Below are 57,671 nucleotides of genomic sequence, written 5' to 3'. Positions count from 1 at the left end.
TGACGGGCTCGAGCGGACTGCTGACCTGGTTCGGGGCACCGCCCAGCCGCACTCTGGTCCTCACCGTCGGCAACACCGGCACGAGCCCGATCGAGAACCCCGTGTTCCAGGTCGGCGCCGCGCACGGCGTCTTCGCCCCCCAGTGGGACGAGCAGCAGTGGCGCGGCACCCTCGCGCCCGGGAAGAAGGCGCAGATCAAGCTGCCGGTCGAGCTGTCGGCGGGGGCCCACGGCGACTACACCGTGACGCTGAAGCACGGCGGCCGGGTGCTCGCCGAGCAGCCCTGGGGCGTGGGCCGGCCGTGGGGCGTGACGCTCTTCTGGATCCTGCTCTGCCTGGTCGTCCCGGCCGCGCTGTTCCGCGCCGGCATGGCCGTGGTGGACCGGGTCCGGCCGCGCGGCCCGGGCGCCGCCGGCCATCGGCGGCTGCCCCGGCCCGCCCTGCGCCTGCCCCTGTCCCTGCGCCTGCCCCTGTCCCTGCGCCTGCCCCTGCGCCTGCCGCGCTCCCGCACCGCCGGGCCCCCGCCTCCCGCGGCCGGCCCGGCCGCCACGACTCCGACCCTGCCGTGGTTCACCCCGGACTCCGCTCCGGACGCCCCGGCCGGCCGGTCCTCCGCACCGCACGACGACAGCCCGACGAGTCCTACGACTCCCACCACGAAGGGACCCACGTGAGCATGCGAAGGAGAGGCACAGCGGCCGGGGGACGCAGACTTGCCGCCGCGGGAGCCGCGCTGGCGCTGAGCGGTGCGGGCGTCCTGCTGGGCCTGGCCGCGGCACCCGCGCACGCGGCCGAGGTGTCGTACGCCACCCACTGCGTGCCGCCCGCGGGCATCGACCCCGTCGACGGCACCACCAAGGTCGAGATCACCGCGCCGGCCACGGCGAAGGTGGGCGACACCGTGGACATCGTGTGGAAGTTCGTCCAGGCCGCCTCGAAGAACCCGGACATCATCGACCTGCCCGCGAACTCGGTCCAGCCGTCCGGCGTCCTGAAGGCGGCCGGCGCGCAAACCGCCGACGTCGCGCTGCGGGGCCCGCGGGAGAACCCCGCGATCCCCAAGGGCGGGGCCATGGTGCTGTCCGACATGAAGGGCAGCCTGAAGCTGACGGCGGCCGGCGAGGTGACGCTCACACCGGACGCGTACACGGTCAACGCGATGTCGACCGACACCAAGTGCACGCCGAAGGAGACCGTGCAGAAGGCGGCCACGATCCAGGTGACGGCGGGCGGCGGCACGTCCACGCCCACCCGTACGCCGACCCCGACCCCGACCCGTACGGCGACCCCGACGCACACGGCGACCCCCACCGCGACCGGCGGCACCGGCCAGACCGACTTCACCGGCAAGGAGGTGCAGATCCCGTACGCCTGCAAGACCCCGATCGGCGACAAGGACGCCACCTCGCCGGTGCAGATCAACGCCAGGAAGAACGGCGGGAGTTACGACCTCACCGTGCAGTTCAAGAAGTCCGTGATGGACAGCCCCGCCGAGATCCCCGCGGACTCGGTGAAGCCGTCCATGGAGGTGGTGCTGGGCGGCGCCGACAAGGGCACCGTGCACGTGGAGGGTCCGACGAACGCGAGCCCCGTCAAGGCAGGCGACCCGATCGAGATCCCCGACCTCACCGGCAGCTACAAGCCCGGTGCGAGCGGCTCCTCTACGCTGTCCCCGGGCGTGCTGACGGTCAAGGCGCTCGGTACGACCACGACGTGCACACCGGTGAAGACGGAGGTCTCGCTCACCCTGGACACCACCGGGCAGCCCGGCGGCGCGGCGGGCGGCACCTCGTCCTCCGGCGGTTCGTCCTCCGGCGGTTCGGCGTCCGGGACCTCCTCCGGCACCACCGGCGACGACGGCGGCCTCGCCGAGACCGGCGCGGGCGACCACGGCGCGCTGAAGGCCCTGGGCCTGGTGGCGGGTACGGCGATCCTGCTGGGCGGCGCGGTGTTCACGTTCCTGCCGGGACGAAGGGAGCGATAGCCGGCCCACGGGCGCGGGGCCGGCACCTCCTCGCACAGCCCAGGCTTCCTCACCCCGGCAGGCCTCCCCGCACACGACGAGAGGGCCGCCGCACCCACGCGGGTGCGGCGGCCCTCTTTCCGGCCGAGGCCGAGCGACTAGTGGACGTCGCCCATCAGCGACTTGACCTTCCGGCGGTACATCCACACCGCGAATCCGGCGAGTGCCGCGAGGGCCGCCTCACCGAAGACGGCACCCTTGCCGCCGAGGTCGACACCGGCGATGGCCGGGTTGGACAGCAGGCTGGTGATGGAGTCGCCCGCGGTGACCGCGAGGAACCACACGCCCATCATCTGGCTGGCGTACTTGGCCGGGGCCATCTTCGTCGTCACCGACAGGCCGACCGGCGACAGGCACAGCTCACCGACGGTCTGGATGAAGTAGATGCCGACCAGCCACATCGGGCTGACCGCGGTGCCGTTCGCCGCCATGGCCAGCGGGACCAGGAAGAAGAAGAACGACACACCGATCAGGACCAGGCCCATCGAGAACTTCACGATGGTGCTGGGCTCCTGGCCCTTGCGGTTCAGCCACACCCAGACCCAGGCGAAGACCGGGGCCAGCGCCATGATGAACAGCGGGTTCAGCGACTGGTACCAGGAGGTCGGGAAGTCGAAGCCGAGCATCGTGTGGGCGGCCTTGCCCTCACCGAACGCCTGGACCGTGGACGCGCCCTGGTCGTAGATCATCCAGAACACGGCGGCCGCGACGAAGAACCAGATGTAGCCGGTCATCTTCGACTGCTCGGTGTCCGACAGCTCCTTGTCCCGCTTGATGCGCAGCAGCACGCCCGCCGGGATGACCAGACCGATGACGGTCAGCGGGATCATCGCCCAGTTCAGGGTGAAGTGGCCGGTGGCGCCGACGACACCGTAGAAGACGGCGGCGATGATCAGCCAGGTCAGGCCCTTGCGCAGCCAGGAGGTGCGCTCCTGGTCCGTCAGCGGCTTGGGGACGACGTCGCTCTTGGGGTTCAGGTGGCGGGTGCCGAGCAGGAACGCGGCGAGGCCGATCGCCATGCCGACCGCGGCCATGCCGAAGCCGAGGTGCCAGTTGACCTTCTGGCCGACGGTGCCGATGGCCAGCGGGGCGAAGAAGGCGCCCGCGTTGATGCCCATGTAGAAGATCGTGAAGCCACCGTCACGGCGCGGGTCGTCCGGGCCGTCGTACAGGTGGCCGACCATCGTGGAGATGTTGGCCTTCAGCAGACCCGAACCGGCCGCGACCAGCGCGAGGCCCGCGAAGAACGGCGCCTGGCCGCCGGGCAGCGCCAGCACGACGTGACCGGACATGATCGTGACGGCCGCGATGGCCACGGTCTTGCGCGGGCCCCAGACGCGGTCACCGAGCCAGCCGCCGGGCATGGCGAGCAGGTACACCATCGCCGAGTAGACGGAGACGATCACCGTGGTGGTGGCCACGTCCATGGCCAGTCCGCCGCCCATGCTGCCCTTGCCGGCGTCGGGGCCGCCGGAGAGCAGGTACACGGTGAGCAGGGCCTTCATGCCGTAGTAGGAGAAGCGCTCCCACATCTCGGTCATGAAGAGGGTGGCCAGTCCGCGGGGGTGGCCGAAGAAGGACTTCTCGGAACCGGGGGTGCCCGGGCGGACCGAGGCCTTCGTCAGGCTGGACGCCATGGTCGTTCCTTGCTGGTCGGGACGCGGCGGCTGGAGCATTGCGCGCCCGGTGGGGGTGTGGCCGGCACCGGCAGGGTCGGTCGTCCACCCCCACGCCCACGGGGAGTCCGCTCCGGATCGCGGAGCGGCGGACGGCGACCAACCGGGATCCACGCCCAGGACGCGTCGCGTCCGGAGCCCGGCCAGAGGTCATTCCTTTCAAGGCTGATCTTGATCAGCCCGCACACGAAAGAGACCTTCAGCGTCCACTGCCCGCCAAAGGTCCCCGGTGTACTACAGGCGTTCAGGTCACCATACGTCAGGACTCTGCCGGATATGGAAGGACTTGAGACGCGGATCACAGGTGTCGCGGGAACCGTGCAAACGGTTTCGAAGGTCCCTCCTACGATCGCATCCCCAGGTCAATGGTTCGTACCAGGAAGGTGTGAAGGTAAGAATCCGCGGAACCGATCACACCCCGGCGCCGCACGCGGGCGGACTACCATCACCTCATGACCCGTGTACTGCTCGCCGAGGACGACGCGTCCATCTCGGAGCCGCTGGCCCGCGCCCTGCGCCGGGAAGGTTACGAGGTCGAGGTGCGCGAGGACGGACCCGCCGCACTCGACGCCGGAATGCAGGGCGGCGTCGATCTGGTCGTGCTGGACCTGGGCCTGCCCGGCATGGACGGCCTGGAGGTCGCCCGCCGGCTGCGTGCCGACGGTCACACCGTGCCGATCCTCATCCTGACCGCGCGGGCCGACGAGGTGGACACCGTCGTCGGTCTGGACGCGGGCGCCGACGACTACGTCACCAAGCCCTTCCGGCTCGCCGAACTGCTCGCCCGGGTCCGGGCCCTGCTCCGGCGCGGCGCCGCGGAGCCGCAGCAGCCGCCGGCCACCCACGGGGTGCGGATCGACGTCGAGTCGCACCGGGCGTGGATGGGCGACGAGGAACTCCAGCTCACCGCCAAGGAGTTCGACCTGCTGCGGGTGCTGGTGCGCGACGCCGGCCGCGTGGTGACCCGGGACCAGCTGATGCGCGAGGTCTGGGACACCACCTGGTGGTCGTCGACCAAGACCCTCGACATGCACATCTCCTGGCTCCGCAAGAAGCTGGGCGACGACGCTGCGAACCCCCGGTACATCGCGACGGTACGCGGCGTGGGCTTCCGCTTCGAGAAGAGCTGAGCCCGGCCCCCAGCGAGCACCCCAGGTAACGGACCATGCGCCGACGTCTCATCCAGTCCACCCTCGCCGTCGTCCTCGTGGTGATCGCCGTCTTCGGCGTCTCCCTGGTGATCGTCGAGTCACGGACGATCAGCACCAGTGCCCAGGAGCGGGTGGACTCCGAGGCGGTGCGGCTGGCCAGCATCGTGGACAGCCGGATCCTCGCCGCCGAGAACGTCAACGCGGACGTGCTGCGCAACCCGGTCAGCAAGGACCAGTACGCGGTGATCCGCATGCCCGGCCGCGCCCCCATCGAGATCGGCAGCAAGCCACAGGGCGACGTCATCCACGCCACCCAGCGGGGCGAGGAGGGCGAGACCGTCACCGTGCAGGAGCCGCGCTCCGCGGTGACCCGCGAGGTCGGCCGCACCCTGCTGATCATCGGCCTGGTCGCGCTGCTCGCCGTGGTCGCCGCCGTGCTCCTCGCCGTACGGCAGGCCAACCGGCTCGCCTCCCCGCTGACCGACCTGGCGGAGACCGCGGAACGGCTCGGCTCCGGGGACCCGCGCCCGCGGCACAAGCGGTACGGCGTCCCCGAGCTGGACCGGGTCGCCGATGTGCTGGACTCCTCCGCCGAGCGGATCGGCCGCATGCTGACCGCCGAGCGGCGCCTCGCGGCGGACGCCTCCCACCAGTTGCGTACGCCGCTGACCGCGCTGTCCATGCGGCTGGAGGAGATCACCCTCACCGACGACCCGGACACGGTGAAGGAGGAGGCGACCATCGCGCTGACCCAGGTCGAGCGGCTGACGGACGTCGTGCAGCGGCTGCTGACCAACTCGCGCGACCCGCGCACCGGCTCCGCCGTCACCTTCGACCTCGACGAGGTCATCCAGCAGCAGCTCGCCGAGTGGCGGCCCGCCTACCGCAGCGTCGGCCGGGCCATCGTCAGCTCCGGCAAACGGCATCTGACGGCGGTGGGCACGCCGGGTGCGGTCGCCCAGGTGCTGGCGGCACTGATCGAGAACTCGCTCATGCACGGCGGCGGCACCGTCGCCCTGCGCACCCGGGTCACCGGCAACCAGGCCGTGATCGAGGTCACCGACGAGGGCGCCGGTGTGCCGGCCGATCTCGGTGCGCGGATCTTCGAGCGCACGATCAGCGGGCGGAACTCCACGGGAATCGGCCTGGCCGTCGCCCGCGACCTCGCGGAGGCCGACGGCGGCCGGCTGGAGCTGCTCCAGGCACAGCCCCCGGTCTTCGGCCTGTTCCTCTCGCGCACGGCACCCGCCCGCAAGACGGACGAGAGCCGGCCGACGGTCCGCTGAGCGGCCGGGTCAGGGCACCCGCTGCTTCGGCGCGGGCTGCTTGCGCCCCGGCTTCTTCGCCTCGGCCGCGAGGATCGACTCCGCCTCCCGGGCGGGCAGCGCCCGGAACACCCAGCTGCGGTACGACCAGAACCGGAACAGGGTCGCGACGCCGATGCCGACGAACTTGAACACATTGCTCTGCAGCGGGCTGTCCCAGCCGAAGCCGTAGGTGGCCAGGTACAGCACGCCGTTCTCGATCACCAGGCCGACGGCGCTGAACAGCAGGAACAGGGTGAGTTCCTTGGTGCGCCCGCTCTTGTCGCGGTCCCGGTACGTCCAGTAGCGGAAGCCGACGTAGTTGAAGGCGATGGCCACGACGGTCGCGATGATGCTGGCGCGCACCACCGGCAGGTCGGAGACGTGCCGGACCAGGTTGAACACGCCCAGATTGACGAGGACGCCCGCGCCGCCGACGGCTCCGAACTTGACCACCTCGCGTACGAGCCGTTTCAGCCCCGAGGAACGAGGTTCCATGGCTGTGCAGCTCCCGTCGGTAGGTTTCCGTCAACCCCGCCATGCTAGCCGCGTCGGGCCGCCCCTGCCCGTGGACCGTGCCACGGCCGGGAAACGGGTCGGAAAGAGCCGGGAAAGCGCTGGGTAAGAGAGTGCGGGAGGGAGGCGATCCGGCCTCCTCGGCGTGGCCGATACCCTAGGGGTGTGACGTTCCCGGTAGTCGGCATGGTCGGCGGGGGGCAGCTCGCGCGTATGACGCACGAAGCGGGCATCCCGTTGGGCATCAGGTTCAAGCTCCTCAGTGACACTCCCCAGGATTCCGCGGCGCAGGTCGTGAGCGATGTCGTCATCGGCGACTATCGCGATCTCGACACGCTGCGTGAGTTCGCGCGCGGCTGTGACGTGATCACCTTCGATCACGAGCACGTGCCCACCGAGCATCTGCGCGCCCTGGAGGCGGACGGCATTCCCGTGCGCCCCGGGCCCGACGCGCTGGTGCACGCCCAGGACAAGGGCGTGATGCGGGCGAAGCTCGACGCGATCGGCATCCCGTGCCCGCGGCACCGGCTTGTCGCCGACCCGCAGGACGTCGCTGCCTTCGCGGCCGAAGGGGACGGCTTCCCGGTCGTCCTGAAGACCGTCCGCGGCGGCTACGACGGCAAGGGCGTCTGGGTCGTCGACTCCGTCGAGGAGGCCGCCGAGCCGTTCAAGGCGGGCGTCCCGGTCCTCGCCGAGGAGAAGGTCGACTACGTCCGCGAGCTGGCCGCCAACGTCGTACGCTCCCCGCACGGCCAGGCCGTCGCCTACCCGGTGGTCGAGTCCCAGCAGGTCGACGGCGTCTGCGACACCGTGATAGCCCCCGCGCCCGGCCTCTCCGAGGATCTTGCCCTGCACGCCGAGCAGATGGCCCTGACCATCGCCAAGGAGCTGGGCGTCGTCGGGCACCTCGCCGTGGAGCTGTTCCAGACCCGCGACGGCCGCGTCCTCGTCAACGAGCTGGCGATGCGCCCGCACAACTCCGGCCACTGGACCATGGACGGCGCGATCACCTCGCAGTTCGCCAACCACGTCCGCGCGGTCCTGGACCTGCCGCTGGGCGACCCGCGCCCGCGCGCCAGGTGGACCGTCATGGTGAACGTCCTGGGCGGGGACTACCCGGACATGTACTCCGCCTACTTGCACTGCATGGCCCGCGACCCCAAGCTCAAGATCCACATGTACGGCAAGGACGTGAAGCCCGGCCGCAAGGTCGGACACGTCAACACCTACGGCGACGACCTGGACGAGGTGCTGGAGCGCGCCCGTCACGCAGCCGGCTACCTGAGAGGCACCATCACCGAATGAGCCCCGTTGTTGGCATCGTCATGGGGTCGGACTCCGACTGGCCCGTCATGGAAGCCGCCGCCAAGGCCCTGGACGAGTTCGAGATCCCCTACGAGGTCGACGTCGTCTCCGCGCACCGCATGCCGCGCGAGATGATCACGTACGGGGAGCAGGCTGCCGACCGCGGCCTGAAGGTGATCATCGCCGGTGCGGGCGGCGCGGCCCACCTGCCCGGCATGCTCGCCTCCGTCACCCCGCTGCCGGTCATCGGCGTGCCCGTGCCGCTGAAGTACCTCGACGGCATGGACTCGCTGCTCTCCATCGTGCAGATGCCGGCCGGCGTCCCGGTCGCCACGGTCTCCGTCGCCGGTGCCCGCAACGCCGGGCTCCTCGCGGCCCGGATGCTCGCCGCCCACGACGAGGACCTGCTGCACAAGATGCGCGACTTCCAGCAGGACCTCAACGACCAGGCCACCGAGAAGGGCAGGCGGCTGCGCTCCAAGGTCGAGGGCGCGGGCAGCGGCTTCGGCTTCGGGAAGTGACCGCCGTGGCCGACCTGGACGAAGCACGCACGCTGTTGCGCGAGTTCCCGGTGGTCGACGGGCACAACGACCTGCCCTGGGCGCTGCGCAAGCAGGCCGGCTACGACCTGGACGCGCTGGACATCGCCGGGGACCGGCACGAGCACCTGCACACCGACATCCCGCGGCTGCGCGAGGGCGGGGTCGGTGCCCAGTACTGGTCGGTGTACGTGCCCTGTGAGGAGCCGAACCCGGTCGCGGCGACGCTGGAGCAGATCGACTGCGTCCGGCAGCTGCTGACCCGCTACTCCGCGGACCTGGCGCCCGCGCTGACCGCCGCGGACATGGAGGCGGCCCGCCGGGACAGCCGTATCGCCTCCCTGATGGGCGCCGAGGGCGGTCACTCCATCGCCAACTCGCTCGGCACGCTCCGCGGCCTGTACGCGCTCGGCGTGCGCTACATGACGCTCACCCACAACTCCAACGCGGACTGGGCGGACTCCGCCACCGACGAGCCGAACGTGGGCGGCCTGTCCGCCTTCGGCCGCGCGGTGGTGGCGGAGATGAACCGCCTCGGCATGCTCGTCGACCTCTCGCACGTGGCGGCCACGACGATGCGGGACGCGCTGGACGCCACCTCGGCGCCGGTGATCTTCTCGCACTCCTCCGCGCGGGCGGTGTGCGACCACCCGCGCAACATCCCCGACGACGTCCTGGAGCGGCTGCCCGCCAACGGCGGCGTGGCGATGGTGACGTTCGTGCCGAAGTTCGTGCTCCAGGCGGCGGTGGACTGGACGGCCGCGGCGGACGAGAACATGCGCGCCCACGGCCTGCACCACCTGGACACCAGCCCCGAGGCCATGAAGATCCACCGGGCCTTCGAGGAGCGCATCCCGCGCCCCGTCGCCACGGTGTCCACGGTCGCGGACCACCTGGACCACATGCGCGAGGTGGCCGGCATCGACCACCTGGGCATAGGCGGCGACTACGACGGCACCGCGTTCACCCCGGACGGCCTGACCGACGTCTCCGGCTACCCGAACCTGCTCGCCGAGCTGCTCAGGCGGGGCTGGTCCAGGACCGACCTGGCCAAGCTGACCTGGCAGAACGCGGTACGGGTGCTGGGCGCCGCGGAGGACGTGGCCCGGGACCTTCAGGCCACCCGCGCCCCGTCCCTCGCCACCATCGAGGCGCTCGACGGCTGATCGCCGAGGGTGGGGTAGTCGTTGTAGCCGTCTGCCCCGCCCACGTACATGAAGTACCGGTCCCGGACCGGGTTGAGCGGTGCGCCCAGGCGGAGCCGGTCGATCAGGTCCGGGTTGGCGAGGAACGGCCGGCCGAGGGCCACCAGGTCGGCGCCGGCCGCCAGCAGGTCCCGCACGGCCCTGGTGACGGTCTCGGCGGTGAGGTCGGTCAGATCGGGGTTGCCGATCAGCGTGCCGGGCCAGTCGGCGCGGATCCGCCGGTACCAGCCGCTCTCCGGATCGGACCGCACCAGGTGCAGGTAGCCCAGGTCCAGCTCCTTCAGGCGGTCCAGCAGCGTGGCGTAGAGGCCGTCGGTGTCGTCCTCGCGGACGCCGTTGACGGTGGAGCCGGGAGAGATCCGTACGCCCACCCGGTCGGCGCCGATCGCGTCGGCCACCGCCTCCGTCACCTCCGCCGCGAACCGCACCCGCCGCCGGGCGGAGCCGCCGTAGGCGTCCGTACGGCGGTTGGTGTTGTCCGCGAGGAACTGGTGCAGCAGCATCCCGTTGGCCGAGTGCACCTCCACGCCCTCGAAGCCCGCGTCGACCGCCCGGCGGGCCGCGGCGGCGAAGTCGGCGATCGTCGTCCTGATGTCGTCCGTGGTCATCGCCCGCGGTACGGCGGCCGGCCGGTGCCCGTCCGGCGTGAAGATCGTCCCCGGTAGCGGGACGGCGGAGGGAGCCACGGGGGTCAGTCCGGTCGTCGCCGGATGGCTGACCCGGCCGCCGTGCTGGAGCTGCAGGAACATCCGCCCGCGGCCCTCCCGGACCGCGTCCGTGACCCGGCGCCAGCCGGCCGTGTGCCGGTCGGTGTGGATCGCGGTGATGTCGGGGTACGTCTGCCCGACGGCGTTCGGCGTCGAGCCCTCGGCGATGATCAGTCCGGCCGAGGCGCGATCGGAGTAGTGGGAGACCATCAGGTCGGTCGGGGTACCGTCGGCCTCCGCACGGTTGCGGGTGAGCGGGGCCATCACGAGGTGGTGGGGCAGTTCGAGCCGGCCGAGCCGGGCCGGGGCCAGGAAGTCCGTTGTGCGCGTCATGCCCGCACGGTAGAACTTGACACCGGTGTCAGATTCAAGCCCGGAGGACCGCATGAGAATCGGTGAACTGGCCCGGCGCACCGGCGTCAGTGAACGCTCCCTGCGCTACTACGAGACCCAGGGACTGCTGACCAGCGACCGTACCCCCGGCGGCCACCGCGACTACCCGGAGGCGGCCGTCGACCGGGTCATCCGGATCCAGGAACTGTACGCGGCCGGCCTGCACAGCGACAGGATCCGCCAGTTGCTGCCGTGCATGCGGGACCAGGACGGCGGCCCCTCCGCGATCGCCACCCCCCGGCTGGTCGCCGAACTCGGCGCCGAACGCGACCGCATCGACCGCATGATCGCCGACCTCGTGCGGTCCCGGGACACGCTGGACGAGGTGATCCGCACCGCCCGCCAGGGCTGACCGGCGTACCCCGAACGCCCCATCCACCAGGAAGCGTCCTCCGCTCCGTGCGACCGTGTCGGTACGCCAGCCACAGCACGCCGTAGCTCACGACCGACGTAGCCCACGACGACGTACGGAGCCCGCCATGGCCGACCTCCAGCACGACATCCCCCGCACGACCGAGGTCGGCGAGGACGACGGCAGGCGGGACGGCCCTCACCCCGTCCCGGCACCGCTGGACCGGGGATACGAGCCTGCGGGCGAACTGCTGGAGCGGGTACACACGCTGCTTGCCGCCCACCCGGTCGCCGACGGCTACAGCGGTCTTCCCTGCGCCCTCGGCCATCTTCCCTGGTACGACCTGGAGCTGGGCGAGGCCGCCGTCGACACGGACGTGCCCCGGATGCGCCAGGGACACGTCGGCGCGCTGTTCTGGTCACTGCACCTGCCCGAGGAGACGGACCGCGAGCGCGCGGCGGCGGCCACCCTGGAACAACTCGACATGGCCCGCACGGTCATCGAGAGCCATCCGGAGGGGCTGCGCCTGGTGCGCACCTCCGGGCAGGTCGTCGACGCCCGCAACTGCGGCCGGGTCGCCGTGGTGCTCGGCCCCGCGCACGCCGCCGCCCTCGACGACTCCCTCGGCATCCTGCGCATCCTGCACGCCCTCGGCCTGCGCGTGCTGACCCTCGCGGGCACCGCCTGGGCCGGCCCGTCCGGGCTGACCCGGTTCGGCGAGGAGGTGGTCCGCGAGATGAACCGGCTCGGTGTCCTCGCCGACGTCTCCGGCGCCTCCCCGGCCACCGTGGAGCGGGCCGTCACCCTGTCCAGGACGCCGGTGCTGTGCACCCGCTCGGCCGCCCGAGACCTGCGCCCGCACCCCGCCAACCTGCCCGACGGCCTGCTCGCCGCGCTGGGCGAGGCCAAGGGCCTGTGCATGGTCCCGCTGACCGCCGAGCAGACCGGCCCGACCGTCCCGGACGTCGCCGACCACCTCGACCACGTCCGGGACGTCGCCGGGCCCGAGTGCGTCGGCCTGTCCGGCACCTACGACTCCGGCGCCGTCCACCCGCGCGAACTCGCCGACGCCTCCCGCTACCCCCACCTGATCGCCGAGCTGCTCCGGCGCGGCTGGTCCGAGACCGAGCTGGCCCTGCTGACCTGGGGCAACGTGCAGCGGGTGCTGCGCAGCGCGGACTTCATGGCCCGGGCCGCACAGCAGCGCCGGGAGGCCTCCACGGCAAGGATCAGCGACCTGGACGCCCCCTAGACCGACGACCGGGGCGCGTCAGCCGGCGCAGAGACAGAACGGGTGCCCCGCGGGGTCGGCGTAGACACGGAACGAGCGGGAGCGGTCCTCCGCGTCCAGCGGCCGTGCGCCCAGCTCCAGCACCTCCTTCTCGGCCGCGTCCAGGTCGTCCACGGTCAGGTCCAGGTGGAACTGCTGGGAGTGGTCCGCCCCGGGCCACTGCGGCGGCACGAACCCGGGCGCCTGCTGGAAGGCCAGTGCCGGACCGCCGGGCAGCTTCAGGTCCACCCAGTCACCCGCGCCCTCCACGGTGCCGCCCAGCACACCGGCGTAGAAGCCCGCGAGCGCGAGGGGATCGGGACAGTCCAGGACCACGACATCGAGCTTGGCCAGAGCCATGACTTCCTCCACGTCTGCCTACAGGAGTTACCTATAGACCCGAGTAACCGGTAACGGTTACTGCATGCTGCCGTAATAGAGGTAACGTCGCAAGCATGAGCGAGAGATCGGCCGCTCCGGACGGCCTGGCCCTGGTCGAGTCCCTGGTGAACACCCTGGACATCGAGACGGGTGCCGACTCGCTGGACACCGCGCAGGGCCGGAGCCGGTTCGGGATCACGGAAGCCGGGCTCGCCGACGCCCGGGAACTGCGCGAATCGCTGCGGGCCGCGCTGCTGGCCCACGCCGGCCACCGGCCGCACCGCACGGTGACCCCCCTCGGCACGCTGCTGGCCGGAGCCCCGCTGTACGTGGCCGTCGACGGCCATGACGGCTCGGCCCGTCTCGCCCCCGCCGACGAGGGCCCGCTGCTCTCCCGGATCGCCGCCGCCGTCGCCGAGGCGCTCGTCGCCGGCACCTGGACCCGCCTGAAGGCCTGCGAGTCCGGGACCTGTCACTGGGCGTACTACGACCGCAGCCCCGCCGGACGCGGGCGCTGGTGCTCGATGCAGGTGTGCGGCGCCCGCGCCAAGATGCGCCGCTACCGGGCGAAGGGGCCGTGATCCGGCCCGTAGTGGTGCACAATGCGGGATGACGCCGGTTCGGCCGACTGAGCCTCGGCCGAACCGGCGTCACCGCTTGCGGGAAGAAAGCCGGCCGATCGACACGGCGCCGCCGCGCCACCCCGCGGAACGCCTACGCGGCCGGTCCTCGCGGAGCGCCTACGCGGTCGGTCCTCGCGGAGCGCCTACACGGCCGGTCCTCGCGGAACGCCTACGCGGTCGGACGTCCCATCGCCCGGTACGTCCAGCCCGCCCGCCGCCACAGCTCCGGGTCGAGGGCGTTGCGCCCGTCCAGCAGCAGCCGGGCCGCGGCCACCTCGCCGAGCGCCGCCGGGTCCAGCTCCCGGAACTCCTGCCACTCGGTCAGGTGCAGCACCGCGTCGGCACCCCGGACGGCGTCCTGCGCCGAGTCGGCGTAGCCCAGGGTGGGGAAGACCTTGCGGGCGTTGTCCATGCCCTTCGGGTCGTACACGGTCACCTGGCCGCCCTGGAGGTGGATCTGGCCGGCCACGTTCAGCGCGGGCGAGTCACGGACGTCGTCCGAGTCGGGCTTGAAGGTGGCGCCCAGCACCGCGACCCGCTTGCCGAGGAAGGAGCCCCCGCCCAGCGCCTCCCGGGCCATCTCGACCATCTGGCCGCGCCGGCGCATGTTGATGGAGTCGATCTCGCGCAGGAAGGTCAGCGCCTGGTCCGCGCCCAGCTCGCCCGCCCGGGCCATGAACGCCCGGATGTCCTTGGGCAGACAGCCGCCGCCGAAGCCGATCCCGGCGCGCAGGAACTTGCGGCCGATCCGGTCGTCGTACCCGATGGCCTCCGCCAGCTTCGCCACGTCACCACCCGCGGCCTCGCACACCTCCGCCATCGCGTTGATGAAGGAGATCTTGGTGGCGAGGAAGGAGTTCGCGGCCGTCTTCACCAGCTCGGCCGTCGGGAAGTCGGTGACCACGAACGGCGTGCCCTCGCCGATCGGCCCGGCGTACACCTCGCGCAGCAGCTTCTCGGCCCGCTCGCTGCGCACCCCGGCCACGATCCGGTCCGGGTGCAGCGTGTCCTGCACGGCGAAGCCCTCACGAAGGAACTCCGGGTTCCAGGCCAGCTCGGCGTCCCCGCCGGCCGGTGCGTGCTCGGAGAGGTAGGCGGCCAGCCGGTCCGCGGAGCCCACCGGCACGGTCGACTTGCCGACGACCAGGGCCGGGCCGTGCAGATGCGGGGCCAGCGAGGCGATCGCGGCGTCGACGTAGCTCATGTCGCACGCGTACTCGCCGTGCTTCTGCGGGGTGTTCACGCACACGAAGTGCACATCACCGAAAGCACCGACCTCGGCCCAGTCCGTGGTGAACCGCAGCCGTCCCGAGGAGCCCTCGATCCCGGCCACGTGCCTGCGCAGCAGCTCTTCCAGACCCGGCTCGTACATCGGGGTCTCGCCGCGCTCCAGCATGGCGATCTTCTCGGGTACGACATCCAGGCCCAGCACCTCGAAGCCCAGCTCGGCCATGGCCGCGGCGTGCGTGGCGCCGAGGTAGCCGGTGCCGATCACGGTGATCTTCAGGCTCATGGGGGTGCGCTCCAGCTCGGGTCCGTCGGTGGTGCTCGGTCATGCGGAGCATGAGCATAGTCGGGCCCTTCGCCGGGCAATTTCCCGCTGTCGCGTACCTCACGTAGGCGTGCTCGTGCCGGGCCTCTAAAATTTGAGTTACTTAACGGTAATTAGCGTCAGTATCACTGCGTCTTTGGAGCGTGAGAGACCGTGGCCGGAACGGCTGACTTCGACCTGTACCGCCCGTCCGAGGAGCACGACATGCTCCGGGACGCCGTCCGCTCCCTGGTCGAGGCGAAGATCGCGCCGTACGCCGCGGCGGTGGACGAGGAGGCCCGCTTCCCGCAGGAGGCCCTCGACGCCCTCGTCGCAGGCGACCTGCACGCCGTGCACGTCCCCGAGGAGTACGGCGGCGCCGGCGCCGACGCCCTCGCCACGGTCATCGTGATCGAGGAGGTGGCCCGCGCCTGCGTCTCCTCCTCCCTCATCCCCGCGGTGAACAAGCTGGGCTCGCTCCCGGTGATCCTCTCCGGCTCCGAGGAACTGAAGAAGAAGTACCTGGGCCCGCTGGCCAAGGGCGACGCGATGTTCTCTTACTGCCTGTCCGAGCCGGAGGCGGGCTCGGACGCGGCCGGCATGAAGACCAAGGCCGTCCGCGACGGCGACCACTGGATCCTCAACGGCGTCAAGCGCTGGATCACCAACGCGGGCGTCTCCGAGTACTACACGGTGATGGCCGTCACGGACCCCGCCCAGCGCTCGAAGGGCATCTCCGCCTTCGTCGTGGAGAAGTCCGACGAGGGCGTCTCCTTCGGCGCCCCCGAGAAGAAGCTCGGCATCAAGGGCTCCCCGACCCGCGAGGTCTACTTCGACAACGTCCGCATTCCCGCCGACCGCATGATCGGCGAGGAGGGCACCGGCTTCATGACGGCCATGAAGACCCTGGACCACACCCGCATCACCATCGCCGCCCAGGCCCTCGGCGTCGCCCAGGGCGCCTTCGACTACGCCAAGGGCTACGTCCAGGAGCGCAAGCAGTTCGGCAAGCCGATCGCCGACTTCCAGGGCATCCAGTTCATGCTCGCCGACATGTCCATGAAGATCTCGGCGGCCCGCGCCCTCACCTACCAGGCCGCCGCCGCCTCCGAGCGCGGCGACGCCGACCTCACCTACCTGGGCGCCGCCGCCAAGTGCTACGCCTCGGACATCGCGATGGAGGTCACCACCGACGCCGTCCAGCTCCTCGGCGGCTACGGCTACACCCGCGACTACCCGGTGGAGCGCATGATGCGCGACGCCAAGATCACCCAGATCTACGAGGGCACGAACCAGGTCCAGCGCATCGTCATGGCAAGGAACCTTCCCTAGCAGGGTTTCCCTGCACAAACAACACAGCCCCCGGCCCGACGCCGGGGGCTGTCGTCGTACGCGCCCCGCTGTAGTCCCCTGCGGATCGCGCGTTCTCGCGAGCGACCGACAGCGAGAGGCACGTACGGCAACCAGGCTTAGGGGACGGCTCACTTGTCCCCTCCATCAGGCTGATTGCCGACCCGGCAGGAGGTGGCTCAGGGTGCGGCGGCCGTCGTAGCGCTTCCTGGTCGAAGCGCCCTTTCGGACCGGTCCATAGGTAGCCGTGGTTGCGCACCTGTCGTTCCCGTGGCCGGAGAATCAGGCGCTCGGCCGAAGCGCGCGGGGTCGATCCCGGCCGCGCCCAGCTCCGCCGTGGTGAACCGCAGCGGCTGCGCTTCGGGCCGCTTGCTGTCACCGAGTGCCCAGGCGTCGTCACCGATCCGGGCCAGGGTCACGCACGACTCGGTCCGTGAGTGGGCGCGCCAGAATGTGTACCCGATAGGCGGGCCGGGTGTGCGGGTCAAGCGATCACGGTCGACGGAACGGGAAACCGCGCCACCTGCCCTGACGCCCCGGGATTCCACGGCTTTGGAAGGCGTCCTTCGGGGCGCCTTCCTCGCTGTCCGGGGTGTAGGTCGACATGCGGGGCGGCTCCGCGGGACGTAGGACGGAAGCAGACGGGGCCCGCCCGGGTCCCACCGCCTCCGAGGAGGAGCCATGACCCAGTCCGGAATGATGCCTGCCCTCACCCAGCAGATGCAGGACTGCATCGAGGCCTGCATGAACTGCCACAACACCTGCGAAGAGGCCATGAGCTCCTGCATGCAGCAGGGCGGCCAGGCGCAGATGCAGGTCATGCGCGCGCTCATGGACTGCTCCGAGACGACCCGGATGTGCGCCGACATGATGATGCGGCGCTCCCCGATGGCCGGCGACATGTGCATGCTCTGCGCCAAGGTCTGTCAGATGTGCGAAGAGGCGTGTATGTCCATGCCGGACGACCAGATGATGATGCGCTGCGCCGAGGCGTGTCGTCGCTGCGCGGAGACCTGCCGGGCGATGGCGGGCGCGGCCATGTGAGTCGTCCGGTCCGGCCGGAAGCGGCCATGTGAGTCGTCCGGCCCCTCCGGGAACGGCCGAGGGCACCCTCGCGGGTGCCCTCGGGCCGTGATCGCGACGATCGTCAGTTGCTGCCGCTCACCGTCACGGGCTCGTCGTTGTTCAGCTCGTTCACCAGGGTCTTCACCTTCGCCTTGTCCCAGACCAGGTTGCCGCCGGAGGAGCCGGAGATCGGCATGTTCATGGACTTGCCGTCACCGCCGCTGACGCCCTTCATCGCCCAGAACATCGAGGCCAGGTCCCACAGGGACATGTCCTTGTCGACGATCAGGGAGTCCAGGCCGGCGCCGATGGTCGGGTAGAACTTGAACGGGTTGAGGACCGTCGAGGGGGTCGCCACCTGGTGGGCCAGGGCCGCCAGGAACTTCTGCTGGTTCTTGGTGCGCTGCAGGTCGGACGCGGCGAAGGCGTGCCGGGTGCGGACGAAGGCGAGGGCCTGCTGGCCGTCGAGGGTCTGCTTGCCGGCCTTGAAGTCGGCGCCGGACCACTTGTCCTTGAAGCCCTTGTCGATGTCGATCTCGACGCCGCCCACCGCGTCCACGATGTTGGCGAAGCCCTGGAAGCCGATCTCCACGTAGTGGTCTATGTGCAGACCGGTGTTGGCCTCGACCGCGCGGACCAGCAGCGTGGGCCCGTCCTCGGCGTAGGTCGCGTTCAGCTTCGTGTGCCGGCCCTGCGCCGGGTAGACCTTGCCGGACGTCGATCCCTTGTACGACGGGACCACCACGTCGGAGTCACGCGGCAGCGAGATCAGCGTGTCGCCGTTGTCGCCGACGTGCAGGATCATCATCGAGTCCGTGCGCTTGCCCTCGGCGCCGCCGGTGTGCAGCTTCTTCTCGTCCTCCTTGGACATGCCCTCACGGCTGTCCGAACCGACGATCAGGTAGTTCGTGCCCTCGCCCGCCTCCGGCCGGTCGATGACCGTGGAGAGGTCCACCTCGCGGCGCAGCTTGGAGTCGGCCCAGAAGTAGGTCGCGATCGAGGTGACGACCATCACGGTCACCAGCGTGAGGGCCGTCCACTTGATCCGGCGCCGCCAGTTCGGCGCGGGACGCGGGCCGCGGCCCGGCGCACCCGCCGGGCCGCCCGGACCACGGCCGCCGGGGGCGCCGTATACCTGCCCGGTGTTGTAGCCGCTGTCGTAGTCGTCGTAGCCGGCACCGTCGTCGTGCCCCCGGCCGTCGACGTACGACGGCTGCCGCGGCACGCCGGCCGCGTACGGTGGGGCCGCGGGACCGGGCTCGCCGTACGCCGAGCGCGGTCCGGGCGGAACCGCCGGGCCGCCGCGCTGCACCTGGCGCATCACGCGCGCCCCCTCCGGCTGCGCGCCGGCACTGCCGCGTCCGTAGCGCGGGCGGCGGTTGTCGTCGGACCATCCCTCGGGCCAGTCATTCATGCGCCCCAGTGTGCAGGGCGGCGCGGTGTGCCTTACAAGGGATGTCGGAAAATCAGAGCGCCGCTGTTGCGAACCCGACACAAATTCCGTGATTGTCACCACGGCATAAGGTGGAGGGCATGACAGACCAGGCCACGGACACGGATCCGGACATGGAGCCGGACATCCCGGGCAAGCCCACGTCCGCCTCGCGCACCACTCTCAGCCACATCATGACCCACAACGACACCAACCTGCTGGGGACGGTGCACGGCGGGGTGATCATGAAGTTGGTCGACGACGCGGCGGGAGCGGTGGCCGGCCGGCACTCCGGTGGTCCCGCGGTCACCGCCTCCATGGACGAGATGGCGTTCCTGGAGCCGGTCCGCGTCGGTGACCTGGTTCACGTCAAGGCACAGGTGAACTGGACCGGCCGGACCTCGATGGAGGTCGGTGTCCGGGTGCTCGCCGAGCGCTGGAACGAGTCGGCCCCGGCCACCCAGGTCGGCTCCGCCTATCTGGTGTTCGCAGCGGTGGACGCCGACGGCAAGCCCCGCCGGGTGCCGCCGGTGGTCCCGGAGACCGACCGTGACCGCCGCCGCTACCAGGAGGCGCAGATCCGCCGCACCCACCGCCTGGCCCGCCGCCGGGCGATCCGCGAACTGCGCGAGAAGCGGGCCGCGGAGGGGTTCGAGGACTAGGCGGTGTCGTCCGGAGGAGCAGCGGCCTCCGGGAGCCGCGGGCCGGAAGACCGCCGGGTGCTCGCGGACCGGCCCACGCCTCTCTCCCGTCTCACGCGGGCTCGGAGCACACCACCTCGTTGCCCCGCACCGCGCCCTGCTCCGGCAGCGCCGGGTCCTCGAAGCGCACCTTCTGCACGTCCTTGAGACCGGGCCCGGCGGTCACCTTCAGCAGCGGTCCCTGACCGGGCACCGCACGCAGTTCGCTGTCCGGCAGGGCCGCCGCCAGGGAGCGGGCCGAGCGGTCCCAGCGGGGGTCGTAGGAGATCACCGTGTGCGCCACATGGACGGGGGCGGTCGTCGGCCGGCGGGTGGTGGCGAAGCCGGTCGCGGCGAGCGCCGCGTCGAGCCGCTTGGCCAGCCCGACCGTGCCACTGCCGTTCTCCACCTGGACCCGGATCCGGGCCGGGGCGACCTCCACCGGCACCGGCACCGGGGCACGGCGCGGGCGGTCCTCGGTGAGCGGCTTGTCGTCGCGCAGCGCCTGGAACAGGCCGGCTGCCCTCGCCTGGTCCCACTTCAGGGTCGAGCCGATGCCCTTGACCTGGTAGTTCAGCTGCCCGATGGGGACGGTGGCGAACTCGGAGGACGACGGCGAGAAGCTTCGCATCGCGCGCCCGAGGTCGAGCAGCTCGTCGGTCCCGAAGCCCGCGTCGGCGCGCACCGAGCCGAGCACCGCCCTGGTGACGTCCCGGAACCGCATCGGGTTCAGCAGCACCCCGGAGGAGGTCGCCTTCTCGATCAGCGCGGCCAGGAACCGCTGCTGCCGCTTCATCCGGCCCAGGTCGCTGGCTCCGTCGATGTGCCGGGCGCGCACGTACTGCAGCGCCTGTCCGCCCTTGAGGGTGTACGTGCCGGGCGCCAGGTCGAGCCCGGTGTACCTGTCCTTCAGCGGTGTCGGCGTGCAGACCGTCACCCCGCCGAGCACGTCGACGGTCTTCATGAAGCTGGTGAAGTCGACCTCCAGATAGTGGTCGATCTTCACGTGGGTCATGTTCTCGACCGTGCGGATGGTCAGCTGGGGCCCGCCCTCGGCGTAGGCCGCGTTGAGCTTGACCGGGTGCGGGCCGTGCCGCCGCCCGGTGTTCTGGTCGACGTGCGCGGGCATCTCGGCGTACGAGTCGCGCGGCAGGCTCACCACGGTGGCCCGGTCCCGGTCCTCCGCGATGTGCACGATCATCATGGTGTCGGTGCAGTGACAGGGCTGCCCGCCCAGCCGGTACGTGCGCCGCTCCTGCTCGCTGACCTTGTCACGGCCGTCGGTGCCGACCAGCAGGACGTTCATGCCGTGGCCGGCCTGCGGCCGGTTCTTCATGTCCTTGAAGGCGTCGATCCGCGCGATGCCCGCGTCCAGGCTGGTGACGACCGCGTGCCCGATCCCGGCGGAGGCGAGCACCACGACCGACAGCGTGGTGACCGCCCGCATGGCCCAGCGTGGCCGCCGCCGCGGCGGCCGGACGGACCGCACGGGCCGCTCGGACGGACGCGGCACACGACGGGGCGGCTGCGGGCGGCGCTGCGGACTGGGGGCCCTTCCCACGCTTCTGGCAGCGGGGGAGGGAGACCGAGGCGGGCTGGGCAAGGGGGACACCTCCGGACGAGTCCGTACGTGGGATCCGTGAGCACAGTAGGCCGATACGATCTCCAGCCCGCGCCGCGGGCCCGGCGGCGCGCACCCGTGTCCCCCGTTCGCGGTAACGTGAGGCCCCTATGAACGCCAAGCCCGACGTGCGGCTCCCCGCTGTGTCCGTGATCATGCCCGTCCTCGACGAGGAGCGGCATCTGCGCGGGGCCGTCCAAGCGATCCTCGCGCAGGAGTACGCCGGCGAGATGGAGGTCGTGATCGCCCTCGGTCCGTCCACGGACCGCACGGACGAGATCGCCGCCGAGCTGGTCCGTGACGACCCGCGCGTACACACCGTCCCCAACCCCACCGGCCGCACGCCCGCCGCGCTGAACGCGGCGATCAAGGCGTCCCGGCACCCGATCGTGGTCCGCGTCGACGGCCACGGCATGCTCTCGCCCAACTACATCGCGACAGCCGTCCGGCTCCTGGAGGAGACCGGCGCGCAGAACGTCGGCGGCATCATGCACGCCGAGGGCGAGAACGACTGGGAGCACGCGGTCGCCGCCGCGATGACCTCGAAGATCGGTGTCGGCAACGCGGCCTTCCACACCGGCGGCCAGGCCGGCCCGGCCGAGACGGTCTATCTGGGCGTCTTCCGCCGTGAGGCGCTGGAGCAACAGGGCGGCTACAACGAGGAGTTCATCCGGGCCCAGGACTGGGAGCTGAACTTCCGGATCCGCGAGGCGGGCGGACTCATCTGGTTCTCGCCGGAGCTGAAGGTGTCGTACCGGCCGCGGCCCTCCGTGCGCGCGCTGGCCAAGCAGTACAAGGACTACGGCCGCTGGCGGCACGTCGTCGCCCGCTACCACTCCGGCTCCATCAACCTGCGCTACCTCGCACCGCCGACGGCGGTGTGCGCGATAGCGGCCGGCCTCGTCGCCGGCGCGGCGCTGACCCCGTGGGGCCTCGTCATCCCGGGCGGCTACCTGGCCGCGATCGTCGCGGGCTCCGTCCCGGCCGGCAAGGGCCTGCCCCTCAAGGCCCGGCTGCAGATCCCGGTGGCCCTCGCCACCATGCACATGTCGTGGGGCTGGGGCTTCCTGACCAGCCCGAAGTCGCTGGCGAAGAGGGTCATCGCCTCCCGCCGGCCCGCGGTCCTGGACCCCGCCTGACGGACAGCCGAAGGGCCCCTCCCAGGAGGGGCCCTTCGTCATGTGCGGTTCCGGCCTACCACCGGTAGACGCTGTACACGTCCATGCACTTGGTGTCCGAGCCGTTGACGGCGTCGGCGTTGTCGGGCAGGTCGCCGGCCTTCGGCTTGGACTGCTTCGGGTACGACGCGCCGTTGCGCCAGTCCGCACCGACGACGACCGTGACCCCCGACACATCGGTCGACTTCTGCACCTGGCTCATCGGGATCCCCAGCGCCTTGGCCAAGACCTGGGCGTCCCCCTCCAGATCCGCGCTCGGATACCGCACCACCGTCTTGTCCTCGGCCAGGCTCCCCGAGGCGTCGGCCTGCGCCCGGGCGTAGCCCTTCTGCACGAGCACCTGGCCGATGGCGGACGCCCGCTGCGACACCGGGGCATCGGTGGAGGTCCGGGTGGCGTTCTGCACCAGCACCCCGAGCCGGGCCGGGTCGACCGACGGCTTCCTGGCCGGCTCGTCCTTGCCCGCGTCCTTCTTCGACCCCGGCTTCCCGCCGTTCTTGTCGAACGCCACGTCGTCCTGGAGCATCTGCCACATCTTGTCGGCGTTGGCCTCGTCCGGCACGACGTGGTTCCCGTTCTCCGGGTCCTTCCGGTTGGGCATGGTCACCGAGGTGATCCGGTCCGTCGGCACCGACTTCATCTGCATGCCGAGGTCGTAGAGCTTCTTGACGGTGCCGATCTCCTCCGACACCTTCAGCGACTTGGTGGCCGCCTCGGCCAGGTCCATCAGCCGGCCGGTGTCGGTGAAGACGTTCTGCTTCTTCAGCGTACGGATCATCGAGTTCAGGTACATGTGCTGGGCGCGGGCCCGCATCAGGTCGTCACCCCAGGCGTGCCGCGTGCGCAACCACTGGAGGGCCTGCTCGCCCTTCACGTTGGTCGTGCCCTTCCTGAGCTTCAGGCCGGAGCCGCCGGGCACGCTGGGCGTCGGGTGGTCCCAGACGTTCTGGTTCACACAGACGTCGACACCGCCGATGGCGTCCGCCATGCGCACCACACCCGAGAAGTCGATCGTCATCCAGTGGTCGATGTAGACCCCGGTGAGGTTCTCCCAGGTGAGCAGCGTGCAGCCGGCCCCGCCGCGGGACAGGGTGATGTTGATGATGTCGTTCGTCGGCGGATACACCTTGCCGGTATCGGGGTCCGTGCACTTGGGGATGTTCACCCGGGTGTCGCGCGGGATGCTGACCATGGCGGCGCTCTTGCGGTCCGCCGACAGGTGGATGAGCATCTGCACGTCGGCCAGCGGCGGGTCGCCGACGTGGTCCCTGCTGCCGCCGAGCTTCAGGTTCTCCTTGGAGTTCCGGCTGTCGGAGCCGATCAGCAGGATGTTCAGCGGGGTCTGGCCGGCCGCGTTCGGCGCGGTCCGGTGCGCCTTGGAGTCGTCGCCGTTGGCGCGCGCACCCTTCTGGATGTTGCCGTTGAGATGCTGGTAGTACAGGTATCCGGCGCCGGCGGTGCCGAGTATCACCACGGCCAGCACGGTCGCCGACCAGCGCAACGCCCGCCGTCTGCGCCGCCGCCGGTCGGTCTTCGGGCCCCCTGCCCGCCGTCCGCCACCGCGTCCGCCCGCGCGCCGGCCGGAACGCGTCGCCGCGTCCGAGGCCTTCGGCGTGAGGGACATCGTGTCCTCGACCGCCGGAGCTTCTCCGCGCACCTCGCTCTGCGCCAACTCCCTGCCCTCCCCACCCTTGCGCCAAGCAACGGGCCCGCCCCGCGTCCGGTTAGACGCACGACGGGCCCATTGGGTTACCTACGAGGCGCACTTCACCTTGTCTGCCGTGGACTTGTCGACGTCCGGCGCCTTCGCCGACGCCTTCAGGGGGACCCCCGCTCCCTTGAAGTCCTTGCCCAGGGTCAGCGTCATCGCCGGCAGCCCCTGGGAGTTGGTCACACTCTTGCCCGGTTTCAGCGCGGCCCCGGACAGGCCCATGATCGCGGCCAGCCGGCGGGCCTGTGCCGCCTGGCCGGGCGCGTACTCCAGCGTGGTCCTGGCCAGTTCGGCGGGCGCGTTGCCGGCGTTCTCCGACTTGGTCACACCCTGGTTGTTCTGCAGCCAGCTCAGCTCGGCCTGCGCGCTGCCGCCCGCGGCCCCGCCGTTGAGGATGCGCACCCGCACCTCGGAGGCCGGTGCCTTGGCGCCCTTGAGCCGGGCGGCCTGGGCGTCCTTCGCCGCCTTCTGCTTCTTCTTCACGTCGCTGAAGGAGACGTCGTTCTGGATGGCGTCGAAGACCGCGGGAGCCTTCGCCTCGTCCACGACCACGGTGGCCTTGACCTTCTCCGCCGGGTTGTCCTTGACCGGCACCGTCGTGAAGGTCAGGTTCTTCGGGTTCAGCTTGCCCAGTTCGAGACCGAGGTCCTTCAGCTTGCCGATGCTGTCCAGCTTGTCGTCCACGGTCAGTGCCTTGGTGCCCGCCTCGGCCAGTTTCAGCATCTTGGTCGGGCTGGTGAGCGTGGCGTTCCCCTTCAGCTTGCGCATCAGCGCGCCCAGGAACTGCTGCTGCAGCCCGATCCGGCTCAGGTCGCCGCCGAAGCCGACGGAGTGCCGGGTGCGCACGAACGCCAGCGCCTGCTCACCGGAGATCTTGTGCGTGCCCTTGGACAGCTTCAGGTGCGAGTCGGGGTCGTTGATGTCCTTGCCCAGGCACACGTCGACGCCGTCGACCGCCTCGGTCAGCGTCTTGACCGCGTTGAAGTCGGCGACCATGAAGTCGTCCGGCGTGATCCCGGTCAGTTCGGTCACCGTGCGCATGGTGCAGCTCGGCGTACGGTCGTCCTGTCCGAGGCTGGTGTTGAAGCGGACGCCCTGTGAGCCCGGGATGACCTTCTGGCTGCCGTCCTCCTGCGTGGTCGGGCAGTCCGGGACGTCCACGATCATGTCGCGCGGGATGCTCAGCGCGGTGGCGTTGGACCGGTCCTTGGAGAGGTGCAGCAGGATCGTGGTGTCGGCGTGCCCGACACTGCCCGCGTCGCCGTAGCCCTCGTTGCCCTTGCCGGTGCGCTTGTCGGTGCCGATCAGCAGGATGTTGATCGCCTCGTCCTTGCGGAAGCCGCCGGTGCTGGCACCGTCGTCGGACAGGGACGTGATGTTGTCGTTCAGGTGCTTGATGTACAGGTAGCCGGCGGCCGTGACGGCGACCAGCACGAAGGCCATGGACCCGCCGGTCCACAGCAGCACCTTTTTCGCCCGGGACTTCTTCTTCACCGGCCGCCGGGACGCACGCCGCCCCTGGGGCGCCTCCGGCTCGCCGCCCCGGCGCCGGGCCGAGCGCGGCTGCGGCACGTCCGCGCCGCGCGCCCGGGGGATCTGCCGGGACTGGCCGGCCGTCTGCCGGGTCTCCCCCGCCTGCCGGCTCCTCCCGGCCGCCTGCCGGGACTGCCCGGAGGTCTGCCGGGTCTCCCCGGAGGTCTGCCGGGTCTCCCCGGCCGTCTGCCGGGCACGCCCGCCCGCCGCACGAGCGCCGTCCCGGGAGGACGGTCTGCGCGGTCCGGGGACCGGCGGCTGCGCTGTGGAAGGGCTCAGTCGCAGTTCGTATTCGCCGGTGTTCGGATTGAGTACCCACTGGTCTGCGGGGTCGATGTTGTCCGCCCGCCCACGGCCTTGCGCGTCCACGGTTGTCCGAATCCTCCGTCGGGGCCACGCGGCGCCTTCCCCCTCCAAGGCGCTCGGGTCTCGGTGAAACAGTGCACGACCCCAGGTCGGACCTCGCGGCCAGGTGCACCGGATCGCTCACACTATCCGCCCAGTTCAGCGTTGAGCGACGCCGGTGACAAATTCGATGTGCCTACAACCGGGCAATCCCCCTCATTTTCTGAAGGGAAGTTCGTGTTACTTACCGTGCGCTTTACTCACAGGTGTGTTCGGCGGCGGTGTTCCCGCTGAACGTCGGGGCCGGAGAGGGCTCGTCCTTGCCGTCCCCATCTGTGTCGTTCCCCGGAACTTCCTGTGAATTCTCCTGGGTCACCGCCACCGGCTGGTCGGCCTGCAGCCGGGCGAACAGCTTCTCGGCCGCCGGCTCCACGAGTTGGTCGCGGTTGGCGTCGTAGACGTACGACTCCCTCGGAACCGTCAGGAACCGGACATGCTCGGTTGGGATGTCACGCAGCCCGCGCACCAACTGGTACAAGCCACGCAGACTTGCCAGTTCCGGATCGGTGGTCAGCGCGGAGGTCGCCGCGTCCAGCACCGGGTACAGCTTCACCGGGTTCAGCAGGACGTCGTTGCTCCGCACCTTGTTGACGAGCGCACCGAGGAACCGCTGCTGCCGCTCCATCCGCTCCGTGTCGCTGCCGTCGCCGAGCGACTTGCGGGCGCGCACGTACCCGAGCGCCTGCTCCCCGTCGAGCGTCACCTTCCCCGCGGGCAGCTTCAGCTTCGCCGCCTTGTCGTCGATGGGCTCCTTCAGGCAGACCTCGACGCCGTCGACGGCGTCCACCATCTCCTTGAACCCGCTGAAGTCCACGACCACGTGATGGTCGATGCGGATGCCCGTCAGCTTCTCGAAGGTCCGGATCGTGCACGCAGAACCGCCCACCTGGAAGGCGTGGTTGAACATCGTGAACACCGGGTCGCTGCGCCTGCCGTCCTCCTGCCGGCAGTCGGGGATGTCCACCATCAGGTCCCGGGGCAGCGAGACGGCGGTGGCGCTGCGCCGGTCGGCGGCCAGGTGGAGCAGGATCGCCGTGTCCGACCGCTCGCTGCCGAGGTCCTTGCCGTACTTGCGGTTGCCGTCGCCGGCCCGTGTGTCGGAGCCGATCAGCAGGATGTTCTGCGCGTCCCGCACCAGCGCGGTGGGCCGCTCCCGTTCGTACCGGGCGAGTTCGGCGGCAGCGGCGTCGTCGGCGGTGATGTTGGCGCTGAGCTTGGCGTAGACGGCCCAGCCGGCCCCGGCGGCCCCGACGAGGAGCCCGGCCGCCGCCAGCGCCGTACCTCCGGCCCACCGCCGACGCCGCCGGCGTATGAGCCCTTGCCCGGTGGCCGAGGAGCCGGCACCGGTTCTGGGGGAGTTGCCTGCGGTGTCGCGCACGTCAGGTCCACCCCTCCATGGCGTACGAGCGTCACGTCCTGCTCTTACGACGATGGCGGGGCGGGGGCCGGGCGGCGCCCTGTGTTGCTCCGTTCGGGTGAACGGCGGGGTGGTCCCACCGCCGCCGCAGGGGGAGGGCGGCGGGTACGTCCCGCCGCCGTCCGGGGTGAACCGTGAGGGTGGTTCTGCTGGCGGGGTGGGGGTGAATCGTGAGGGTGCTGGCGGGGTGAGCCTGCACCGTGACGGTCGTCCCGCTGCCGCCGTCGGCAGGAACCGGGAGGGCGGTTCTGCTGCTGCCGCCGCCGGGTGAGCCGTGAGGGTGGTTCTGCTGCCGCCGGGGGCGTGAGAGCCGGTCCTGTCGTCGTCGGGAGGGAGGGGCCGCCGGGGTCGGTCCTACCGCCGCACCGCGGTGACCCGCTCGCTCTCGATCCGCTTGGCCAGGCCCTCCTCGTCCAGCCGCTCCAGATGCCGGCACAGCACCACGGACCCGCCGACGGCCAGCGGAGAGAACAATCCCGCGCTCAGTCCCTCCCAGGTGTCGTACGGCAGTCCCGACAGCAGCCTCGACCCGGGCCCCGTCAGATCCAGCGAAGGTGCCTCCGCCGCCGCCTGCTCGACCACCTCCGCCGCGCTGAACTCCCGACCGGCGACGATCAGCGCCGGATCCTCGGCGTCCACGGGCGCGAACGGCATGAACCGGTCGCCCTGCCCCGGCACCTCCACGGCGTAGTCGGCGAACCCGGCCGGGGGCTGCGGGAAGCGCCCGCCCAACGGCCGCAGCGCCAGCGCCACTCGCTCGCCGGTGCAGGCGAGCGCGGCGTCGAGCGAGTCCGGCCCGCTGACGACGACGTCGGCCGCAGCCGGATCCCCGGCGACGTCCGCGACCGCACCCACCGAGGAACAGGCCAGCAGCCACACCGCCGTCTGCCAGTGCGCGGGCAGCAGCAGCGCCACCCGGTCGCCGGGTCCGACGGAGAGGTCGCCCTGCAACAGGTTGGCGGTCTTGGCCACCCAATTGGCGAAGGTGGCCACGGACAGTTCGACGCGTTCGCCCGTGGCGTCGTCGTAGAAGGTCACCAGTGGGCGGCCGGGGTCCGCGGCGAGCGCGGAAGTCAGCAGGTCGGCAGGGGTGCGATCGGTGGCGTTCACCCGGGACAGGGTACGCGCGGACGGGCGCGCGCACCGGGCGGTGAGGCCACCGGTTCGGCGGAACGGCACCCGACGGTCCGTCAGTTTCCCGATGGACAGATTTGTCTGACTATGTCCAAGATCATGCACATGCGTGGATTCCTGACTTCCTCCCATGGCGTCTCCCGACTCGGGGCGTGCTCGATCGGTGTCGCCTGCGCAGCGGTCGTCACGCTCATCCCGGTGGCGCCTGCGACTGCCGCAACGACCACGACGGCCGCGGCCGCCGGGCCTGTCACTGCCGCTGCCTCCACCACTTCCGCTTCCACCACTTCCGCTTCCGCCACTTCCGCTTCCGCCGCTTCCGCTGCCGCCGGTACCGCCGACCGGTCGACCGAGGCCGCGGCGGCGGGCAGCACCCGGTCGCTCCCGCTGGTCCCGCTGTCCCGGGAGCGCGTGGCCGGCGTGGCTCCGGAACAGGGGCTGTACCGCGCGGACCTCGACCGTTTCGAACTGGTCGGGGTGATCTGGGACGACCCGGACACCGAACTGCACGGACGGGTCCAGGTGCGCACCAGGTCGACCGCGACGGGGGAGTGGTCCGACTGGCAGGACGTCGAGACGCACAACGCCGACCACGGTGCCGACCCGGGCACGGCGGAACGCGCGTCGGGGCGCGTACGCGGGGCGACCGCGCCGCTGTGGGTGGGTGCATCGGACGGCGTGGACGTGCGGGTGCGGGCGGGGAGCGGGGACGGCACTGACGCGCAGGGCGCCTCGGACGGCGCGGGCGTCGCGGGCGGCCGGGCGAGCAAGGGCGACGGAGCGAGCAAGGGCGGCGCGGAGAGCAAGGGCGGCGCGAGAAGTTCGGCCGACGCGGACGGCGCGGGCGCCGGAGGCAGCGGTGCGGGAGGCGGCGGTGCGGGAGGCGGCGGTGCGGGAGCGCCGCGGTCCGCCCTGCCGTCGGGGTTGCGGGTGGAACTGGTGGACCCCGGGGCGGACACGAAGGAGACCGGCGACTCGAGTGAGGCGGAAAAGGCCGGCGCGCCGGGCACAACCGGCGTGACGGGCGCGACCGGTGCGGCGGGCGCAGCAGGGGCTGCGGGGTCGGCAGGGGCTGCGGGGGCTGCAGGTGCCGCGGGGGTGGCGGGGGTCGCGGCGGGGGAGGGGCCGGAGGACGTGCCGGCCGACGAGCCCCTCACCGCCCTGGACACGGAGGCCGCGATCGCCGCCTCGGCCGCCAACGCCGAGATCACCGCCTTCGGCACCACCGCCATCCCCGCACTGGGGCAGCGGGACACCGAGCTGGAACTGGCCCGCCTGGAGGGGGCCGCGCGGGTCAAGCCGTACATCGGGCCGCGTCCGCGGATCGTCACGCGCCGGGGCTGGAGGGCGGACGAGTCATTGCGAGAACGCGGGTTCGTCTACACCAAGAAGGTCAAGGCGGCCTTCGTCCACCACACGGCGTCGGGCAACAGATACACCTGCGCCCAGGCCCCCTCCGTCATCCGCAGTATCTACCGCTACCACGTCAAGAGCATGGGCTGGCGGGACATCGGCTACAACTTCCTCGTCGACAAGTGCGGAACCATCTACGAGGGCCGGGCCGGGGGAGTGGTGAAGGCGGTGCTCGGTGCGCACACCCTCGGCTTCAACACCAACAGCATGGGTATCGCCGTGATCGGCTCGTACGGCTCGACCAAGCCGTCGGGCGCCGCGGTGAAGGCCATCGCCCAACTCACCGCATGGAAGCTCGGACTCTTCGGTGCCGATCCGAAGGGAAAGACATATCTCACGTCGGGCGGTGGCAATCTCTACCCCAAGGGGAAGAACGTACGACTGAACGTGATCTCCGGCCATCGGGACGGGTTTGCCACCGAGTGCCCTGGAAAGCGGCTCTACGCCAAGTTGGGCACGGCTCGTACCACCGCGGCGCGCTATCAGGGGCGCTGAGGCCGGAGCCCGCGTGCACTGCCGTCGGGGGGACGGGTGGGGCGGCTCGGGGACGGGCGGTACCGGCCGACAGACCGGTCCGGGACGGTCGGGGGACCGATTCGGGACGGTCGCGGGACCGGCGCGGGGCGGTCGGGGGACCGGTCCGGGCGGTCGGCGGACCGGTGCGGGGCGGTCGGGGGAATCCGCACGCCGATCTCACGGGACACCGCGCGGCCATCGAAGGCGTCGTCGCACGGTCTGCATACACTGACCGGCCGAAACGAGAGTCAACGAGTAGTTCGGCCGGTCCCGGCAGGAAGCAGAGACGACAGGTGACAGAAGCGATCCTCCTGGTCGGCGGCAAAGGCACCCGGCTGCGGCCGCTCACGGTGCACACACCCAAGCCGATGGTCCAGGCGGCCGGGGTGCCGTTCCTCGCCCACCAGCTGGCGCGGGCGCGGGCGGCGGGCGTCGAGCACATCGTCCTCGCCACCAGCTATCTGGCCGAGGTCTTCGAGCCGTACTTCGGCGACGGCTCCGCGCTGGGCCTGCACCTGGAGTACGTGACGGAGGAAGAGCCCCTCGGCACGGGCGGCGCCATCCGCAACGTCGCCTCCCGCCTGCACTCCGGTCCCGACGACCCGGTGCTGATCTTCAACGGCGACATCCTGACGGGCCTGGACATCAGGGCCCTGGTCGACACTCACGAGTCCTCGGGCGCCGACGTCTCGCTCCACCTGACGAAGGTGACGGACCCGCGTGCCTACGGTCTCGTCCCCACCGACGAGACCGGCCGCGTCCTGGCCTTCCTGGAGAAGCCGCAGACGCCGGAGGAGATCGTCACCGACCAGATCAACGCGGGGGCGTACGTCTTCCGCCGCTCGGTCATCGACACCATCCCGGCGGGTCGCCCGGTCTCGGTCGAACGCGAGACGTTCCCGGGCCTGCTCGCGGCCGGAGCCCACCTGCAGGGCATGGTGGACTCCACCTACTGGCTGGACCTCGGCACCCCGGCCGCGTTCGTCCGCGGCTCCGCCGACCTGGTTCTCGGCCGCGCGCCTTCTCCGGCCGTCCCCGGCCGCTGCGGCGACCGCCTCGTCCTTCCCACGGCCACGGTGGCGCCGGACGCCAAGCTGACCGGCGGCACGGTGGTCGGCGAGGGCGCGTTCGTCGCGAAGGGTGCGCGCGTCTTCGGCTCGACCATCCTTCCCGGCGCCGTCATCGAACCCGGCGCCGTCATCACCGACTCCCTCATCGGCGCCGGCGCCCGCGTCGGCGAACGCTCCGTCCTCACCGGCACGGTCATCGGCGACGGCGCGATCGTGGGCGCCGACAACGAGCTGCGCGAGGGCGTACGCGTGTGGTGCGACGCCCGCATCCCGGCGGGGGCGGTGCGGTTCTCCTCCGACCAGTAAGAAGACGCGTTCCCACCCCACCCACGGGCGCTGCGCCCCCGAACCCCCGGTCCACGGGGCAAGGCCCCCAGCGCCCCCGGCCACGGGGCAAGGCCCCCAGCGCCCCCGGCCACGGGGCAAGGCCCCCAGCCCCCGGCCACGGGGCAAGGCCCCCAGCCCCCGGCCACGGGGCAGGGCTCCTGACCTTCGGGCTGCGGGGTAGGGGCTGCTCGGCCGATGCCGTCCGCGGGCGGCGCGGGCTGGTCGCGCAGTTCCCCGCGCCCCTGGGGAGTTGCAGTGCCGTCGCCTTCGCAGTCCCCCAACCGCTGTGGGCAGGGCTCCGGACCTCCAAGCTGTGGGGTAGAGGGAGGGGGCTGCTCGGCCGATGCCGTCCGCGGGTCGGCGCGGGCTGCTCGCGCAGTTCCCCGCGCCCCTGGGGAGTTGCAGTGCCGTCGCCTTCGCAGTCCCCGACCCGCTGCGGGCAGGGCTCCGGACCTCCGGGCTGCGGGGTAGGGGGAGAGCTGCAGTGCCGTCGCCTTCGCAGTCCCCCGACCCGTTGCGGGCAGTCGTGCCGCTGGGGCGGCACGGGTGGGCGCAGCGGCACCCCGCCGGCGCGGGCAAGCCTCCCACCGCCGTCCCGCCGCCGCACCCTGCGCCCTGCCGACGCCGGTTGGGGCCCCAACCCGTCGTCCCGCCGCCGCACCCTGAACCCTGCCAACACAGGTCGGCGTCCCCCGTGGCCCCGCCGCCACACCCTGAACCCTGCCGACGCGAGTAAGTGGTGGCCCCCGTCGCCCCGGCCGCCGCACCCCACCCTGCCGGCGCCGACAAGCGGCCCCCCATCCGGCTGCGGCTGGGCGCGCCCTCAGAGCAACCCGATGTCCACGCGCCGCATCTTCGGCGCCCGGCGCCCCGGCACGTGCCCGCTCAGCAAGATCAACCGAGCCGCCCGATGCCGCTGCCCGGCATACGGCTCCAGCAAGCGCAGCATCTCCGCGTCGTCGGCATCCCGGTCCCCCGCCAACGCCCACCCCACGATCCCGGGGAGGTGCAGATCCCCCACCGTCACCTCGTCCGCCGCCCCATGGCTCCGCTGCACGACCTCCGCCGACGTCCACGGCCCCACCCCCGGCACGACCTCCAACCGCGCCCGAGCCTCGACCGCCGGCATTCCCACCGCCTGCTCCAGCCGCGCAGCGACCCGCACGGCGCGCAGAATCGTGGACGCCCGCTTGTCGTCGACCCCGGCGCGGTGCCACTCCCAGGAGGGGATCAGCGCCCAGGTCCGCGGCTCCGGCATCACCCACATCGGCCGTTCGCCGAGCCCCGCGGGCCCTGGCGCTCGCTCCCCGAACCTCCGCACGAGCAGCCGCCATGCCCGGTACGCCTCGTCGGCGGTGACCTTCTGCTCCAGCACCGACGGGATCAGCGACTCCAGCACCAGCCCGGTCCGCGTCAGCCGCAGTCCCGGCCGCCGGTGCCACGCGAGCGCCACCACCCGGTGCCGAGGTACGAACGCCTCGGGGTCGTCGGCGGCACCGAGCAGGTCCGGCAACCGCTCCAGCAGCCACTCGGCCCCGGGCCCCCACGCCTCGCCGACCACCTCACCGCCGTACGCGCGCACCCGCAGCGTGGCCGGCCCGACGGGCGTACGGCACGCGCGCCACACGGACCCGTCCGCCGTGGCCCGGAACGTCGGGTCCCCGGGCCCGCGCCGGAGCGGTCCGAGGACCAGCCCGAGGTCGAGCGGCCCGTCCGGCACCCACCGCCGTACCCGCGCGGGGGTTGCCGCCTGCCGCGGTATCCCGGCACCGCCCGCCGTGGGTACGGCGACATGCCCGCCGCGCACGGTCGTACGCGTGGGCCGCTGGGGGAAGCGTCCTGCCACGGATGAGTCCTAGGGGTTCCGGTGCCGTCCTACGAGACTAGGCGGTCATCGCGACCAAGTATCCGAAAGAAGCGGACGAAGCCCGCCACCGCCCGGCACCGCCCGCAATCACCCGGTCCTGTCGGCGCCGCTCTGCCGCCACCCGCGGTACCGCCCGCAACCGCCCGGGGCTCCGTCGGCACCGCCCCCCACCACCCGGCACCGCCCGCCCCTGTCGGCGCCACCCCTCACCGCACCTCCACGAACGCCCCCGCGTCCCGTCCCGGTCTCGGTCTCGGGGCCTCCGCCGGGCGGCCGACCGCCACCGCGCCCATGGGATCCCAGTCCGCCGGCAGTTCCAGCACCTCGCGCACCACGTCCCGGCAGAACATCGTGGACGACACCCATGCCGAGCCCAGCCGCTCGCCGGCCAGCGCGACCAGCAGATTCTGTACGCCCGCGCCCATCGCGACCACGAACATCTCCCGCTCGGCGCCGTCCCGCCGGGCGTCCCCGTAGGTGTGCGAGCCGTCCATGACGAGGCAGGGCACGATCAGGTAGGGCGCGTTGCGCAGGACGTCACCGCGGCGGATCCGCTTCGCGACGGACTCCTCGGTCTTGCCGTCCCGGCGCAGGTCGGCGATCCATGCGTCGCGCATCGCGTCCAGCAGCCGCACCCGCGACTCCTGCGACTCCAGAAGGACGAACCGCCACGGTGTGGTGTGGTGCGGGGCGGGCGCGGTCACCGCGGCCGCCACCGCCCGGCGGACGGCGCCGGGGTCCACCGGGTCGTCGGTGAACGCCCGTACGGTACGGCGCTGGGTCACCGCCTCCCGGACCGCCTCGGAGGTGCCGAGCCGGAACATGTCGTCGGCCGCGTTGCGCACCAGCGCCCGCGCGCCCTCGCCGTCCCCCTCTTCCCCGCCGTCCCGTAGGCCCCCGCGGTACCCCTCGCCCCCGACGGCCCGTTCGTCCCCGTCGTTCCCGGGGTCCCGTCGGTCCCCGCCGTGCCGGTCGCCCCCGGCGTTTGCGTGGTCCGCGCCGTTCGTCCCGTGCACCACGTGGGGGAGTCCGCGCACCACAGCCACCGGGCGGCCCGCCGCCTTGCCCTTGACCAGGTCGCCCGCCGCGGCCAGCTCGTCCGCGGTGGCGACGACGGTGGCGCTGAGCGGGTTGCCGTACGCGTCCGTGCGCCCGCGCAGATCGTCCAGCACGCGCACCCCGGCGGCGCCGATCGCCACGTCCGTGAGTCCCGCGCGCCAGGGTCGCCCGAAGGTGTCGGTGACGACGACACCGACGTTGACACCGAGGGCGGCCCGCAGGCCGGCGCGGATCGCGCGGGCGGACGCGTCCGGGTCCTCGGGCAGCAACAGCACGGTCCCGGCAGGGGTGTTGGAGGCGTCCACGCCGGCCGCCGCCATGACCAGGCCCTGGCGGTTCTCGACGATGCGGAGCGTGCCGCGGCGGGCCACGACCCGGACCGTCTCGGCGTCGATCGCGGCCTCGCGGTCGGTCGCCCGGACGATCCGGCCCTCGGCCTTGGACACGATCTTGGAGGTGACGAGCAGCACGTCCCCGTCGGCCAGGCCCGGCTCGGCGGCGGCGATCAGCTTGGCGAGGTCGTCGCCCGGCTGCACCTCGGGGATGCCCGACAGGGCCCAGACCGTGTACTGCGGGCGCTCCTCGCTCATGCTCCCCGCACCTCCTCGGCCAGGGCCAGTGCCTCCCGCACCATCCGGGCGGTCGCGTCCAGGTCCGTCATCATCAGCGGCAGGGCCCGGCAGCGGATGCCGTCCGCCTCGATGCGCTCGACCGCGCCGGCGTCCACCGTGTCCACCAGCCAGCCGTCCAGCAGTCCGGAGCCGTAGTGCTCGGCGACCGCGGCGGCCGTGGACTCCACGCCGACCGCCTCGAGCACCTTGTCGGCCATCCCGCGCACGGGCGCGTCCCCGACGATCGGGGACAGGCCGATCACCGGCACACCCGCGTCGGCGACGGCCTCGCGGATGCCGGGGACGGCGAGGATCGTGCCGATGGACACGACCGGGTTGGACGGCGGGAAGAGGATCACGTCCGCCGCGGCGATGGCCTCCAGGACGCCCGGGGCCGGCTTGGCCTGTTCGGCGCCGACCGGGACGACCGCGAGGGCCGGGACGGAGGCGCGCAGCCTCACCCAGTACTCCTGGAAGTGGATCGCCCTGCGCTCGCCGTCGATCTCGACGGCCACGTGCGTCTCGACGCGGTCGTCGGTCATCGGGATCAGCTTCACGCCCGGCTTCCAGCGGTCGCACAGCGCCTCGGTGACCGCGCTCAGCGGATAACCGGCGCCGAGCATCTGCGTCCGCACGATGTGCGTGGCGAAGTCCCGGTCGCCGAGCCCGAACCACTCCGGCCCCACCCCGTAGGCGGCCAGCTCCTCCTTCAGGCGGAAGGTCTCGTCGGCGCGCCCCCAGCCCTGCTCCTCGTTGATGCCGCCGCCCAGCGTGTACATGACCGTGTCCAGGTCCGGGCAGACCTTCAGCCCGAAGAGATGGATGTCGTCGCCGGTGTTGCCGATGACCGTGACGTCCGCGTCCGGCACGGCCCGCTTCAGACCGCGCAGGAAACGGGCACCGCCGATGCCGCCTGCCAGAACCACAATGCGCATGGCCCAAGTCTTGCAGGCGGGTCCGACAATGCGTCAGGCAGTCACCCGACGCGCCTCGCAGCGCGCAGAGGTGTGCATGGGCATCTCGGTCAGGCCGGGGTGGTACACGTGCAGGCTGACCGCCGGCTCCAGGGCGTCGTTGCCGACCTCGTGGACGTATCCCGGCGCGAACACCCGCTGCGCGCCCGCTGCCAGCGTGCGCGTGCCGCGCTCCGTGTGCTCCGTGAGCGTGCCCTCCAGAACGGTGAGGACCCCGGAGGAACGGCCGTGGTCGTGCCGCCCGCTGCCCTGCCCGGGCACCCAGGACAGCAGCCACACCTCGTAGCCCGGCCCGGTGCGCAGCCGGTGGTACCAGCGGGTGGTGGCGTCGTAGCGGACGAGGTGGGCCCACTGGGAGCGGTCGGCGGCGATCGTGCGGGCGAGGCCCACGAACTCGGCCACGGTGGCCGGGTGCTCGCGCGGCGGCTGGAGCAGGTGCGGGACTTCGAGGATGTCGCCGGCGATCTGGAGGTCGTTGTCGCTGTTCATCGGGGTGCGGTGGTCCTCGGCGGGAGAGGTGGGGGGCTGGAGCTGGGAGGCGCGTGCGGTCCGCCCGGGTCACGGGCGGGCGGGGTGCCCTGGTGAGGGATCACTGAGGGGGAGACGCGACCGAGCCGGTACGGACTCGGGAACAGCCGGAGCGGGCTTGGCTCAACAGCTGGAACAGCAACAACAGCTACAGCGCGCGCGGGCAGCACCGTGGGACCCGGCGGTGCGGGTCGAGGTGAGTGCCAAGTTCGCGAGCATGCCCACTAGAACACCGGCTCACACCCGCACTGTCAACTCGGTGCCCGGTGAGTGGGACATGTTTCACCTCATCCGGTTCCTCTGTCAGGTGAAAGGTTTGTTCACCTGGATGCCGGGACACATGGGGCACATCCGAGCGCTCGGGCCTCGCGGAACGCGATCGAACACAGAGGCGTCTTTCCCCGTACAGAGATCTGTACGGGGTTCGACCGCCCCGCGCGGGCCCGGCTGCGTGTCGAGGTTTATGGCGATTTGAACACTTTCCGCACGGCCTTGGTTCCGCAGAGTGAATAACGGGCTCAATAGCAGATCTCGGCTTGACTCGCCCGGAGCAGCACACTTGTAATTTCACTCGTGTCGTTCAGCCGGCATCGGTGACGGCTACGCACGGGGACGTGAAAGACAGACGAGGGGCGCACATGACCGAGCTGGTGCAGCAACTGCTGGTCGACGACGCGGACGAGGAACTCGGCTGGCAGGAGCGCGCGCTGTGCGCCCAGACCGACCCCGAGTCCTTCTTCCCCGAGAAGGGCGGCTCCACCAGAGAGGCCAAGAAGGTCTGCCTCGCCTGCGAGGTCCGCTCCGAGTGCCTCGAGTACGCCCTCGCCAACGACGAGCGCTTCGGCATCTGGGGCGGCCTGTCCGAGCGCGAACGCCGCAGGCTCAAGAAGGCCGCCATCTGAAACGACCGCACCGGCCGCCCGCACCGCGACCACGCGCGCGTCCACACGAAAACGTCACGAACGGCCCGTCACCCGTGGGTTATCCACAGGCGGCGGGCCGTCGTCATGGCCAGCCGATAGTGTGGGCGCTCGTCCGAGACGCCCAGCTGTCCCCTCGACGCGCCCGACGCACGAGGGAACACAGGCGTCCACCGCAGTCCATCGAACCGGGGCCCGTACCTCGATGTCCGTGCACAGCCATACGGCGGCCCAGCACAGCGCTGCCACACCTGAGTTCCCGCGCCATGTGGTGACCGCGGTCCTCGTCTCCCACGACGGCGCCCGCTGGCTGCCCGACGCGCTCGCCGGGCTGCTCGGCCAGGAGCGCCCCGTCCAGTACGCGGTGGCCGCCGACACCGGCAGCGCGGACGACTCCGCCCAGCTGCTCACCGACGCCCTCGGCGACGCGGGCGTGCTGCACCTCGCCCGGCGCACCGGCTTCGGCCAGGCCGTGGAGGAGGCGAGCCGCACCGCGCCCGTCCTCACCCCGGACGACCTGCCGTACCTCAAGCGCCCCAGCGGCTGGGACCCCGTCTCGCGCACCTGGCGCGACGACGCGTACGACCTGCCCGAACTGCCGCACGGTGAGCCCGTCCAGTGGCTCTGGCTGCTGCACGACGACTGCGCCCCCGAACCCGACGCCCTCGCCCAGCTGCTCCGGGTCGTCGACAACGAACTCGAACTCGGCCGTGACGACGTCGCGGTCGTCGGCCCCAAGCTGCGCGGCTGGTACGACCGCCGGCAGCTGCTGGAGGTCGGCGTCTCCATCGCCAACTCCGGCCGCCGCTGGACCGGCCTGGACCGCCGCGAACAGGACCAGGGCCAGCACGACCACGTCCGCACCGTGCTGTCCGTCTCCACCGCCGGCATGCTCATCCGCCGCGACGTCTTCGAACAGCTCGGCGGCTTCGACCGCCGGCTGCCCCTGATGCGCGACGACGTCGACCTGTGCTGGCGCGCCCACACGGCCGGCCACCGCGTCCTGATCGCCCCCGAGGCCGTCGTCCGGCACGCCGAGGCAGCCTCCCGCGAGCGCCGCACGGTCGACTGCGCGGGCCGCACCACCGCCTCCCCGCACAAGGTCGACAAGGCCGGCGCCGTCTACACCCTGCTCGTCAACACGCGTGGCGCAGCGCTGCCCTGGGTGCTGCTGCGACTCGTCCTCGGCACCGTCCTGCGCACCCTCGCCTACCTCGTCGGCAAGGTCCCCGGCCAGGCCGTCGACGAGATCCGCGGCCTGCTCAGCACCCTGCTGCGGCCCGAGCGGATCTTCGCCGCCCGGCGCCGCCGCGGCCCCGCCCGGATCGACAAGGGCGAACTGCGCCAGCTGTTCCCACCGCCCGGCGCCACCGTCCGGGCCACCGTCGAACAGTTCGCCGGCAACTTCACCAGCGGCAGCGACACCGACACCTCCTCGGCCGGCCGGCACGGCGGCGCCGTGGAGTCCGGGCCCGGCGGCGACGACGCCGACTTCCTGGAGGTCGAGCAGTTCGCCCGGCTCAAGCGGATCGCCCGCAAACCCGGACCGGTGCTCTTCCTCGCCCTGCTGCTCATCTCGCTCGTCGCCTGCCGCGCCCTGCTCGGCGGCGGCGCCCTCGCCGGCGGCGCCCTGCTGCCCGCCCCGGCCGGCGCCGGCGACCTGTGGTCCCGCTACCTGGACGCCTGGCATTCCGTCGGCGCCGGCGGCACCCCGGCCGCTCCGCCCTACCTGGCGATCGTCGCGGCCCTCGCCTCGGTCCTGTTCGGCTCCACCGGTCTCGCCGTCACCGTCCTGCTGGTCGGCTCGGTGCCACTCGCCGGCTTCACCGCCTACTTCGCCTCCCGGCCCCTGGTCACCTCCCGGCTGCTGCGCGCGTGGGCGGCCGTCGTCTACGCCTTCCTGCCCGCCACCACCGGCGCCCTGGCCGGCGGCCGCATCGGCACCGCCGTCCTCGCCGTCCTGCTGCCGCTCATCGCCCGCGCGGGCATCGCCGCGAGCGGCCTCGCACAGCGCACCGGCGCCCGCGGCAGCTGGCGCGCCACGTGGGCATACGCACTGCTGCTGACGATCGCCACCGCCTTCACGCCGATCATCTGGCCCATCGCGCTGCTGCTCGGCCTCGGCGTGCTCGTGCTGCGCCGCGGCGACCTCGTCGCCCACGGCCTGCGCTTCCTCGCCCAGCTCGCCACCCCGCTGCTGATGCTCGCCCCCTGGTCGCTGACCCTCCTGCCGACCGGCTTCTTCCAGGAGGCCGGCCTGGAGTACGGCCCCTCGGCCGCCTCCGCGCTCGACCTGCTCGGCGCCGCGCCCGGCGGTCCCGGGACCATGCACGGCCTGATGCTCATCGGCATCGTGCTCGCCGCGCTCGCCGCACTCCTGCGCTCGCAGCGGCAGCTCGGCATCCGCACCGCCTGGGCCGTCGCCCTGGTGGGCTTCGTCTTCGCCGTCCTGTCCAACAAGTCCGTGTGGGCGGGACCGGCCACCCTCGTCCACGGCATCGCCCTGCTGGCCGCCGCCGCGCTCGGCGCCGACGGTGCACGCGCGCGCGTGGCCGAGCAGAGTTTCGGCTGGCGCCAGCCCGTCGCCGCCCTGATCGCCCTCGCCGCGGCCGCCGGCCCGCTGCTCGTCGCCGCCGGCTGGATGCTCCGCGGCGCCGACGGCCCCCTGGAGCGCCGCGACCCGGCCCAGGTGCCCGCGTTCGTCGCCGAGGACTCCACCGGCGGCGACCAGGCCCGCACCCTGGTCCTCGACAGCGACTCCACCGCGCGCGTGCGCTACTCCCTGGTCCGCGGCTCCGGCGCCCGCATGGGGGACGCCGAACTCGCCGTCGCCGGCGGCGACAACACCCGCCTGGGCCAGGTCGTCGCCCACCTCGTCGCAGGCTCCGGCGCCGACCAGGCGGGCGAACTCGGCGGCTTCGCCGTCCGCTACGTCCTCGTCCACAAGGGCGCCCCCCGCGACATCACCCGCATCCTCGACGCCACCCCGGGCCTGAGCCGGCTCAGCCAGCAGCACGGCAGCGCCCTGTGGCGCGTCGACCAGGAGGTGTCCCGCGCTGCCCTCGTGCCCGCCTCCGGCTCGGGCAAGGCCCAGCCGGTGGCCGCGGGCCCGGTGGAGATCCACACGACGATCCCGTCCGGCCAGGGCAGCCGTGTCCTGCGCCTCGCCGACACCGCCGCCGACGGCTGGACGGCCACCCTGGACGGCAAGCCGCTCACCCGCACCACGGTCGACGGCTGGGCCCAGGGCTTCCAACTGCCCCCGTCCGGCGGCAGGCTGGACGTCACCTACGACACCCCCCTCGCCCACACCGCGTGGCTCTGGGCACAGGGCGCGCTCGCCGTCGTCCTGGTCGTCCTCGCCCTGCCCGGCCGTCGCCGCGACGTCGACGACGACCTCCCCGAGGAGCAGGCCGTGCCCGCCCAGGCCACCGCCGGCGAAGGCCGCCGCGCCCGCCGCCTGCGCGCCCAGGCCGAGGAAGCGGCCGCCGAGGACCGGCCCGGCACCCCACCGCTTCCGGAGCAGCCCCCGGCCGCCGTACCGCAGCAGCAGTCGTACGACATGGGCGTTCCCCCGGCCGAGCGAAACCCGGACTGGGATCCGGCCACCTACGCGCAGGCCGGGTACGGCGGCTACGGCACGGACCCGTACCAGGCCGCGCCGGCCGGCTACGACCAGCACACGTACCAGCAGCCCGACCCCTACCAGACGGCCCAGTACGACCCGTACGCCTACAGCGGCACCGCCGACCAGATGCCCTATGACCCGGCGGCGTACCAGCAACAGGGCTACGACCCGGCGTACGACCCCGCCCCCCAGGGCTACGACCCGGCCCAGCACCCCCACGGCACCGGCAGTGAGCGCCCCGACGGGAGCCAGCAGTGAACCGCACCACCCTGTCCCTGATCGCCGGCACCACCGCGCTGGCCGCCGTCACCGCGTTCGCCGCGTTCGACACACCGTCCGCGTCCGGCGCCGCCGCACCCCGGGCGGCCGCCCAGCTGCCCGTCGAGCGCACCAGCCTGCTCTGCCCGGCGCCGAGCACCTCGGACATCGCCGACACCTCGTACACGTCGTTCACGCCCGTCACCAAGGGCGCCGCGAACAGCGGCAAGGCCCAACTGCGGGCGGCCGCCGGGAAGTCGGCGGAGGGCACCGGCCAGAAGGACGGCGGAGCCAAGGGCGAGAAGGGCAGGAAGAAGACCGAACAGCCGGTACTGACCCCGAAGGCACCGGGCACGCCGGCCACCGGTGACATCTCCGGTGGCGAGGCCCCCGCCCTCGTCGGCACCGCGGACGGCAGGTTCGCGCCCGGCTGGACCGTCCAGGAGACGACCGAGGTCGCCGCCGGCACCGGCCGCGGCCTCCAGGGCGTCAACTGCTCCGGCGCGGACACCGAGTTCTGGTTTCCGGGCGCCGGCACGGCCACCGGCCGAACCGACTACGTCCACCTGACCAACCCCGACGACTCCGCCGCCGTCGTCGACATCGAGCTGTACGGCAAGGACGGCGCCATCAAGTCCTCGCTGGGCGAGAGCCTGACCGTCGAGCCGCACGCGAGCGAGCCGGTCCTGCTCTCCACGCTCACCGACGAGCGGCAGGCCGACCTGACCGTCCACGTCAGCGTGCGCAGCGGGCGGGTCGGTGCGGCCGTGCAGGCCCTGGACGACAAGACGGGCGGCGACTGGCTGGCCGCTGCCGCCGACCCGGCCGGCAGTCTGGTCCTGCCCGGCATCCCGAAGGACGCCACCGACGTCCGCCTGATCGCCTTCACGCACGCCGGCGACGATGCCGACCTGAGGATCCGCCTGGCCTCGCCCGACGGTCTGATCACCCCGGCCGGCAACGAGACGCTCCACGTCAAGTCCGGTATGACCGCGGCGGTCGACCTCGGCGACGTCACCCGCGGCGAAGCCGGCTCCCTCGTCCTCACCCCCAGCGACCGGTCGGTCCCGGTCGTCGCGGCTCTCAGGGTCGTCCGGGGCAAGGGCGACAAGCAGGAAACCGCGTTCATCCCGGCCACCACCGCCGTCGGCACGCGCGCGACGGCGGCCGACAACAGCGCGAAGGGCTCGACCCTCGCCCTGACGGCCCCCACCGCCACCGCCACGGTCAAGGTCACCGCGTCGGCGGGCAGCGAAGGCGGAAGCCCGGTGACGAAGACCTACACGATCAAGTCCGGCACGACCCAGAACGTCGCCGCGCCGGTCCCCTCGGGCCTGAAGGGCACCTACGCCCTCACCGTGGAACCCGTCTCCGGCGGCCCCGTCTACGCCTCCCGCACCCTCGCCACCACCGAGGGCGCCATCCCCGCCTTCACCATCCAGACCCTCCCGAACGACCACGCCGTGGTGGCGGTACCGACGACGGACGAGGACTTGTCCATCCTGCAGAAGTAGGGCACCGAACACCTGCTGAAGAAGGACACCGATCACGGGAGACCGTCGGCGGTCCCGCGACGCCTCACCGGGTGCGGGCCCGTCGTGGCCGCTCACGCGGTGCCTCGCGCCCCTTCGGGGGCGCTGCCCTTCCCCGGCTGCGGGCGGTCACGCCTCCCCGGGCACCGGACCCCGCGACCCCCTCAGTCCTCCCCGTACCGCGGATCCACCGTCTCCGGCGTCAGCCCGAGCAGCTCGGCCACCTGCTCCACGACCACTTCGTGCACCAGCGCGGCCCGCTCGTCCCGCCCCTTGGTGCGGATCTCCACCGGCCGCCGGTACACGACCACCCGGGCCTGCCGCCCGTCACGCGCAGGGATGATCCCCCCGAGCGGCACGGCCTCGTCCCCCCACACCGCCGCCTGATCACCCCGGCCCTCCAGCCGCGGTACCTCCAGCACGAGGAAATCGATGTCGGCCAGCTGCGGCCACCGCCGCTCGAGACGCTCCACGGAGTCCTGCACCAGGTCCGCGAACACATCGGCACGGCTGGCCGCCAGCGGCACCTGCGGCGGCGCGATCGGTCCTCGCATGCCCCGACCGTGGCGATCACGGCGACGAGGCCCGGGTCCGGCAGCACGGGGCGGTACACGGTTGTCCATCACTGGTGAAGCGTAGTCCCCGCGCCCTCCGCCCGTCCGTCCCCACGTGGCAACCGGCCGTACCCACCCCCACGTCGCAGGATGACCATTCCAGCCAACGTCTGGCTCGTTTCCGTAACCCTCCAAGACCGCCGAACACAAGGCAATTGACGATGTTTGTACCGACTCGTGACCGGACGCGCTCCCGCCTGGCATCCCCCGAACGGCCGTCACCGCAGGTCAGTGGGGCCCACTCGAAAGGGTGTGTGGGGCGTTTCACAGCGCGACACAGTGGAGTGACCTGGTGGAGAGTCGTCGCGGCCCGGTCAAGAGTGCGGTACCGTCCATCGTCGTGAGCCCTGTACGTCGCTGTTCGCGCACCGCCTGCGGCCGACCCGCCGTCGCGACGCTGACGTACGTCTACGCCGACTCGACCGCGGTCCTCGGCCCGCTCGCCACCTACGCCGAACCCCACTGCTACGACCTGTGCGCCGAGCACTCCGAGCGCCTGACCGCCCCGCGCGGCTGGGAGGTCGTCCGCCTCCTCGACGGCTCCGCCCCCGCCCAACCCAGTGGGGACGACCTGGAAGCGCTCGCCAACGCCGTGCGCGAGGCGGCCCGCCCGCAGGAACGCGCGGCCGGGGCCGGCGGCGCAGGCCGTGGGGCGGATCCCATGGAGGTGGCACGCCGCGGCCACCTGAGGGTCCTGCGCTCCCCGGACAACTGAGCGCCACCCGACGCCACCCCCGTCAGGCGTGACGATTCGCCTCGCCGGCGTGTTACGGCTCGGGGGCCACCGGACGTCGAGCCGGTGTCCGCGCACCGAGCCCTTGCCCCGGACGGGTAGTTTGTGGGCACCCATAGGACTTCAGGAGGGTTGGCCGTGACTGCTGATCTGTCGCAGATCGTGAAGGCGTACGACGTACGCGGAGTGGTCCCGGACCAGTGGGACGAGGCACTGGCCGGACTCTTCGGCGCCGCCTTCGCGGAGGTGACGGGAGCGGCGGCCGTCGTCGTCGGCCACGACATGCGACCCTCGTCGCCCGCCCTCTCCCGCGCCTTCGCACGCGGCGCGGCGGACCGCGGCGTCGACGTCACCGAGATCGGCCTGTGCTCCACGGACCAGCTGTACTACGCCTCGGGCGCACTGGACCTGCCCGGCGCGATGTTCACCGCCTCGCACAACCCGGCCCAGTACAACGGCATCAAGATGTGCCGCGCGGGCGCCGCCCCTGTCGGCCAGGACACGGGCCTGGCGCAGATCCGCGAGCTGGCCGAGCGCTGGCTGGCGCAGGGCGCCCCGGAGCCGGTGGCCCGGCCGGGAACCCTCTCCTCCCGCGAGACGTTGGAGGACTACGCGGCGTACCTCCGCTCCCTGGTCGACCTGACCTCCATCCGCCCGCTGAAGGTCGTGGTCGACGCCGGCAACGGCATGGGCGGCCACACGGTCCCCTCGGTCTTCGCCGGCCTGCCCCTGACCCTCGTCCCGATGTACTTCGAACTGGACGGCACCTTCCCCAACCACGAGGCCAACCCGCTCGACCCGGCCAACCTCGTGGACCTGCAGAAGCGGGTCCCGGCGGAGGACGCCGACCTCGGCATCGCCTTCGACGGCGACGCCGACCGCTGCTTCGTCGTCGACGAGAACGGCGACCCGGTCTCGCCGTCCGCGATCACCGCGCTGGTCGCCGCCCGTGAACTGGCCCGCAACGGCGGCACGGGCACGGTCATCCACAACCTGATCACGTCGCGTACGGTCCCCGAGGTCGTGCGGGAGAACGGCGGCTCCCCGGCCCGCACCCGGGTCGGCCACTCCTTCATCAAGGCCGAGATGGCCCGCACGGGCGCCATCTTCGGCGGCGAACACTCCGCCCACTACTACTTCAAGGACTTCTGGAACGCCGACACGGGCATGCTGGCCGCCCTGCACGTCCTCGCCGCCCTCGGCGGCCAGGAGGGCCCGCTGTCCGGCCTGGTCGCGCAGTACGACCGCTACGCGGGCTCCGGCGAGATCAACTCCACCGTCGCCGACCAGTCCGCCCGCCTCGCCGCGATCCGCGCCGCGTACGAGGGCCGCGCCGACGTCACCCTCGACGACCTCGACGGCCTCACGGTCGCCGCGGCCGACTGGTGGTTCAACGTCCGGCCCTCCAACACCGAGCCGCTCCTCCGCCTGAACGCCGAGGCCAGGGACGAGGCGACCATGACGAAGATCAGGGACGAGGCCCTGGCGATCATCAGGGGGTGAGCCCGGCGCGCCCCGGGCGCCACCGGAACCCCAGCCCCACCCCGCTGCCGGCGGTACGCTGACCAGCGGCTAGACAATCAACCCGCCGAAGGGACACCTCATGCCGCTCGAAGCCGGCCTCCTGGAGATCCTCGCCTGCCCGGCCTGCCACGCCCCCCTGAAGGAGCAGGACACCGAGCTGATCTGCACCGGCCAGGACTGCGGCCTCGCCTACCCGGTCCGCGACGGCATCCCGGTCCTGCTCGTCGACGAGGCCCGCCGCCCGCAGTGACGAGGACCGTCACCTCGTAGGACCCCAGGACACCCGGCGATCGGAGGCCCCCGCCCATGCTGGACGAATCGCTGCTCGACACCCCGGAGGGCCTCGCCGAGGCCGACCGCCGCGGACTGCTGCGCGGCGCGGCGGAGGCCGGCGCCCGCGTCCGCACCGCCGCCCGGCACGCCGTCGAGGCCGGCATCGGTGGCCTCAAGCCCGACGGCCGTCCCCGTGCCGTCCTGATCGCGGGCCCGGGCGCCGCAGCCACCCACACCGCCGATCTCCTCGGCACCCTGGCCGGCGCCGGCAGCCCCGTCGTACGGCTGCCCCCGAACGGGGTCGCCCCGGCCGCGGGAGCCCTGCGCTGGGAACTCCCGGGCTGGGCCGGGTCCGTGGACCTGCTGCTGATCGCCACCCCGGACGGCACCGAGCCGAGCCTCTCCCTCCTCGCCGACCAGGCCTACCGCCGGGGCTGCTCGCTCGCCGCGGTGGCCCCGTCCGGCACCCCGCTCGCCGAGGCGGTCGCCGGCGCCCACGGCCTGTTCGTACCGATGGCGACAGCTCCGTACGACCAGGGAGAACCGCTCGCCGCGTCCTCCCCTGGCGTCTTCTGGGCGCTGCTCACCCCCCTGCTGGCGCTCCTGGACCGGATCGGCCTGCTCGGCGCCGCGCCGGACGCCCTGGAGAAGATCGCCGACCGGCTGGACCTCGTCGCCGAGCGCTGCGGCCCGGCCATCGCGACCTACAGCAACCCGGCCAAGACCCTCGCCGCCGAACTCGCCGACGCGCTCCCCGTCGTGTGGACGGAGGGCACCTCGGCAGGTCCCGCGGGCCGCCGGTTCGCCGCCGCCCTCGCCGAACTCGCCGGCCGCCCGGCCCTGGTCGCCGAACTTCCCGAGGCGCTGGCCGAACACAGCGCCCTGCTGGCCGGCCCGCTCGCCGCCAGCGCCGACCCGGACGACTTCTTCCGCGACCGCGTCGATGAGGCACCCGCGCTGCACGCGCGCGTGGTGCTGCTGCGCGACCGCCCGCTCAGCGGCCTCACCGCAGCCCCGGCCGCCCGCGATCTGGCCCTCACCCATGACACGCCCATCAGCGAACTCGAACCCGAGGAGGGCGGCGAACTGGAGACCCTCGCGGAACTGATCGCCGTCACGGATTTCGCCGCCGTTTACCTGGCGCTCGCTTCGGGGGCCTGATCTGACTCCTGGCCGACCGACCGCGCCGCCCACCAGCGGCGCGAGAAGAAGCGACAACGCCGGCTGAGCCGCGTACGTACGGAGACAGAGAAGACACATGGACCGCCTCGACAACACCGTCCGCCCCTACGCCTGGGGTTCCCCCACCGCCATCCCGCACCTCCTCGGTGTGGAGCCGACCGGCGAACCGCAGGCGGAGATGTGGATGGGAGCCCACCCGGGCGCACCCTCGCGCACCGCACGCGGAACCCTCGTCGAGGTCATCGAGGCCCACCCGGAGCAGGAACTCGGCGCCGACGCGGTCGCCAGGTTCGGCCCGCACCTGCCGTTCCTGCTCAAGATCCTCGCTGCCGGCGCCCCCCTGTCCCTCCAGGTGCACCCGGACCTGCAGCAGGCCGGGGAGGGGTACGCCGACGAGGAGCGCCGCGGAATCCCGGTCGACGCCCCGCACCGCAACTACAAGGACGCCAACCACAAGCCCGAACTCATCTGCGCCCTCACCGAGTTCGACGGCCTGTGCGGCTTCCGCGACCCCGTACAGACCGCCGACCTGCTCGCCGGCCTCGGCGTCGACTCCCTCAAGCCGTACGTCGACCTGCTGCACGCCCACCCCGAGGACGCGGCCCTGCGCGAGGTCCTCACCGCGATCCTCAGCGCCGACCCCGAGGAGATGGCCCACACGGTCGCCGAGGCCACCGCCGCCTGCACCCGCCTCGGCGGCGCCTACGCCCCCTACGCCGACATCGCCCACCACTACCCCGGCGACCCCGGCGTCATCGCGGCCATGCTCCTCAACCACGTCCGGCTGCAGCCGGGCGAGGCCCTCTTCCTCGGCGCCGGCATCCCGCACGCCTACCTCAGCGGCCTCGGCGTCGAGATCATGGCCAACTCCGACAACGTCCTGCGCTGCGGCCTGACCCCCAAGCACGTCGACGTCCCCGAACTCCTGCGCATCGTCCGCTTCGAGGCGAGCGACCCGGGCGTGCTGCGCCCCGAGGCCTCCCCGGACGGCGAGGAGGTCTACGAGACGCCGATCGACGAGTTCCGGCTCTCCCGGTACGTCCTGCCCGAAGGCGGCAGCGCCCATGACGTCACCCTCGGCACCCCGCAGATCCTGCTCTGCACGGCCGGTTCCGTCCGGGCCGGGGAACAGGAACTGGGCGCCGGTCAGTCGGTGTTCGTCCCGGCCGGCGAGAAGGCGAAGATCTCGGGCGCGGGCACGGTCTTCCGCGCCACTGTGATCGTATGAACCAGGCTGTGCACGGCCGGTGATCATATGACCGGGCTTGTGGACACCTGACGCGCCGCTGCCCGGCCGGGCTGCAAGAATGGCCCACCGGCAAAGGCCGGGCAAAGCCGGGTACACGCGTGGACGGCGTGGACGTACGACGGCGGCAGAGTCGAAGGGACAACGCGGACACATGAGCGCGTCAGGCGGTACCAAGGCGATCGTGGCGGCACTCGGCGCCAACCTCGCGATCGCGGCATCGAAGTTCGTGGCGTTCGCGTTCAGCGGCTCCTCGTCGATGCTCGCCGAGGGCGTCCACTCGCTCGCCGACTCCGGCAACCAGTTCCTGCTGCTCGTGGGCGGCAAGCGCGCACAGCGCGAAGCCACCCCGCAACACCCGTTCGGCTACGGCCGCGACCGCTTCATCTACGCGTTCCTCGTCTCGATCGTGCTCTTCTCGGTCGGTGGCATGTTCGCCATCTACGAGGGCTACGAGAAGATCATCGAGCCGCACGAGCTGGAGAACTGGTTCTGGCCGGTGGGTGTCCTGGTCTTCGCGATCATCGCCGAGGGCTTCTCCTTCCGCACGGCCATCAAGGAGTCCAACGAGCTGCGCGGAAAGCTCTCCTGGGCCCAGTTCATCCGCCGGGCCAAGGCACCCGAGCTGCCCGTCGTCCTGCTGGAGGACTTCGGCGCGCTCATCGGTCTGGTCCTCGCCCTCGGCGGCGTCGGCCTCGCCCTCATCACCGGCGACGGCATCTGGGACGGCATCGGCACCGTCTGCATCGGTGTCCTGCTCGTCCTCATCGCCCTGGTCCTGGCCGCCGAGACCAAGTCGCTGCTGCTCGGCGAAGCCGCCGGTCTCGAGGACGTCAGGAAGATCGAGGCCGCGATCGTCGACGGTGACACGGTCACCCGCGTCATCCACATGCGCACCCTGCACCTCGGCCCCGAGGAGCTGCTGATCGCCGCCAAGATCGCCGTGCAGCACGACGACACGGCCGCCGAGGTCGCGAGCGCCATCGACGCCGCCGAGGCCCGCATCCGCGCCGCAGTCCCCATCGCCCGTGTCATCTACCTGGAGCCCGACATCTACAGCGAGGCCGAGGCCGCCAAGGGCCCGGACCCGGAGGCCACCCCGGGCGGCCCGAACCCCCACCCGGCCGGTCACTGACGTCCGGTACGGCGGCTGCCGTCACACCGGCTGAACCGGCCACGGTGCCGGCGGCACCCCCGCATCCCGCGTTGGGGCGGGCGGTCTGCGCAGTCCACGTGGCGACGGGAAGTCCACGTGGACGCGGCGGCGGGCGGCGGGCGCGGACAGCCGGGGCCGTGGCCGGTGGTCCGCGCAGCTCACGCGGTGGGCGCGCAGAACCCGCCGGCCCGCCCCTCACTCCGTCCGCTCACCCCACCTCGGCGAGCACGTCCAGCACCGCACGCCCGTCCGGTGCCGCGAGCAGCCGCTCCCGGAAGCCGGCGTCCATCAGCTTGCGGGACAGCAGCGCGAGGATGCGCAGATGCTCGTCGCCCGCGGCCGCCTCCGGTACCGCGATCATGAAGATCAGCCGGGCCTTCGTACCGTCCGGCGACCCCCACTCGACGCCCTCGGCCGACCGTGCGAAGCCGACGACCGGAGCCGTCACCGCATCCGTCTTGGCGTGCGGAATCGCTATCTCCTCGCCGAGTCCGGTGCTCCCCTGGTCCTCGCGCCGCAGTGCGGTCGCCACCAGCTCGGCCACATCGGCCACCCGGCCACTGCGCGTCAGCAACTCCGCCATCTCCCGGATCGCGGCCTCCTTGTCCACCGCCCCGAGCGCGACGCGTACGGTCCGCTGGGTCACATGCCCGGACAGCACCGCGGGCCCGTCCGCCGCGGCCGACACCGCCCGGGGCCCGTCCGCCGCGGCCGCTTCCGCCTGGGGCACGTCCGCCGCAGCCACCTCCGTCTGGGGCACGTCCGCGACAGTCGCTTCCGTCTGGGGCACGTCCGCGACAGCCGCTTCCGCCTGGGGCACGTCCGCCGCAGCCGCCTTCGCCACCGACCCGGCCACGTCGGCAGTGCTCCACGCGACCGAGCCCTGCACCACCCCAGCCCCGGCGGCGGAAGCACCCACCGGTGAGCGATCCCGCTGCACCGGCCCGGGTGCGACCGTGCCGGCCGGTACCGGCTCGACCGCACCGGACGCCTCCCCGGCGACCTGCGCACGGGCTCCGCGCCCGCTCACATCGACCAGGGCCACGGTCGCCAGCGCAGTCACCACCGTGCCGATCGCCACGGCCACGAAGAACATCGACACCCCGCTCACCGCGCCCAGCACCGCCACGATCGGCCCGCCGTGCGGCACCGCGTCCTTCACCCCGGCCAGTCCCGCCACCGCACCGGCCACCGCGCCGCCGAGCATGTTCGCCGGGATGACCTGAGCCGGCCGCGCCGCAGCGAACGGGATCGCGCCCTCGGAGATACCGAAGCACCCCATGAACAGCGCAGCGAGACCCGTCTCGCGCTCCTGCTCGGTGTAGAGCCGCCGACGGATCAGCGTGGCCAGGCCCTGCCCCAGCGGCATCACCGGGATCGCCGCGGCACACATGCCCATCACCGTCTGGTTGCCGCTCGCGAGGAGCCCCGCGCCGAACAGGAACGCCGTCTTGTTGACCGGACCGCCCATGTCGAACGCGATCATCAGGCCGAGGATCGCGCCGAGCAGCACCGCGCTCGTACCGGTCATCCCGCCGAGCCAGCTCGTGAGGTGCTCGAAGACCCAGGAGATCGGCTTGCCGATGACGTAGATGAAGAACAGCCCGAGTGCCGTCGTCGCCACGATCGGGATGACGATGATCGGCATGATCGGCTGCACGAACCTCGGTACCCGGACCTTCTTGATCCCCGACACCAGATACCCGGCGAGGAACCCGGTCACGATCGCCCCGATGAAGCCCGCGCCGGCCTGGGAGTCGTAGAGAGCCCCGGTGTTCGCGATCCAGCCGCCGATCATGCCCGGCACCAGCGCGGGCCGGTCCGCGATGGCATAGGCGATGTAGCCGGACAGGATCGGGATCATCAGCTGGAAGCCGATGCCGCCGATCGCGTTGACGTGCGCCCAGAACGTGCCGTCCGGGATCACATAGCCCTTGGCCGTGGCGTGGCCGCCGAGCGCCAGCGAGACCGCGATGAGCAGTCCGCCGACGACCACGAACGGGATCATGTACGACACGCCGTTCATCAGCGCCTTGTACACCGGCCCCCGCTCCCTGCCACCGTCCGGTGAAGGCCCTGCCGACCGGGCGCCGGCTCCGTCCGCGCCGTGCACGGGCGCCGACCGCACCCTCTCGAGCAGCAGCTCGGGGTGGCGGATGCCCTCGGCGACCCCGACCGTCAGCAGGCGCTTGCCCACGAAGCGGCTGAGGTCGACGTCCTTGTCGGCGGCGACGATGATCCCGTCCGCATGTCTGACATCGTTGTCATCAAGGACGTTCTCGGCCCCGATGGACCCCTGCGTCTCCACCTTCATCTCGATGCCGCGGCTCGCGGCGGCCTGCGCGAGCTTTTCCGCCGCCATGTACGTGTGCGCGATACCGGTGGGGCAGGCGGTCACTGCCAGCAGCCTCAGCCGCTGCCCTTCGTCATCGCGGCCACCCGTGGCGGGTGGGCCGGCCGGACTGGTCACGTCGGTCTCCTCACGGTTTCGTCATGCGCGGCGCCGTCCCGACACCCCGCGAGCGGAACCGGAACTCCCGGTCCCCCCTGCATCCTGCACCACCCCACCCCCACCCCGAAGACGCAAAAGTCCCAGTTCACGCCGGTCTATCGCCCCTGGTTCCACGGTTTCCGCACAACCACCGGCACCCGCGACAGTCCCCCGAACCAGCCACCGAACGGCCCGAAGTATGCGGAGGCGGACTGGGGCCGACCGGGTCGTCCGGTGTAGCTTGGGACGGAGCCAGACGTCGCTGCTGATGGCGGTCGGGCGGTCCCACGAGGACCGACCGAGGGAGAGAGGGCCTCCGACGGACTGCGCTGCGCGCACGTGGGCATGCCTGTGTCCTCTTTTCGGGCACCCCTGTGTCCGCCGCCGCGCAGACCAGCCGTACCCACCTCGCCCCAACCCCGAGGAGCAGCTCACAATGACGACTGTCGACAACCGACAGGACTTCAAGGTCGCCGATCTTTCCCTGGCCGAGTTCGGCCGTAAGGAGATCACTCTCGCCGAGCACGAGATGCCGGGTCTGATGGCGATCCGCAAGGAGTACGCCGAGGCGCAGCCGCTGGCCGGTGCCCGTATCACCGGTTCGCTGCACATGACGGTGCAGACCGCTGTGCTCATCGAGACCCTGGCCGCCCTGGGCGCCGAGGTTCGTTGGGCGTCCTGCAACATCTTCTCCACGCAGGACCACGCGGCCGCCGCGATCGCCGTCGGCCCGGACGGTACGCCGGAGAACCCGCAGGGCATCCCGGTCTTCGCCTGGAAGGGTGAGACCCTGGAGGAGTACTGGTGGTGCACGGAGCAGGCGCTGACCTGGCCGGACAGCCCCACCGGCGGCCCGAACATGATCCTGGACGACGGCGGCGACGCCACCCTCCTCGTCCACAAGGGCGTCGAGTACGAGAAGGACGGCAAGGTCCCCGGCCTGGAGACCGCCGAGTCCGACGAGCACCGCGTCATCCTCCAGCTGCTCCACCGCACCCTGGGCGAGAACCCCCAGAAGTGGACCCAGCTGGCCTCCGAGATCCGTGGTGTCACCGAGGAGACCACCACGGGCGTGCACCGTCTGTACGAGATGCAGCGTGATGGTGTTCTGCTGTTCCCGGCGATCAATGTGAACGATGCCGTCACCAAGTCGAAGTTCGACAACAAGTACGGCTGCCGGCATTCGCTGGTGGACGGTATCAACCGTGCCACCGATGTGCTGATCGGCGGTAAGACGGCGGTCGTGTGTGGTTACGGTGACGTGGGCAAGGGCTGTGCGGAGTCCCTGCGTGGCCAGGGCGCGCGGGTGATCATCACCGAGATCGACCCGATCTGCGCGCTGCAGGCGGCGATGGACGGTTATCAGGTCACGACGCTGGAGGAGGTTGTCGAGAGCGCCGACATCTTCATCACGACGACCGGTAACAAGGACATCATCATGGCCTCGGACATGGCCCGGATGAAGCACCAGGCGATCGTGGGGAACATCGGCCACTTCGACAACGAGATCGACATGGCCGGTCTCGCGCAGATTCCGGGCATCGTCAAGGACGAGGTGAAGCCGCAGGTCCACACGTGGACGTTCCCGGACGGCAAGAAGATCATCGTGCTGTCCGAGGGCCGTCTGCTGAACCTGGGCAACGCCACCGGTCACCCGTCGTTCGTGATGTCCAACTCCTTCGCGGACCAGACGCTGGCCCAGATCGAGCTGTTCACCAAGCCCGACGAGTACCCGACCGGTGTCTACGTGCTGCCCAAGCACCTCGACGAGAAGGTCGCCCGGCTGCACCTGGCCTCGCTCGGCGTGAAGCTGACGACGCTGCGCCCGGAGCAGGCCGCCTACATCGGCGTCGAGGTCGACGGCCCGTACAAGTCGGACCACTACCGCTACTGAGCCGGTGAACCCGTAGTCCGGCCGGCCGGGGAGTGCACCGGTGCACCGACGCACCCCCCGGCAGCAGGTCCTCAGAGGCAGGCCCCCGCACCCCCGTGCCGGGGGCCTGCCCCTTTGGCAGCCGACCTGAGGCTTCCGGCCGGACCAGCCCGTCAAGACCGAGGACCACCCCCATGCCCCGCGGCCGATATTCGCTCCACGATCCGCACGATCACACCCCCCTCGGTGAAGAGCACTTCCAGTGCGCCCCCGGCCCCTCCGGCTGGCGCTACGTCTCCCGGCTGACCACCCCCGCCGGCGATCAACGCGGCTCGGTCGACCTCGCCCTGGACGACCTCGGCCGCCCCATCCGCCTCGAACTCCATGCGGGCGACTGGCAGGTGCGCGGCGCCGCCCTCGACGGCGTCACCTGGGTCCGCACCGACGCCACCGGAACCCATGCCACCGAAGGCAACGTGCGCGCCCACGCCTTCACCGGCACGTCCCCCGCGTTCCTCGTCGCCACCGCCCGTCTGCTGCGCCTCACCTCCTCATCCGCCGCAACCCGGATACGCCTCGTGTCCTTCACCGGCCCGGTCCTCGCCCCCCGCACCGTGGACCAGTCCTGGGCTCTGATCGACAGCGAAGCACACGCCACTGACAACGGGCCCCTGACGGTCGAGGAGTACCAGGTCACAGCCCTGGACACCGGGGAGCAGCACACCGTTCACCTCGCCGGTGACGTCGTCCTGGCCGCACCCGGGATCGAGCTGGAGGACCTTCAGTCACCGCCGTCGACCTTCGGCTGAGCGCGGCGACCATGAAACCGGCCCCACGCCCCGGCCCCGAGCACACTCCGCCCTACGCCGGCGGCGCGAACCCGGTGGCCGGACGATCGGCCTGCGCCTGATCCCGCGGCGGTGCCGCCTGCGGAGCGGCAGAGGCCTGCGGCTGGGACGAGGGCAGGAGCTGATCCCTGGCAGGAGACCGGAACGCGGCCGGAGGCTGACTTACGGCCGGAGGCTGGTACGCGGCCGGAGGCTGGTACGCGGCCGGGGGCTGAGCGGCAGCCGGAGCCGGGTGCCAGGCTTGCGCCGGGTACGACCCCGTCGGCTGATACGGCGCCGGGGCGCCGGGCTGTGCCGCCGCCCCGGAGCCGAATCCACCGGCGCCCCCGAACGCCCGCCGGGCCTCACGGGCCTGCCGCTCGTGCACCACAGCCGCCAGGAAGACAGCCGGAGGGAGATCGCCGGGCACCGGAGCCCCCGTACGCGCCGCGAGATCGGCCGCGAGCCGCTGCGCCATGTCCGCGGAGACCCGAGGGTCCAGCTGCTGCATCCGCGTCAGGTACTGCCGGACGGCAAGCCACAGCCCGTCCGGAACCGCCGACAGATCCAGCTCGGCGAACCGCCCCGCGAGCCAGGGAGGCGGAGGCGGTACGAAGCCGGCCCGGGCGACCGGTACCCGCTCCCGCACGACCAGGGTCCCTGCGAACACGTCCCCGAGCCGCCGCCCTCGCACCGACACCAGCGAGGCGATACAGGCCACCACTCCGAACGTCATCAGGATCTCGATCACCCCGACCGCGCCCCGTACCAGCGCATGCCGGAACCGGATCGGCCCACCGTCGTCCCGCACCACCCGGAGCCCGAAGACCAGCTTCCCCAGCGAACGCCCGTGACTGAGCGTCTCGACCGCGATCGGCCCGCCGACCAGCACCAGCAGAAACGATGCGATCGACAGTGCCACCTGCGCGGCCTCGTCCAGGGAGGCCGCCGACGCCACCAGCACCGCGACCACGACGATGTACACGACCACGGCCACCACCAGATCGAGCAGCACGGCCAGCGCCCTGCTCGGCAGCTTGGCGGGCCGCAGTTCGAGCGCCACCGCCTCGCCCGTCACCAGCTCACTCACGCCCGCCGTCCTTCCTGATCTGCCCCCGGGACCGCAAGTCTGCCAAGCTGTGGGCGATCGCGCCGCAGTACGACAAGCTGACAGCAAGCACGAGCTTCCACGACGAGCCGTGGACGACCAGCCGAGGAGCAGACAGACCCGATGGACCTGGACGTCTTCGTCTCCGTGCACCGAGCCGAATGGGACCGCCTCGACGCTCTGCTGCGCCGCCGGCGCCGTCTCACCGGCGCGGAGGCGGACGAACTCGTCGCCCTCTACCAGCGCACGGCCACCCATCTCTCCCTGATCCAGTCCAGCGCTCCGGACCCGCACCTGACGGGACGGCTAAGCCAGCTCGTGGCACGCGCGCGCAGTGCCGTCACCGGCACCCGCCGGGCATCGTGGCGCGACGCCACGCGCTTCCTGACCCAGGGCTTCCCGGCCGCCGTCTACCGCGCGCGCCACTGGTGGGTACCCACGGCTCTCGTGTCCACCGCCGTCGCGATCCTCCTGGGCTGGTGGATCGGCACCCATCCCGAGGTGCAGTCGTCCATCGCGGCCCCGAGCCAGCTGCGCGAGCTGACCCGCCCCGGCGGCGAGTACGAGACCTACTACTCCAGCCATCCCGCGGCCGCTTTCGCAGCGCAGGTGTGGACGAACAACGCGCAGGCGGCCGCGCTGTGCCTGGTCCTGGGCATCTTCCTGGGCCTGCCCGTCCTCTGGATCCTCTTCGAGAACATGCTCAATCTGGGCGTCGGCTTCGGCCTCATGTCCTCGGCGGGCCGCCTCGACACCTTCCTCGGGCTCGTCCTCCCGCACGGCCTGCTCGAACTGACCGCGGTCTTCGTCGCCGCCGGCACGGGCCTGCGCCTGGGCTGGACACTCATAGACCCCGGTCCCCGTACCCGGCGCACCGCCCTCGCGGAGGAGGGGCGGGCCGCCATCGGCATGGCGATCGGCCTCGCCCTGGTCCTGTTCGTCTCCGGCGCCATCGAAGGCTTCGTCACCCCGTCCGGCCTGCCCACCTGGGGCCGCATAGGCATCGGCGTCGCGGCAGAGCTGGCCTTCCTCGCATACGTCTTCGTCCTGGGCGGACGCGCGACACGCGCGGGTGAGACCGGCGATCTGGAAGCGGCGGACCGCAGTGCCTCCGTGCCCATGGCCGCCTGATGTGCGTCGGACCCCTGTGAACTGCTAGTGTCCTCTTCGCCCCGCAAGAGCTGTTGACACGGCAGGCGCGGGGAGGTAGATTCAAACAGTTGCCTAGAGCTGGACAAGTTCAGCGGCGACCACATAGAATCTACTTGCCTCTCCAAGAGCCGTGAATGGCATTCGGAGGGCACCTCCGATTACTCAGAAATGAGCGGCCGGTCAGACCGGCCAAGAACTTCTGATAAAGTCGGAACCGCCGGAAAGGGAAACGCGAGAGCGGGAACCTGGAAAGCACCGAGGAAATCGGATCGAGAAAAGATCTGATA

47 protein-coding genes and 1 pseudogene (1 of these 48 running past the window's edge) are annotated in these 57,671 nt (G+C 71.9%); 28 read left to right on the top strand and 20 right to left on the bottom strand.

Annotation, left to right across the window (positions count from 1 at the left end):
• Both ACZ4SF_RS35385 and ACZ4SF_RS35380 read left to right on the top strand, forming a co-directional pair.
• On the top strand, positions 1-674 hold the 3' portion of the coding sequence (locus tag ACZ4SF_RS35385; RefSeq protein WP_468392694.1) for a hypothetical protein. Its footprint begins 472 nt before the window's first position; 674 of the gene's 1,146 nt are visible here — the last part of the coding sequence; its start codon lies beyond the left edge, outside the window; its stop codon occupies positions 672-674.
• A gap of 2 nt (positions 675-676) precedes the next feature.
• Positions 677-1,984: a hypothetical protein gene (locus ACZ4SF_RS35380; protein WP_468392692.1), complete on the top strand. Its 1,308-nt coding sequence runs from the start codon at positions 677-679 to the stop codon at positions 1,982-1,984.
• A 137-nt stretch (positions 1,985-2,121) separates the two neighbouring features.
• Here ACZ4SF_RS35380 and ACZ4SF_RS35375 read toward each other — a convergent pair whose 3' ends face one another.
• Complete coding sequence (locus ACZ4SF_RS35375) at positions 2,122-3,660, bottom strand: peptide MFS transporter (protein WP_468392690.1); 1,539 nt, start codon at positions 3,658-3,660, stop codon at positions 2,122-2,124.
• Positions 3,661-4,151: 491 nt separating this feature from the next.
• Here ACZ4SF_RS35375 and ACZ4SF_RS35370 point away from each other — a divergent pair, with 491 nt between their 5' ends.
• Together ACZ4SF_RS35370 and ACZ4SF_RS35365 are read left to right on the top strand one after the other, a co-directional pair.
• On the top strand, positions 4,152-4,829 hold the full coding sequence (locus tag ACZ4SF_RS35370) for a response regulator transcription factor (RefSeq protein WP_030653180.1): 678 nt from the start codon (positions 4,152-4,154) through the stop codon (positions 4,827-4,829).
• Positions 4,830-4,864: 35 nt separating this feature from the next.
• Positions 4,865-6,136 (top strand): ATP-binding protein, encoded by a 1,272-nt coding sequence (locus ACZ4SF_RS35365; RefSeq protein ID WP_468392688.1) that lies wholly within the window; start codon positions 4,865-4,867, stop codon positions 6,134-6,136.
• A gap of 9 nt (positions 6,137-6,145) precedes the next feature.
• Here ACZ4SF_RS35365 and ACZ4SF_RS35360 read toward each other — a convergent pair whose 3' ends face one another.
• Positions 6,146-6,652 (bottom strand): GtrA family protein, encoded by a 507-nt coding sequence (locus tag ACZ4SF_RS35360; RefSeq protein WP_468392686.1) that lies wholly within the window; start codon positions 6,650-6,652, stop codon positions 6,146-6,148.
• A 183-nt stretch (positions 6,653-6,835) separates the two neighbouring features.
• On the opposite strand from ACZ4SF_RS35360, the gene ACZ4SF_RS35355 reads away from it, so the two are divergent.
• The 3 genes from ACZ4SF_RS35355 to ACZ4SF_RS35345 are packed head-to-tail and all read left to right on the top strand — an operon-like array spanning position 6,836 to position 9,680.
• The gene (locus ACZ4SF_RS35355; protein ID WP_468392685.1) at positions 6,836-7,975 is read left to right on the top strand and encodes a 5-(carboxyamino)imidazole ribonucleotide synthase; all 1,140 of its coding nucleotides are present in this window, start codon (positions 6,836-6,838) and stop codon (positions 7,973-7,975) included.
• Positions 7,972-8,496 (top strand): 5-(carboxyamino)imidazole ribonucleotide mutase, encoded by a 525-nt coding sequence (gene purE, locus ACZ4SF_RS35350; RefSeq protein ID WP_468392683.1) that lies wholly within the window; start codon positions 7,972-7,974, stop codon positions 8,494-8,496. Before ACZ4SF_RS35355 ends, purE begins: the two co-directional genes overlap by 4 nt.
• 5 nt (positions 8,497-8,501) lie before the next feature.
• Positions 8,502-9,680, top strand: coding sequence for a dipeptidase (locus ACZ4SF_RS35345; RefSeq protein WP_468392782.1), 1,179 nt, complete (start codon positions 8,502-8,504; stop codon positions 9,678-9,680).
• Here ACZ4SF_RS35345 and ACZ4SF_RS35340 read toward each other — a convergent pair.
• On the bottom strand, positions 9,629-10,759 hold the full coding sequence (locus tag ACZ4SF_RS35340) for an alkene reductase (RefSeq protein WP_468392681.1): 1,131 nt from the start codon (positions 10,757-10,759) through the stop codon (positions 9,629-9,631). The genes ACZ4SF_RS35345 and ACZ4SF_RS35340 overlap by 52 nt on opposite strands.
• A gap of 52 nt (positions 10,760-10,811) precedes the next feature.
• On the opposite strand from ACZ4SF_RS35340, the gene ACZ4SF_RS35335 reads away from it, so the two are divergent.
• Together ACZ4SF_RS35335 and ACZ4SF_RS35330 are read left to right on the top strand one after the other, a co-directional pair.
• Positions 10,812-11,171: a MerR family transcriptional regulator gene (locus tag ACZ4SF_RS35335; RefSeq protein WP_468392679.1), complete on the top strand. Its 360-nt coding sequence runs from the start codon at positions 10,812-10,814 to the stop codon at positions 11,169-11,171.
• Between the two features lie 127 nt (positions 11,172-11,298).
• Positions 11,299-12,423 (top strand): dipeptidase, encoded by a 1,125-nt coding sequence (locus ACZ4SF_RS35330; RefSeq protein WP_468392677.1) that lies wholly within the window; start codon positions 11,299-11,301, stop codon positions 12,421-12,423.
• Positions 12,424-12,441: 18 nt separating this feature from the next.
• Here ACZ4SF_RS35330 and ACZ4SF_RS35325 read toward each other — a convergent pair whose 3' ends face one another.
• A complete protein-coding gene (locus ACZ4SF_RS35325) occupies positions 12,442-12,801 on the bottom strand; it encodes a VOC family protein (RefSeq protein WP_468392675.1) in 360 nt (119 codons plus the stop codon).
• 95 nt (positions 12,802-12,896) lie between these two features.
• Between ACZ4SF_RS35325 and ACZ4SF_RS35320 the strand changes: the two genes are divergently transcribed.
• Positions 12,897-13,403, top strand: coding sequence for a CGNR zinc finger domain-containing protein (locus ACZ4SF_RS35320; RefSeq protein WP_468392673.1), 507 nt, complete (start codon positions 12,897-12,899; stop codon positions 13,401-13,403).
• Positions 13,404-13,614: 211 nt separating this feature from the next.
• On the opposite strand, the gene ACZ4SF_RS35315 is transcribed toward ACZ4SF_RS35320, so the two are convergent.
• Positions 13,615-14,958 carry a UDP-glucose dehydrogenase family protein gene (locus ACZ4SF_RS35315; protein WP_468392672.1) on the bottom strand — a complete coding sequence of 448 codons (1,344 nt, stop codon included), beginning with the start codon at positions 14,956-14,958 and terminating at the stop codon, positions 13,615-13,617.
• 192 nt (positions 14,959-15,150) lie between these two features.
• Here ACZ4SF_RS35315 and ACZ4SF_RS35310 point away from each other — a divergent pair, with 192 nt between their 5' ends.
• Positions 15,151-16,308 carry an acyl-CoA dehydrogenase family protein gene (locus ACZ4SF_RS35310; protein WP_468392670.1) on the top strand — a complete coding sequence of 386 codons (1,158 nt, stop codon included), beginning with the start codon at positions 15,151-15,153 and terminating at the stop codon, positions 16,306-16,308.
• Between the two features lie 311 nt (positions 16,309-16,619).
• Here the strand turns inward: ACZ4SF_RS35310 and ACZ4SF_RS35305 are convergent.
• Positions 16,620-16,814 (bottom strand): annotated as a pseudogene (locus tag ACZ4SF_RS35305) (hypothetical protein); the annotation flags it as partial.
• Positions 16,815-17,007: 193 nt separating this feature from the next.
• On the opposite strand from ACZ4SF_RS35305, the gene ACZ4SF_RS35300 reads away from it, so the two are divergent.
• A complete protein-coding gene (locus ACZ4SF_RS35300) occupies positions 17,008-17,370 on the top strand; it encodes a four-helix bundle copper-binding protein (RefSeq protein WP_468392668.1) in 363 nt (120 codons plus the stop codon).
• Between the two features lie 103 nt (positions 17,371-17,473).
• Here ACZ4SF_RS35300 and ACZ4SF_RS35295 read toward each other — a convergent pair whose 3' ends face one another.
• Positions 17,474-18,805 carry an LCP family protein gene (locus tag ACZ4SF_RS35295; RefSeq protein WP_468392666.1) on the bottom strand — a complete coding sequence of 444 codons (1,332 nt, stop codon included), beginning with the start codon at positions 18,803-18,805 and terminating at the stop codon, positions 17,474-17,476.
• 119 nt (positions 18,806-18,924) lie between these two features.
• Between ACZ4SF_RS35295 and ACZ4SF_RS35290 the strand changes: the two genes are divergently transcribed.
• Positions 18,925-19,485 (top strand): acyl-CoA thioesterase, encoded by a 561-nt coding sequence (locus ACZ4SF_RS35290; protein ID WP_468392665.1) that lies wholly within the window; start codon positions 18,925-18,927, stop codon positions 19,483-19,485.
• Positions 19,486-19,576: 91 nt separating this feature from the next.
• On the opposite strand, the gene ACZ4SF_RS35285 is transcribed toward ACZ4SF_RS35290, so the two are convergent.
• Positions 19,577-21,106 (bottom strand): LCP family protein, encoded by a 1,530-nt coding sequence (locus tag ACZ4SF_RS35285; protein WP_468392663.1) that lies wholly within the window; start codon positions 21,104-21,106, stop codon positions 19,577-19,579.
• Positions 21,107-21,234: 128 nt separating this feature from the next.
• Between ACZ4SF_RS35285 and ACZ4SF_RS35280 the strand changes: the two genes are divergently transcribed.
• Positions 21,235-22,263 (top strand): glycosyltransferase family 2 protein, encoded by a 1,029-nt coding sequence (locus ACZ4SF_RS35280; protein WP_468392661.1) that lies wholly within the window; start codon positions 21,235-21,237, stop codon positions 22,261-22,263.
• Between the two features lie 55 nt (positions 22,264-22,318).
• Here the strand turns inward: ACZ4SF_RS35280 and ACZ4SF_RS35275 are convergent, their stop codons facing one another.
• The 5 genes from ACZ4SF_RS35275 to ACZ4SF_RS35255 form a co-directional block, all read right to left on the bottom strand.
• On the bottom strand, positions 22,319-23,926 hold the full coding sequence (locus tag ACZ4SF_RS35275) for an LCP family protein (RefSeq protein WP_468392780.1): 1,608 nt from the start codon (positions 23,924-23,926) through the stop codon (positions 22,319-22,321).
• Positions 23,927-24,055: 129 nt separating this feature from the next.
• On the bottom strand, positions 24,056-25,915 hold the full coding sequence (locus ACZ4SF_RS35270; protein WP_468392659.1) for an LCP family protein: 1,860 nt from the start codon (positions 25,913-25,915) through the stop codon (positions 24,056-24,058).
• Positions 25,916-26,147: 232 nt separating this feature from the next.
• Entirely contained in the window at positions 26,148-27,329 is a 1,182-nt protein-coding gene (locus ACZ4SF_RS35265) for an LCP family protein (RefSeq protein ID WP_468392657.1), read from the bottom strand.
• A 393-nt stretch (positions 27,330-27,722) separates the two neighbouring features.
• On the bottom strand, positions 27,723-28,478 hold the full coding sequence (locus ACZ4SF_RS35260; RefSeq protein WP_468392655.1) for a TIGR03089 family protein: 756 nt from the start codon (positions 28,476-28,478) through the stop codon (positions 27,723-27,725).
• 80 nt (positions 28,479-28,558) lie between these two features.
• Positions 28,559-28,876, bottom strand: coding sequence for a hypothetical protein (locus tag ACZ4SF_RS35255; RefSeq protein ID WP_468392653.1), 318 nt, complete (start codon positions 28,874-28,876; stop codon positions 28,559-28,561).
• Positions 28,877-28,922: 46 nt separating this feature from the next.
• On the opposite strand from ACZ4SF_RS35255, the gene ACZ4SF_RS35250 reads away from it, so the two are divergent.
• Positions 28,923-30,410: a peptidoglycan recognition protein family protein gene (locus ACZ4SF_RS35250; RefSeq protein WP_468392651.1), complete on the top strand. Its 1,488-nt coding sequence runs from the start codon at positions 28,923-28,925 to the stop codon at positions 30,408-30,410.
• A gap of 314 nt (positions 30,411-30,724) precedes the next feature.
• Positions 30,725-31,807: a mannose-1-phosphate guanylyltransferase gene (manB, locus tag ACZ4SF_RS35245; protein ID WP_468392649.1), complete on the top strand. Its 1,083-nt coding sequence runs from the start codon at positions 30,725-30,727 to the stop codon at positions 31,805-31,807.
• Positions 31,808-32,651: 844 nt separating this feature from the next.
• Here manB and ACZ4SF_RS35240 read toward each other — a convergent pair.
• The 4 genes from ACZ4SF_RS35240 to ACZ4SF_RS35225 form a co-directional block, all read right to left on the bottom strand.
• Complete coding sequence (locus ACZ4SF_RS35240; RefSeq protein WP_468392647.1) at positions 32,652-33,674, bottom strand: DNA-3-methyladenine glycosylase family protein; 1,023 nt, start codon at positions 33,672-33,674, stop codon at positions 32,652-32,654.
• Positions 33,675-33,901: 227 nt separating this feature from the next.
• Positions 33,902-35,344, bottom strand: coding sequence for a coenzyme F420-0:L-glutamate ligase (locus tag ACZ4SF_RS35235; RefSeq protein WP_468392645.1), 1,443 nt, complete (start codon positions 35,342-35,344; stop codon positions 33,902-33,904).
• On the bottom strand, positions 35,341-36,300 hold the full coding sequence (gene cofD, locus ACZ4SF_RS35230) for a 2-phospho-L-lactate transferase (RefSeq protein ID WP_468392643.1): 960 nt from the start codon (positions 36,298-36,300) through the stop codon (positions 35,341-35,343). The genes ACZ4SF_RS35235 and cofD overlap by 4 nt, the downstream gene beginning before the upstream one ends.
• Positions 36,301-36,333: 33 nt before the next feature.
• Positions 36,334-36,828: a cysteine dioxygenase gene (locus tag ACZ4SF_RS35225; protein ID WP_468392641.1), complete on the bottom strand. Its 495-nt coding sequence runs from the start codon at positions 36,826-36,828 to the stop codon at positions 36,334-36,336.
• A gap of 677 nt (positions 36,829-37,505) precedes the next feature.
• On the opposite strand from ACZ4SF_RS35225, the gene ACZ4SF_RS35220 reads away from it, so the two are divergent.
• The 3 genes from ACZ4SF_RS35220 (at position 37,506) to ACZ4SF_RS35210 (ending at position 43,187) form a co-directional block, all read left to right on the top strand.
• Positions 37,506-37,769 (top strand): WhiB family transcriptional regulator, encoded by a 264-nt coding sequence (locus tag ACZ4SF_RS35220; RefSeq protein WP_010986447.1) that lies wholly within the window; start codon positions 37,506-37,508, stop codon positions 37,767-37,769.
• A gap of 223 nt (positions 37,770-37,992) precedes the next feature.
• On the top strand, positions 37,993-41,673 hold the full coding sequence (locus ACZ4SF_RS35215) for a glycosyltransferase (RefSeq protein WP_468392640.1): 3,681 nt from the start codon (positions 37,993-37,995) through the stop codon (positions 41,671-41,673).
• Positions 41,670-43,187 carry a DUF5719 family protein gene (locus ACZ4SF_RS35210; RefSeq protein WP_468392638.1) on the top strand — a complete coding sequence of 506 codons (1,518 nt, stop codon included), beginning with the start codon at positions 41,670-41,672 and terminating at the stop codon, positions 43,185-43,187. Before ACZ4SF_RS35215 ends, ACZ4SF_RS35210 begins: the two co-directional genes overlap by 4 nt.
• A gap of 182 nt (positions 43,188-43,369) precedes the next feature.
• On the opposite strand, the gene ACZ4SF_RS35205 is transcribed toward ACZ4SF_RS35210, so the two are convergent.
• A complete protein-coding gene (locus tag ACZ4SF_RS35205; RefSeq protein WP_468392636.1) occupies positions 43,370-43,759 on the bottom strand; it encodes a metallopeptidase family protein in 390 nt (129 codons plus the stop codon).
• 352 nt (positions 43,760-44,111) lie between these two features.
• Here ACZ4SF_RS35205 and ACZ4SF_RS35200 point away from each other — a divergent pair, with 352 nt between their 5' ends.
• The 6 genes from ACZ4SF_RS35200 to ACZ4SF_RS35175 all read left to right on the top strand — a co-directional run bounded on the left by ACZ4SF_RS35200 (position 44,112) and on the right by ACZ4SF_RS35175 (position 49,912).
• A complete protein-coding gene (locus ACZ4SF_RS35200) occupies positions 44,112-44,534 on the top strand; it encodes a DUF3499 domain-containing protein (RefSeq protein ID WP_468392634.1) in 423 nt (140 codons plus the stop codon).
• A gap of 156 nt (positions 44,535-44,690) precedes the next feature.
• Positions 44,691-46,055, top strand: a complete 1,365-nt coding sequence (locus tag ACZ4SF_RS35195) for a phosphomannomutase/phosphoglucomutase (protein ID WP_468392632.1) — start codon at positions 44,691-44,693, stop codon at positions 46,053-46,055.
• 100 nt (positions 46,056-46,155) lie between these two features.
• On the top strand, positions 46,156-46,326 hold the full coding sequence (locus ACZ4SF_RS35190; protein ID WP_190018705.1) for a Trm112 family protein: 171 nt from the start codon (positions 46,156-46,158) through the stop codon (positions 46,324-46,326).
• Between the two features lie 56 nt (positions 46,327-46,382).
• Complete coding sequence (locus tag ACZ4SF_RS35185) at positions 46,383-47,510, top strand: SIS domain-containing protein (protein ID WP_468392630.1); 1,128 nt, start codon at positions 46,383-46,385, stop codon at positions 47,508-47,510.
• A 97-nt stretch (positions 47,511-47,607) separates the two neighbouring features.
• Positions 47,608-48,759, top strand: a complete 1,152-nt coding sequence (manA, locus tag ACZ4SF_RS35180; protein WP_468392628.1) for a mannose-6-phosphate isomerase, class I — start codon at positions 47,608-47,610, stop codon at positions 48,757-48,759.
• Positions 48,760-48,931: 172 nt separating this feature from the next.
• Positions 48,932-49,912: a cation diffusion facilitator family transporter gene (locus ACZ4SF_RS35175; RefSeq protein ID WP_468392626.1), complete on the top strand. Its 981-nt coding sequence runs from the start codon at positions 48,932-48,934 to the stop codon at positions 49,910-49,912.
• Between the two features lie 229 nt (positions 49,913-50,141).
• Here the strand turns inward: ACZ4SF_RS35175 and ACZ4SF_RS35170 are convergent, their stop codons facing one another.
• Positions 50,142-52,403 carry a fructose-specific PTS transporter subunit EIIC gene (locus ACZ4SF_RS35170; protein ID WP_468392624.1) on the bottom strand — a complete coding sequence of 754 codons (2,262 nt, stop codon included), beginning with the start codon at positions 52,401-52,403 and terminating at the stop codon, positions 50,142-50,144.
• A gap of 457 nt (positions 52,404-52,860) precedes the next feature.
• Between ACZ4SF_RS35170 and ahcY the strand changes: the two genes are divergently transcribed.
• Positions 52,861-54,318 (top strand): adenosylhomocysteinase, encoded by a 1,458-nt coding sequence (gene ahcY / locus ACZ4SF_RS35165; protein WP_468392622.1) that lies wholly within the window; start codon positions 52,861-52,863, stop codon positions 54,316-54,318.
• 173 nt (positions 54,319-54,491) lie between these two features.
• The gene (locus ACZ4SF_RS35160; protein WP_468392620.1) at positions 54,492-55,106 is read left to right on the top strand and encodes a hypothetical protein; all 615 of its coding nucleotides are present in this window, start codon (positions 54,492-54,494) and stop codon (positions 55,104-55,106) included.
• A gap of 52 nt (positions 55,107-55,158) precedes the next feature.
• Here ACZ4SF_RS35160 and ACZ4SF_RS35155 read toward each other — a convergent pair whose 3' ends face one another.
• Complete coding sequence (locus ACZ4SF_RS35155; RefSeq protein ID WP_468392618.1) at positions 55,159-56,214, bottom strand: RDD family protein; 1,056 nt, start codon at positions 56,212-56,214, stop codon at positions 55,159-55,161.
• 141 nt (positions 56,215-56,355) lie between these two features.
• Here ACZ4SF_RS35155 and ACZ4SF_RS35150 point away from each other — a divergent pair, with 141 nt between their 5' ends.
• Positions 56,356-57,363, top strand: coding sequence for a stage II sporulation protein M (locus ACZ4SF_RS35150; protein WP_468392616.1), 1,008 nt, complete (start codon positions 56,356-56,358; stop codon positions 57,361-57,363).
• The last annotated feature ends 308 nt before the right edge of the window (positions 57,364-57,671 follow it).

The sequence above is a fragment of the Streptomyces sp. NPDC027663 genome (assembly GCF_055566415.1).
The sequence above is the reverse complement of the archived record's forward strand: the minus strand, read 5'-3'. Positions and strand labels throughout refer to the sequence as shown.

Bases quoted from the DNA above. Each gene is read 5' to 3' on its own strand.
- ACZ4SF_RS35370 (WP_030653180.1), top strand. From the start codon at position 4,152: ATGACCCGTGTACTGCTCGCCGAGGACGACGCGTCCATCTCGGAGCCG.
- cofD (WP_468392643.1), bottom strand. From the start codon at position 36,300: ATGCGCATTGTGGTTCTGGCAGGCGGCATCGGCGGTGCCCGTTTCCTG.
- ACZ4SF_RS35280 (WP_468392661.1), top strand. From the start codon at position 21,235: ATGAACGCCAAGCCCGACGTGCGGCTCCCCGCTGTGTCCGTGATCATG.
- ACZ4SF_RS35325 (WP_468392675.1), bottom strand. From the start codon at position 12,801: ATGGCTCTGGCCAAGCTCGATGTCGTGGTCCTGGACTGTCCCGATCCC.
- ACZ4SF_RS35380 (WP_468392692.1), top strand. From the start codon at position 677: ATGCGAAGGAGAGGCACAGCGGCCGGGGGACGCAGACTTGCCGCCGCG.
- ACZ4SF_RS35365 (WP_468392688.1), top strand. From the start codon at position 4,865: ATGCGCCGACGTCTCATCCAGTCCACCCTCGCCGTCGTCCTCGTGGTG.
- ACZ4SF_RS35335 (WP_468392679.1), top strand. From the start codon at position 10,812: ATGAGAATCGGTGAACTGGCCCGGCGCACCGGCGTCAGTGAACGCTCC.
- ACZ4SF_RS35295 (WP_468392666.1), bottom strand. From the start codon at position 18,805: ATGAATGACTGGCCCGAGGGATGGTCCGACGACAACCGCCGCCCGCGC.
- ACZ4SF_RS35360 (WP_468392686.1), bottom strand. From the start codon at position 6,652: ATGGAACCTCGTTCCTCGGGGCTGAAACGGCTCGTACGCGAGGTGGTC.
- ACZ4SF_RS35160 (WP_468392620.1), top strand. From the start codon at position 54,492: ATGCCCCGCGGCCGATATTCGCTCCACGATCCGCACGATCACACCCCC.
- ACZ4SF_RS35175 (WP_468392626.1), top strand. From the start codon at position 48,932: ATGAGCGCGTCAGGCGGTACCAAGGCGATCGTGGCGGCACTCGGCGCC.
- ACZ4SF_RS35220 (WP_010986447.1), top strand. From the start codon at position 37,506: ATGACCGAGCTGGTGCAGCAACTGCTGGTCGACGACGCGGACGAGGAA.
- ACZ4SF_RS35205 (WP_468392636.1), bottom strand. From the start codon at position 43,759: ATGCGAGGACCGATCGCGCCGCCGCAGGTGCCGCTGGCGGCCAGCCGT.
- ACZ4SF_RS35150 (WP_468392616.1), top strand. From the start codon at position 56,356: ATGGACCTGGACGTCTTCGTCTCCGTGCACCGAGCCGAATGGGACCGC.
- purE (WP_468392683.1), top strand. From the start codon at position 7,972: ATGAGCCCCGTTGTTGGCATCGTCATGGGGTCGGACTCCGACTGGCCC.
- ACZ4SF_RS35225 (WP_468392641.1), bottom strand. From the start codon at position 36,828: ATGAACAGCGACAACGACCTCCAGATCGCCGGCGACATCCTCGAAGTC.
- manA (WP_468392628.1), top strand. From the start codon at position 47,608: ATGGACCGCCTCGACAACACCGTCCGCCCCTACGCCTGGGGTTCCCCC.
- ACZ4SF_RS35375 (WP_468392690.1), bottom strand. From the start codon at position 3,660: ATGGCGTCCAGCCTGACGAAGGCCTCGGTCCGCCCGGGCACCCCCGGT.
- ACZ4SF_RS35235 (WP_468392645.1), bottom strand. From the start codon at position 35,344: ATGAGCGAGGAGCGCCCGCAGTACACGGTCTGGGCCCTGTCGGGCATC.
- ACZ4SF_RS35330 (WP_468392677.1), top strand. From the start codon at position 11,299: ATGGCCGACCTCCAGCACGACATCCCCCGCACGACCGAGGTCGGCGAG.
- ACZ4SF_RS35320 (WP_468392673.1), top strand. From the start codon at position 12,897: ATGAGCGAGAGATCGGCCGCTCCGGACGGCCTGGCCCTGGTCGAGTCC.
- ACZ4SF_RS35340 (WP_468392681.1), bottom strand. From the start codon at position 10,759: ATGACGCGCACAACGGACTTCCTGGCCCCGGCCCGGCTCGGCCGGCTC.
- ahcY (WP_468392622.1), top strand. From the start codon at position 52,861: ATGACGACTGTCGACAACCGACAGGACTTCAAGGTCGCCGATCTTTCC.
- ACZ4SF_RS35185 (WP_468392630.1), top strand. From the start codon at position 46,383: ATGCTGGACGAATCGCTGCTCGACACCCCGGAGGGCCTCGCCGAGGCC.
- ACZ4SF_RS35215 (WP_468392640.1), top strand. From the start codon at position 37,993: ATGTCCGTGCACAGCCATACGGCGGCCCAGCACAGCGCTGCCACACCT.
- ACZ4SF_RS35275 (WP_468392780.1), bottom strand. From the start codon at position 23,926: ATGTCCCTCACGCCGAAGGCCTCGGACGCGGCGACGCGTTCCGGCCGG.
- ACZ4SF_RS35290 (WP_468392665.1), top strand. From the start codon at position 18,925: ATGACAGACCAGGCCACGGACACGGATCCGGACATGGAGCCGGACATC.
- ACZ4SF_RS35190 (WP_190018705.1), top strand. From the start codon at position 46,156: ATGCCGCTCGAAGCCGGCCTCCTGGAGATCCTCGCCTGCCCGGCCTGC.
- ACZ4SF_RS35315 (WP_468392672.1), bottom strand. From the start codon at position 14,958: ATGAGCCTGAAGATCACCGTGATCGGCACCGGCTACCTCGGCGCCACG.
- ACZ4SF_RS35300 (WP_468392668.1), top strand. From the start codon at position 17,008: ATGACCCAGTCCGGAATGATGCCTGCCCTCACCCAGCAGATGCAGGAC.